The organism is Mycobacterium sp. DL99 (assembly GCF_004762045.1).
Lineage (GTDB): Bacteria > Actinomycetota > Actinomycetes > Mycobacteriales > Mycobacteriaceae > Mycobacterium.
In genome coordinates this window covers 4,548,295-4,604,982 of record NZ_SJOM01000007.1, presented here as the reverse complement: position 1 = coordinate 4,604,982, position 56,688 = coordinate 4,548,295, and the positions used below count along the sequence as shown (strand labels likewise).

55 protein-coding genes and 2 pseudogenes (1 of these 57 only partly in view) are annotated in these 56,688 nt (G+C 65.5%); 28 read left to right on the top strand and 29 right to left on the bottom strand.

Features of this window, described 5'->3' with window-relative positions; all coding sequences use genetic code 11:
• From EYZ64_RS22430 to EYZ64_RS22405, 6 genes and pseudogenes are all read left to right on the top strand, one after another.
• On the top strand, window positions 1–1,012 hold the 3' portion of the coding sequence (locus EYZ64_RS22430) for an amidohydrolase family protein (RefSeq protein WP_135456824.1). 158 nt of this gene lie to the left of the window's left edge; the window shows 1,012 of its 1,170 coding nt (coding positions 159–1,170); its start codon lies beyond the left edge, outside the window; the stop codon is at window positions 1,010–1,012.
• Entirely contained in the window at window positions 1,009–2,277 is a 1,269-nt protein-coding gene (locus tag EYZ64_RS22425; RefSeq protein WP_135456822.1) for a M24 family metallopeptidase, read from the top strand. The genes EYZ64_RS22430 and EYZ64_RS22425 overlap by 4 nt, the downstream gene beginning before the upstream one ends.
• Window positions 2,267–3,400, top strand: a complete 1,134-nt coding sequence (locus EYZ64_RS22420) for a M24 family metallopeptidase (protein WP_135456820.1) — start codon at window positions 2,267–2,269, stop codon at window positions 3,398–3,400. Before EYZ64_RS22425 ends, EYZ64_RS22420 begins: the two co-directional genes overlap by 11 nt.
• Window positions 3,393–4,352: an enoyl-CoA hydratase/isomerase family protein gene (locus tag EYZ64_RS22415; RefSeq protein WP_135456818.1), complete on the top strand. Its 960-nt coding sequence runs from the start codon at window positions 3,393–3,395 to the stop codon at window positions 4,350–4,352. Before EYZ64_RS22420 ends, EYZ64_RS22415 begins: the two co-directional genes overlap by 8 nt.
• Window positions 4,353–4,433: 81 nt before the next feature.
• On the top strand, window positions 4,434–6,851 hold the full coding sequence (locus EYZ64_RS22410; RefSeq protein WP_135456815.1) for a CaiB/BaiF CoA transferase family protein: 2,418 nt from the start codon (window positions 4,434–4,436) through the stop codon (window positions 6,849–6,851).
• 29 nt (window positions 6,852–6,880) lie between these two features.
• Window positions 6,881–7,682 (top strand): annotated as a pseudogene (locus tag EYZ64_RS22405) (SDR family NAD(P)-dependent oxidoreductase).
• 10 nt (window positions 7,683–7,692) lie between these two features.
• Here the strand turns inward: EYZ64_RS22405 and EYZ64_RS22400 are convergent.
• Both EYZ64_RS22400 and EYZ64_RS22390 read right to left on the bottom strand, forming a co-directional pair.
• The gene (locus EYZ64_RS22400) at window positions 7,693–8,538 is read right to left on the bottom strand and encodes a mycofactocin-coupled SDR family oxidoreductase (protein WP_135456813.1); all 846 of its coding nucleotides are present in this window, start codon (window positions 8,536–8,538) and stop codon (window positions 7,693–7,695) included.
• A 516-nt stretch (window positions 8,539–9,054) separates the two neighbouring features.
• Window positions 9,055–9,774 (bottom strand): TetR/AcrR family transcriptional regulator, encoded by a 720-nt coding sequence (locus EYZ64_RS22390; RefSeq protein WP_167857925.1) that lies wholly within the window; start codon window positions 9,772–9,774, stop codon window positions 9,055–9,057.
• 206 nt (window positions 9,775–9,980) lie between these two features.
• Between EYZ64_RS22390 and EYZ64_RS22385 the strand changes: the two genes are divergently transcribed.
• Both EYZ64_RS22385 and EYZ64_RS22380 read left to right on the top strand, forming a co-directional pair.
• On the top strand, window positions 9,981–10,763 hold the full coding sequence (locus EYZ64_RS22385) for an enoyl-CoA hydratase (protein WP_044522267.1): 783 nt from the start codon (window positions 9,981–9,983) through the stop codon (window positions 10,761–10,763).
• A gap of 16 nt (window positions 10,764–10,779) precedes the next feature.
• Window positions 10,780–12,261 (top strand): adenylate/guanylate cyclase domain-containing protein, encoded by a 1,482-nt coding sequence (locus EYZ64_RS22380; protein ID WP_135456809.1) that lies wholly within the window; start codon window positions 10,780–10,782, stop codon window positions 12,259–12,261.
• A gap of 95 nt (window positions 12,262–12,356) precedes the next feature.
• Here the strand turns inward: EYZ64_RS22380 and EYZ64_RS22375 are convergent, their stop codons facing one another.
• Genes EYZ64_RS22375 through EYZ64_RS22345 form a run of 7 tightly spaced genes read right to left on the bottom strand, consistent with a single transcriptional unit; the run spans window position 12,357 to window position 18,196 of the window.
• Window positions 12,357–13,148, bottom strand: coding sequence for an acyl-CoA dehydrogenase family protein (locus tag EYZ64_RS22375; RefSeq protein ID WP_135460185.1), 792 nt, complete (start codon window positions 13,146–13,148; stop codon window positions 12,357–12,359).
• Between the two features lie 27 nt (window positions 13,149–13,175).
• The gene (locus tag EYZ64_RS22370; protein ID WP_135456807.1) at window positions 13,176–14,297 is read right to left on the bottom strand and encodes an acyl-CoA dehydrogenase family protein; all 1,122 of its coding nucleotides are present in this window, start codon (window positions 14,295–14,297) and stop codon (window positions 13,176–13,178) included.
• Window positions 14,294–14,740 (bottom strand): nuclear transport factor 2 family protein, encoded by a 447-nt coding sequence (locus EYZ64_RS22365; RefSeq protein ID WP_019344217.1) that lies wholly within the window; start codon window positions 14,738–14,740, stop codon window positions 14,294–14,296. The genes EYZ64_RS22370 and EYZ64_RS22365 overlap by 4 nt, the downstream gene beginning before the upstream one ends.
• Complete coding sequence (locus EYZ64_RS22360) at window positions 14,724–15,965, bottom strand: metal-dependent hydrolase family protein (protein WP_135456805.1); 1,242 nt, start codon at window positions 15,963–15,965, stop codon at window positions 14,724–14,726. The genes EYZ64_RS22365 and EYZ64_RS22360 overlap by 17 nt, the downstream gene beginning before the upstream one ends.
• A 2-nt stretch (window positions 15,966–15,967) precedes the next feature.
• On the bottom strand, window positions 15,968–16,297 hold the full coding sequence (locus EYZ64_RS22355) for a hypothetical protein (RefSeq protein ID WP_090435114.1): 330 nt from the start codon (window positions 16,295–16,297) through the stop codon (window positions 15,968–15,970).
• Window positions 16,290–17,639: an aromatic ring-hydroxylating oxygenase subunit alpha gene (locus tag EYZ64_RS22350; RefSeq protein ID WP_135456803.1), complete on the bottom strand. Its 1,350-nt coding sequence runs from the start codon at window positions 17,637–17,639 to the stop codon at window positions 16,290–16,292. The genes EYZ64_RS22355 and EYZ64_RS22350 overlap by 8 nt, the downstream gene beginning before the upstream one ends.
• A gap of 26 nt (window positions 17,640–17,665) precedes the next feature.
• Window positions 17,666–18,196, bottom strand: a complete 531-nt coding sequence (locus EYZ64_RS22345) for a carboxymuconolactone decarboxylase family protein (RefSeq protein WP_135456801.1) — start codon at window positions 18,194–18,196, stop codon at window positions 17,666–17,668.
• Between the two features lie 237 nt (window positions 18,197–18,433).
• Here EYZ64_RS22345 and EYZ64_RS22340 point away from each other — a divergent pair, with 237 nt between their 5' ends.
• From EYZ64_RS22340 to EYZ64_RS22305, 8 genes are all read left to right on the top strand, one after another.
• Entirely contained in the window at window positions 18,434–19,729 is a 1,296-nt protein-coding gene (locus tag EYZ64_RS22340; RefSeq protein WP_135456798.1) for an amidohydrolase family protein, read from the top strand.
• A gap of 52 nt (window positions 19,730–19,781) precedes the next feature.
• Window positions 19,782–20,960, top strand: coding sequence for an acyl-CoA dehydrogenase family protein (locus EYZ64_RS22335; RefSeq protein WP_135456796.1), 1,179 nt, complete (start codon window positions 19,782–19,784; stop codon window positions 20,958–20,960).
• A 13-nt stretch (window positions 20,961–20,973) separates the two neighbouring features.
• Window positions 20,974–21,732 (top strand): SDR family oxidoreductase, encoded by a 759-nt coding sequence (locus tag EYZ64_RS22330; RefSeq protein WP_135456794.1) that lies wholly within the window; start codon window positions 20,974–20,976, stop codon window positions 21,730–21,732.
• Between the two features lie 31 nt (window positions 21,733–21,763).
• A complete protein-coding gene (locus EYZ64_RS22325; protein WP_135456792.1) occupies window positions 21,764–22,984 on the top strand; it encodes a CaiB/BaiF CoA transferase family protein in 1,221 nt (406 codons plus the stop codon).
• A 17-nt stretch (window positions 22,985–23,001) separates the two neighbouring features.
• A complete protein-coding gene (locus tag EYZ64_RS22320) occupies window positions 23,002–24,159 on the top strand; it encodes a thiolase family protein (RefSeq protein WP_135456790.1) in 1,158 nt (385 codons plus the stop codon).
• 15 nt (window positions 24,160–24,174) lie between these two features.
• Complete coding sequence (locus tag EYZ64_RS22315; protein ID WP_135456787.1) at window positions 24,175–25,323, top strand: acyl-CoA dehydrogenase family protein; 1,149 nt, start codon at window positions 24,175–24,177, stop codon at window positions 25,321–25,323.
• 116 nt (window positions 25,324–25,439) lie between these two features.
• On the top strand, window positions 25,440–26,093 hold the full coding sequence (locus EYZ64_RS22310; protein ID WP_135456784.1) for a TetR/AcrR family transcriptional regulator: 654 nt from the start codon (window positions 25,440–25,442) through the stop codon (window positions 26,091–26,093).
• Between the two features lie 14 nt (window positions 26,094–26,107).
• On the top strand, window positions 26,108–26,611 hold the full coding sequence (locus EYZ64_RS22305) for a hypothetical protein (RefSeq protein ID WP_044524118.1): 504 nt from the start codon (window positions 26,108–26,110) through the stop codon (window positions 26,609–26,611).
• 136 nt (window positions 26,612–26,747) lie between these two features.
• Here EYZ64_RS22305 and EYZ64_RS22300 read toward each other — a convergent pair whose 3' ends face one another.
• A complete protein-coding gene (locus tag EYZ64_RS22300) occupies window positions 26,748–27,869 on the bottom strand; it encodes a cytochrome P450 (protein WP_286175318.1) in 1,122 nt (373 codons plus the stop codon).
• 273 nt (window positions 27,870–28,142) lie between these two features.
• On the opposite strand from EYZ64_RS22300, the gene EYZ64_RS22295 reads away from it, so the two are divergent.
• Entirely contained in the window at window positions 28,143–28,499 is a 357-nt protein-coding gene (locus EYZ64_RS22295) for a limonene-1,2-epoxide hydrolase family protein (protein WP_135456780.1), read from the top strand.
• On the opposite strand, the gene EYZ64_RS22290 is transcribed toward EYZ64_RS22295, so the two are convergent.
• From EYZ64_RS22290 to EYZ64_RS22275, 4 genes are read right to left on the bottom strand one after another with little or no spacing between them, the layout of a single operon-like run.
• Window positions 28,456–29,457 (bottom strand): NADPH:quinone oxidoreductase family protein, encoded by a 1,002-nt coding sequence (locus tag EYZ64_RS22290; protein ID WP_135456778.1) that lies wholly within the window; start codon window positions 29,455–29,457, stop codon window positions 28,456–28,458. The genes EYZ64_RS22295 and EYZ64_RS22290 overlap by 44 nt on opposite strands.
• On the bottom strand, window positions 29,454–30,443 hold the full coding sequence (locus tag EYZ64_RS22285; RefSeq protein ID WP_135460184.1) for a phosphotransferase family protein: 990 nt from the start codon (window positions 30,441–30,443) through the stop codon (window positions 29,454–29,456). Before EYZ64_RS22285 ends, EYZ64_RS22290 begins: the two co-directional genes overlap by 4 nt.
• 32 nt (window positions 30,444–30,475) lie before the next feature.
• Complete coding sequence (locus tag EYZ64_RS22280; RefSeq protein ID WP_135456776.1) at window positions 30,476–31,777, bottom strand: acyl-CoA dehydrogenase family protein; 1,302 nt, start codon at window positions 31,775–31,777, stop codon at window positions 30,476–30,478.
• A 14-nt stretch (window positions 31,778–31,791) separates the two neighbouring features.
• Window positions 31,792–32,448, bottom strand: a complete 657-nt coding sequence (locus tag EYZ64_RS22275) for a TetR/AcrR family transcriptional regulator (protein WP_210115552.1) — start codon at window positions 32,446–32,448, stop codon at window positions 31,792–31,794.
• A gap of 98 nt (window positions 32,449–32,546) precedes the next feature.
• On the opposite strand from EYZ64_RS22275, the pseudogene EYZ64_RS32255 reads away from it, so the two are divergent.
• From EYZ64_RS32255 to EYZ64_RS22250, 5 genes and pseudogenes are all read left to right on the top strand, one after another.
• Window positions 32,547–32,762, top strand: a pseudogene (locus EYZ64_RS32255) (short-chain dehydrogenase); the annotation flags it as partial.
• Window positions 32,763–32,897: 135 nt separating this feature from the next.
• On the top strand, window positions 32,898–34,178 hold the full coding sequence (locus tag EYZ64_RS22265; RefSeq protein WP_135460182.1) for a cytochrome P450: 1,281 nt from the start codon (window positions 32,898–32,900) through the stop codon (window positions 34,176–34,178).
• Window positions 34,178–34,372 carry a ferredoxin gene (locus EYZ64_RS22260; RefSeq protein ID WP_135456774.1) on the top strand — a complete coding sequence of 65 codons (195 nt, stop codon included), beginning with the start codon at window positions 34,178–34,180 and terminating at the stop codon, window positions 34,370–34,372. The genes EYZ64_RS22265 and EYZ64_RS22260 overlap by 1 nt, the downstream gene beginning before the upstream one ends.
• Window positions 34,373–34,387: 15 nt before the next feature.
• Window positions 34,388–34,684 (top strand): DUF1330 domain-containing protein, encoded by a 297-nt coding sequence (locus EYZ64_RS22255; RefSeq protein WP_135456772.1) that lies wholly within the window; start codon window positions 34,388–34,390, stop codon window positions 34,682–34,684.
• Window positions 34,685–34,696: 12 nt separating this feature from the next.
• Window positions 34,697–35,614 (top strand): LLM class F420-dependent oxidoreductase, encoded by a 918-nt coding sequence (locus tag EYZ64_RS22250; protein WP_135456770.1) that lies wholly within the window; start codon window positions 34,697–34,699, stop codon window positions 35,612–35,614.
• A gap of 98 nt (window positions 35,615–35,712) precedes the next feature.
• Here the strand turns inward: EYZ64_RS22250 and EYZ64_RS22245 are convergent, their stop codons facing one another.
• The 9 genes from EYZ64_RS22245 to EYZ64_RS22205 form a co-directional block, all read right to left on the bottom strand.
• A complete protein-coding gene (locus tag EYZ64_RS22245) occupies window positions 35,713–36,480 on the bottom strand; it encodes an alpha/beta fold hydrolase (protein ID WP_135456768.1) in 768 nt (255 codons plus the stop codon).
• Between the two features lie 2 nt (window positions 36,481–36,482).
• Window positions 36,483–36,683, bottom strand: a complete 201-nt coding sequence (locus tag EYZ64_RS22240) for a ferredoxin (RefSeq protein ID WP_135456767.1) — start codon at window positions 36,681–36,683, stop codon at window positions 36,483–36,485.
• The gene (locus tag EYZ64_RS22235; RefSeq protein WP_135456765.1) at window positions 36,680–37,882 is read right to left on the bottom strand and encodes a cytochrome P450; all 1,203 of its coding nucleotides are present in this window, start codon (window positions 37,880–37,882) and stop codon (window positions 36,680–36,682) included. Before EYZ64_RS22235 ends, EYZ64_RS22240 begins: the two co-directional genes overlap by 4 nt.
• A 149-nt stretch (window positions 37,883–38,031) precedes the next feature.
• Window positions 38,032–38,820: an NAD(P)-dependent oxidoreductase gene (locus EYZ64_RS22230; protein WP_135456763.1), complete on the bottom strand. Its 789-nt coding sequence runs from the start codon at window positions 38,818–38,820 to the stop codon at window positions 38,032–38,034.
• On the bottom strand, window positions 38,820–39,638 hold the full coding sequence (locus tag EYZ64_RS22225; RefSeq protein WP_135456761.1) for an NAD(P)-dependent oxidoreductase: 819 nt from the start codon (window positions 39,636–39,638) through the stop codon (window positions 38,820–38,822). The genes EYZ64_RS22230 and EYZ64_RS22225 overlap by 1 nt, the downstream gene beginning before the upstream one ends.
• Window positions 39,638–40,474 carry an alpha/beta fold hydrolase gene (locus EYZ64_RS22220; protein ID WP_167858166.1) on the bottom strand — a complete coding sequence of 279 codons (837 nt, stop codon included), beginning with the start codon at window positions 40,472–40,474 and terminating at the stop codon, window positions 39,638–39,640. Before EYZ64_RS22220 ends, EYZ64_RS22225 begins: the two co-directional genes overlap by 1 nt.
• 48 nt (window positions 40,475–40,522) lie before the next feature.
• Window positions 40,523–42,178, bottom strand: coding sequence for a thiolase C-terminal domain-containing protein (locus EYZ64_RS22215; protein WP_135456758.1), 1,656 nt, complete (start codon window positions 42,176–42,178; stop codon window positions 40,523–40,525).
• Window positions 42,179–42,260: 82 nt separating this feature from the next.
• Window positions 42,261–42,482 carry a ferredoxin gene (locus tag EYZ64_RS22210; RefSeq protein WP_135456756.1) on the bottom strand — a complete coding sequence of 74 codons (222 nt, stop codon included), beginning with the start codon at window positions 42,480–42,482 and terminating at the stop codon, window positions 42,261–42,263.
• Window positions 42,479–43,780, bottom strand: a complete 1,302-nt coding sequence (locus EYZ64_RS22205; RefSeq protein ID WP_210115550.1) for an NADH-ubiquinone oxidoreductase-F iron-sulfur binding region domain-containing protein — start codon at window positions 43,778–43,780, stop codon at window positions 42,479–42,481. The genes EYZ64_RS22210 and EYZ64_RS22205 overlap by 4 nt, the downstream gene beginning before the upstream one ends.
• A 33-nt stretch (window positions 43,781–43,813) precedes the next feature.
• On the opposite strand from EYZ64_RS22205, the gene EYZ64_RS22200 reads away from it, so the two are divergent.
• Window positions 43,814–44,287 (top strand): hypothetical protein, encoded by a 474-nt coding sequence (locus EYZ64_RS22200; RefSeq protein WP_135456753.1) that lies wholly within the window; start codon window positions 43,814–43,816, stop codon window positions 44,285–44,287.
• Between the two features lie 17 nt (window positions 44,288–44,304).
• Here the strand turns inward: EYZ64_RS22200 and EYZ64_RS22195 are convergent, their stop codons facing one another.
• The 4 genes from EYZ64_RS22195 to EYZ64_RS22180 are packed head-to-tail and all read right to left on the bottom strand — an operon-like array spanning window position 44,305 to window position 47,935.
• A complete protein-coding gene (locus EYZ64_RS22195; protein ID WP_135460180.1) occupies window positions 44,305–45,240 on the bottom strand; it encodes an alpha/beta fold hydrolase in 936 nt (311 codons plus the stop codon).
• A 23-nt stretch (window positions 45,241–45,263) separates the two neighbouring features.
• Window positions 45,264–45,656, bottom strand: coding sequence for a Rieske (2Fe-2S) protein (locus EYZ64_RS22190; protein WP_090435185.1), 393 nt, complete (start codon window positions 45,654–45,656; stop codon window positions 45,264–45,266).
• Between the two features lies 1 nt (window position 45,657).
• Window positions 45,658–46,800: an amidohydrolase family protein gene (locus EYZ64_RS22185; protein WP_135456751.1), complete on the bottom strand. Its 1,143-nt coding sequence runs from the start codon at window positions 46,798–46,800 to the stop codon at window positions 45,658–45,660.
• 19 nt (window positions 46,801–46,819) lie between these two features.
• On the bottom strand, window positions 46,820–47,935 hold the full coding sequence (locus EYZ64_RS22180; protein ID WP_167857924.1) for an amidohydrolase family protein: 1,116 nt from the start codon (window positions 47,933–47,935) through the stop codon (window positions 46,820–46,822).
• 278 nt (window positions 47,936–48,213) lie between these two features.
• On the opposite strand from EYZ64_RS22180, the gene EYZ64_RS22175 reads away from it, so the two are divergent.
• The 4 genes from EYZ64_RS22175 (at window position 48,214) to EYZ64_RS22160 (ending at window position 51,995) form a co-directional block, all read left to right on the top strand.
• Window positions 48,214–49,218: an acyl-CoA dehydrogenase family protein gene (locus EYZ64_RS22175; protein ID WP_135456749.1), complete on the top strand. Its 1,005-nt coding sequence runs from the start codon at window positions 48,214–48,216 to the stop codon at window positions 49,216–49,218.
• Window positions 49,219–50,394: an acyl-CoA dehydrogenase family protein gene (locus tag EYZ64_RS22170; protein WP_135456747.1), complete on the top strand. Its 1,176-nt coding sequence runs from the start codon at window positions 49,219–49,221 to the stop codon at window positions 50,392–50,394. It abuts the gene before it with no gap.
• A gap of 357 nt (window positions 50,395–50,751) precedes the next feature.
• Complete coding sequence (locus EYZ64_RS22165) at window positions 50,752–50,898, top strand: hypothetical protein (protein ID WP_286175089.1); 147 nt, start codon at window positions 50,752–50,754, stop codon at window positions 50,896–50,898.
• Window positions 50,899–50,912: 14 nt separating this feature from the next.
• A complete protein-coding gene (locus tag EYZ64_RS22160; protein ID WP_286175088.1) occupies window positions 50,913–51,995 on the top strand; it encodes an NAD(P)H-dependent amine dehydrogenase family protein in 1,083 nt (360 codons plus the stop codon).
• Between the two features lie 90 nt (window positions 51,996–52,085).
• Here EYZ64_RS22160 and EYZ64_RS22155 read toward each other — a convergent pair whose 3' ends face one another.
• On the bottom strand, window positions 52,086–53,459 hold the full coding sequence (locus tag EYZ64_RS22155) for a hypothetical protein (RefSeq protein ID WP_135456742.1): 1,374 nt from the start codon (window positions 53,457–53,459) through the stop codon (window positions 52,086–52,088).
• Window positions 53,460–54,343: 884 nt separating this feature from the next.
• On the opposite strand from EYZ64_RS22155, the gene EYZ64_RS22150 reads away from it, so the two are divergent.
• Window positions 54,344–55,165 carry a class I SAM-dependent methyltransferase gene (locus EYZ64_RS22150; protein WP_135456741.1) on the top strand — a complete coding sequence of 274 codons (822 nt, stop codon included), beginning with the start codon at window positions 54,344–54,346 and terminating at the stop codon, window positions 55,163–55,165.
• An 88-nt stretch (window positions 55,166–55,253) separates the two neighbouring features.
• Here EYZ64_RS22150 and EYZ64_RS22145 read toward each other — a convergent pair whose 3' ends face one another.
• Window positions 55,254–56,573, bottom strand: coding sequence for a TetR/AcrR family transcriptional regulator (locus tag EYZ64_RS22145; RefSeq protein ID WP_135456739.1), 1,320 nt, complete (start codon window positions 56,571–56,573; stop codon window positions 55,254–55,256).
• Window positions 56,574–56,688: the final 115 nt, after the last annotated feature.

Genomic DNA, 56,688 nt, shown 5'->3' with positions numbered 1-56,688 from the left:
GCGCTTCCCCGAGGAGCTCAAGGGCGCCGCGCCGCGGATCTGGTACGAGGATGGCGCCTACATGGTCGGGATGAAGGGCAAGGCCTGGACCGGGGGCGATTTCGGCCGCGTCCTGATGCAGTACGACGACCTGGCCGGAGCCGCGTCGAACAACATCCCGGCGCGCATCCGCGAGCTCAAAGAGGACGGCATCGACAAGGAGCTGGCCTTCCCCAATGCGGTGCTGGCTCTGTTCCACTACCCGGACAAGTCGCTGCGCGAGCGGGTGTTCCGGATCTACAACGAGCACATCGCCGCGTTGCAGGAGCAGTCGAACGGACACTTCTACGGTGTCGGCCTGATCAACTGGTGGGACCCCAAGGGCACCCGGAGCACCCTCGAGGAGCTGAAGTCGCTCGGGCTCAAGACGTTCCTGCTGCCACTGAATCCGGGCAAGGACGACGAGGGCAACATCTACGACTACGGCAGCACCTCGATGGACGCGGTCTGGGACGAGATCGAGGCCTCGGGTATCCCGGTCAGCCACCACATCGGCGAGACGCCGCCCAAGACGCCGTGCGAGAACAACAGCGTCGTGGTCGGCATGATGGTCAACGTCGACTCGTTCCGTGAGCAGTTCGCCAAGTACGTCTTCTCCGGAATCCTCGATCGGCATCCGAATCTCAAGATCGGCTGGTTCGAGGGCGGGATTGCCTGGGTACCAACGGCTTTGCAGGACGCTGAGCACATGCTGGCCTCTTACCGGCACATGTTCAACCACGAGTTGCAGCACGACGTCCGGCACTACTGGGGCAAGCACATGACCGCGTCGTTCATGGTGGACCCCTTGGGGCTGCGGCTGATCGACGAGATCGGTGTCGACAACGTGATGTGGTCCAGCGACTATCCGCACAACGAGAGCACCTTCGGCTACTCGGAGAAGTCACTGGCGACCGTTGTGGAGGCGGTCGGACCGGAGAACGCGGTCAAGATCGTGTCCACCAACATTCAGAAGTTCCTGGGGCTTCTATGAGCGCTCTCACTCAAACGGGCGTCACCCAGATCGCCCGTACCGGGTTCACCCCGCTCGACATACCCGACGAGCCTGACCTCGCCCGGATGCGTCGAGACGTCGGTGCGCGCCTGCACGCCGCGATGGCGGACCAGGGTGTGGACGCGCTCGTGCTGCTCGGCAACGGCAATGTCATGTACGCCACCGGCATTGCCTGGCCGCTGGCCGACGCGGGACTGTCGCATGTCGAGCGGCCGATCGCGGTCGTGCTGGCCGACGACGAACACCCGCACCTGTTCCTGCCGTTCCGCGAGGGCGCGGCGATGGAAACCGGGTTGCCCGATGATCACCTGCACGGACCGGTCTATCTCGAATTCGACGAGGGTGTCGCTCAATTCGCGAAGGTCCTGGCCGGGCTGGTGCCCGCCGGCGCGACGATCGCCACCGATGAGCTGACCGGGGCGATGCGGCTGGCCGGCAGTGCACTGTTCCCCAGCGCACCGGTGGATGCCGCCCTGGTGGTCGGTGCGGCGAAACTCGTCAAGACGATCGACCAGATCGCCTGTGTCCGCCGGGCCTGTCAGATCACCGAACAGGCCGTTGCCGAGATCCACAAGTCGCTGGCGCCCGGCGTGCGCCAGATCGATCTGTCTGCCGAATTCGTGCGCCGCACTTTCGAACTGGGCGCCACGACCAACATGTTCGACTCGATCTGGCAGGCCATGCCCGCGTCTAAGGCGGAAGGTACCTGGACCACCACCGGTGATCTTGCGCTGCCGCTGTTGACCACCGAGCGAGAGTTGCAGCGGGGCGATGTGCTGTGGACCGACGTGTCCATCGCCTACCACGGCTACTGCTCCGACCACGGGCGGACATGGATCGTCGGGCAGGACCCGACGGCCGCTCAGCAGAAGCAGTTCGACAAGTGGAGTCGCATCGTAGATGCGGTGCTCGCGGTCACCAAGGCCGGTGCCACCTGTGGCGACCTCGGCCGGGCGGCGACGGAAGCCGGCGGCGGACAGAAGCCGTGGCTGCCGCACTTTTACCTGGGCCACGGCATCGGTACCAGCGCAGCTGAAATGCCGATGATTGGAACGGATCTCGGCCAGGAGTGGGACGACAACTTCGTCTTCCCCGAAGGCATGCTGCTCGTATTCGAGCCGGTGGTCTGGGAGGACGGCACCGGCGGTTATCGCGGCGAGGAGATCGTGGTGGTAACCGAGGGCGGCTGGACGCCGCTGACCGCATATCCGTACGACCCCTATGAGGTGTCCCGTGGGAACTGAAATCGAGGCCGACGGCCGGGCACTGCGCGTCAGCCGACGGGAGCGCGCCATTGCCCAGATGGAGGCCCATGACCTCGACGCGCTGGTACTCGGCAGGCAGGCCAACGTGCGGTACATCTCCGGCGCCCCGCAACTGTGGGTGGTGGGTACCAGGCCCTTCGGGCCGATCTGCACGTTCGTCCGCGCCACGGGTGAGATCCACCTGAACAGCACGTGGGACGAGGGCATCCCCGAGGAGATCCCACACGAGAATCTTTACGGATTCGCGTGGAACCCGATGACTCTGGTCGATGTGCTGCGCGGCATCAAGGGTTCCGATTCGGCGTGGCGCATCGGAACCGATGCCCTGACACCGACGTTCGCCAAGCTGTTGCCGATGGCCTTCCCGAACGCGGAGCTGGTCGACGGCGAGCAGGCGATGAGGGCTGCGCGCCGAGTGAAGACCCCCGAGGAGATCCTGGCGCTGCGGCGGGCACTGGCCGTCGCCGAGGAAGGACTGGCCAAAGGCGTTGCCGAACTGGTTCCGGGAACCACCGAGAAGCGCCTTGCCGGTGCGATATTGGAGGCCGAGGCGGCCGGCGGGGTGAGCACCCCGGCGACGCAGGACGCTGCGTGGGTCACCTCGAAAGACCATCCGTGGCGCCGTGCCGAACGCGATGGCCGCGTGAGCGAGGGCGACCTGGTGGCCCTGTCAGCGGGTGTGCTCGCCGACGGTTACGTCGCGGAGGTCGCGCGCACGGTATCGGTGGGTGAACCGACGGATGCGGTTCGATCGCTGTACCGACGTCGGGATGACCTGTGGGACAGGCTGATCGATGCCTGCCGTGCCGGTAAGCCGACCAGCGCGTTGCTGGATGCGTACGAGCAGGCCGGCGAACCGCTACCGGCGATGCCGGTGGCGCACGGGCTCGGGTTGGGATTCGACCCGCCGGTGGTGTCCCCGAACCTGCGGGCGACCGCCGAGGCCGACATCCTCGAGGAAGGCATGGTCCTCGCCGTTACGGGCTACGTCTGGGAGCGGGGCATCGGCGCGGTGTTCACCCGGGATGCCGTCGTCATCGGCGCCGACGGTCCCGAGGTACTAACCCAGGCCCCATCAGACAGTGAGGCGGCACATGCCTGAGCGACCCACCCCGGAGGAGATCATCCTCTATGAGAAGGACCCCAAGACCAAGATCGCCACCATCACGTTCAACCGGCCGGAGTTCCTCAACGCGCCGACCTCGATGGCCCGGCTGCGTTATGCCGACGTGCTGCGAGCGGCCAATGCCGACAACGACGTCAAGGTGGTGATCATTCGCGGCGTCGGGGACAACCTGGGCAGCGGGGCAGACCTTCCGGAGTTCATGGAGGGTAACGATAATCCGTCGGTCCGCCTGGCCGAGCTGCGCCTGGAGGACGACGGAGTCGGGGAGGTGACGTACCCGCCAAAGGGCACCTTCCGCAACGGCGCCACGATCAGTTCGTGGTACGCGAACTCCCAGGCCGGCAACCGCGCGTTGCAGGACTTCAAGAAGATCAGCATCGTCGAGGCCAAGGGCTACTGCTACGGCTGGCACTTCTACCAGTGCGCGGACGCCGACTTGGTGATCTCGTCCGATGACGCCCTGTTCGGGCATCCGTCGTTCCGGTATCACGGTTGGGGGCCACGTATGTGGACGTGGGTCCAGATGATGGGCCTGCGGAAGTTCCAGGAGATGGTCTTCACCGGAAGGCCGTTCACCGCCGCGGAGATGTACGACTGCAACTTCCTGAACAAGGTGGTAGCCCGCGATCAGCTGGAAGCCGAAGTGCAGAAGTACGCGCTGGCCTGTACCCGGAACAGGCCGGTGGACACCGTCTTTCAGCAGAAGATGTTCTTCGAGATCTTCAAACAGCAGCAGGGCGAATACATGGGCAGTCTGCTGAGCGCGTTCTTCGAGTCGATGGGCAACGGGGTGGCCAACGACAGCGATGACGACCTGGACATGTTCGAGTCGATCGATTCGGGGCTGTCGGCCGCGGTCAATGACAACGACAGCAAGTTCCCGCCCGATTTCCGGCTGTCCAAGAAGAACAGGGCGAAACCCGAATGACTCAGTGCGCCGAAACGGTATTCCAGCAGTGAAAGTGCGAGTGGCCGCCTGCTGGAATGCGGTTTCGGCGGGAGAGCGGACATGACAGCACCACTTGACGGGTACATCGTCATCGACCTGTCCAGCGGGATCGCCGGCGCGTACGCCACGAAGATCCTCGCCGACGGCGGCGCAGATGTGATCAAAGTCGAGGCCCCCGAAGGTGACCCGTTGCGCCGCTGGTCGGCCTCGGGTGCACACATCGGCCCGGATGAGGACGGCGCCCTGTTCGCCTTCCTGGCCGGCGGGAAACGCAGTGTGGTCGTCCCTCCCGACGACCCGCAACTGCTGGACCGGCTGGTGGCAGCCGCCGACGCCGTGATCTGGTCTCCGGAATCGTCCGTCGCCCAGTCGATGGCACCCGAGGATCTCTTTCGGCGGCATCCCCATCTGATCGTCACGACGATCACACCGTTCGGGTTGGACGGGCCGTGGAGTGGCCGGGCCGCCACCGAGTTCACTCTGCAGGCTTGGTCAGGTGGCGCGATCGGGATCGGGCGGGGCGTGCAGGACCGGGCGCCGGTATCGATCGGCGGGCAGGTGGGCGAGTGGCTGGCCGGTGCGTACGCGGCGGCGATGACGCTGGCATTCCGAGCGCGGGCGATTCGTGACGGCCACGGCGAGCTGGTGGATCTGTCGGCGCTGGAGGCCCAGATCCTGGGGCTGACGTATTACCCGGTCACCTACTTCGAAATGCTGGGCCGCCCGTGGCGCAGCGAGCGAAAGCCCACGGTTCCGGGGATCGCCGAGGCGGCCGACGGTCTGGTCGCACTCGGGTGCGGCACCGCCCAGCAGTGGTGGGACCTGTGTGCGATGTCGGGTCACGACGAATGGATCGACGAGACCTCGGAGCTCACGATCACCGAGCAGGCCAACCTGCATGGCGAGGAGCTGTACGCGTGGGTGCGTGAGCAGCGAGCGGACGACCTCCGTGAACTTGCCGCGGCGTTCCGGATCCCCAACTCACCGGTCGGCAACGGTGAGAACGTCACCGCCATGGACCATTTCGTGCAGCGGCAGGCGTTCATCCGGAATCCGCAGCGCGGGTTCACCCAGCCCGCCGCACCGTACCGGCTGTCAGGTGCCGCGTTGCGTGAGGCGGCGCCGGCTCCCCGTCTGGGGGAGCACACCGAAGAGATCCGGGCTACGGAGCTGACCCCGCGCGATGTGCCGGTCGGTGTACCCGGCGGGGATCGGCTGCCGTTCAGCGGGTTACGTGTGCTCGATATGACCACGTTCTGGGCCGGGCCGTCGTGCACCCATCCGCTGGGCATGCTCGGTGCCGAGGTCATCCATCTGGAGTCGACCCCGCGCCCGGACGGCACCCGGTTGATCGCGGGTATCCCGGCCACCGTCGAGCAGTGGTGGGAACGCTCGCCGATCTTCAGTGCGCTCAACACGAACAAGAAGAGCCTGACGCTGGATTTCCAGACCGAGCAGGGCCGGGATCTGTTGCGCCGGCTGATCGCCACCTGCGACGTGGTGGTGGAGAACTTCACCCCGAGGGTGATCGAGCAGATCGGGCTCGACTTCGACTCGCTGCGGGCGTTGCGCGAGGACATCATCATGGTGCGCATGCCCGGCTTCGGGCTGGACGGGCCGTGGCGGGACAACCCGGCGTTCGCGTACATCATCGAGGACGCTTCTGGGTTGAGCTGGCTCACGGGGTACCCGGATCGCACTCCGTTCGAACCGTATTCGATCGGGGACCCCAATGCCGGGGTGCACGCATTGTCGGGGTTGATGCTCGCACTCGAGCACCGGCGCCATACCGGACGGGGAGCGCTCGTCGAAGCCGCGATGGTCGATGCGGCACTCAACGTCGCCGCCGAACAGGTCATCGAGTACTCGGCCTACGGTGCGCTGCTGCAGCGCGACGGCAACCGTGGGCCGGCCGCGGCGCCGCAGAACATCTACCGGAGCGCCGAGATCGACGAGTTCGGTCGCGAAGACAGTTGGGTGGCGATCGCAGTCAGCACCGATGCCCAGTGGGTCGCACTGCGCACGGCGATCGGGCAGCCGGATTGGGCCATGGATCCGGCATTGGACTCGGCCGACGGGCGGCGGGCGCACCACGATCTGATCGACGAGAAGCTGGCCGCCTGGTGTCTACCGCGCAGCGGCGACGAGATCGTCGAAACCCTGTGGCCGGTGGGCATTCCGGTGGCCAAGGTGATGCAGCCGCACCGGCAGCTGGAGCTCGACCAAGTGCGGTTCCGGCGGTTCTTCGAACACGTCGGGCATCCGGTGAACAACGCCGCACCGCACAGCACCCTGCCCGTCTCACTGGCCAATGGGCCACGGGCGCTGCATCGACAGGCCGCACCGCTGCTCGGCGAGCACAATCACGAACTGCTGGCCGAACTGGGGCTGTCCGATGACGAGATCGCCACACTGGCCTCCGATGGCGTGATCGGCACCGAACCCGGGGTCGGCGGACGCCGCAAGGCGGCGCGCTGAGAGAGGTGTAGCCGCTAGCCTGAATAACCATGGCTATCAATCCTTCTGACATCCTGCTCACCGGTCAGGTGGCGGTTGTCACCGGCGGCGGCACCGGTATCGGCCGGGGTATCGCTGCCGGCCTCGCGGCCTTCGGTGCCTCGGTCGCGAGCCGCGCAATAGGACAACTGTGCGGAAGCCACGGAATCGATCGGTGCCCTCGGGATCGTCACCGATGTGCGCGACGCCGAGCAGGTGGATGCCGCGTTGTCGCAGACCGCTTCTGAGTTGGGGCCGGTGCGAGTCCTGGTCAACAATGCCGGCGGCGTATTCGCCTCGCCGCTGCTGGAAACCAGCGAGAAGGGCTGGGACGCGCTGTACAGGAGCAATCTGCGCCACGTGCTGTTGTGTACCCAGCGGGTGGCGCGCCGATTGGTCGCCGATGAATTGCCGGGCAGCATCATCAATCTCACGTCGATCGAGGGAGTGCGTGCGGCACCCGGCTATGCCGCGTACGCGGCCGCGAAGGCCGGCGTCATCAACTACACCCAGACCGCGTCGTTCGAACTTGCGCCGCACAACATCCGGATCAACGCGATCGCGCCCGACCTGACCATCACCGAGGGACTGCTGGCGCTGTCACCGGGCGGTCCGCCGTCGGGGATCACTGACGCCATTCCCCTGGGCCGGGCCGGGCATGTCGACGAAATCGCCGGGGCAGCAGTCTTTCTGGCGTCCGGCATGTCGGGCTGTATCACCGGGCAGACGATTCACGTCGACGGTGGCACCCGGGCTGCGGGTGGTTGGTACCGCCACCCGCAGACCGGTGCCGCAACACTCGGTCCGGGCTAGGGGTCCCGACCTACTTGAGGCAGCTTCCAGCGTCGACCGGCAGCGTCACGCCGGTGACGTAGCGGGCCTCGTCGGAGGCCAGGAACAGCACGGCGTTACTGATGTCCACCGCCTCGACCCACGGGATGGGCAGGGTGTGGAACAGCTGGCAGATCGGCGCCATGTCGTCGGGGCCCGGGTTCTCCAGGTCGGGCCGGAACATCTTGAATGTGCCGTCGTTGTGCAGCATCGGGGTCGCCACATGCGTGGGATGCACGCTGTTGCAGCGGATGTTGTGCTGGCCCAGCTCGACGGCGAAGCCGCGCATGAGACCGACGACACCGTGCTTGGCAGCGACGTAGTTGCCGCAGTGCGGGTACGCCTTGAGCCCGCCGACCGAGCTGGTGAGGATGATCGAGCCACCGCGGCCGCCTTCGATCAGGTGCGGCACACCGGCCTTGACCGACTTCCAGACACCCGACAGGTTGATGTCGATCATCTCGTCCCAGTCGAGCTGGCTCGTCTCGTGCAGGACATCGCCGCCGTTGCCGATACCGGCGTTGGCCACGATGATGTCGAGGCGGCCGAGCTGCTCGACACCGCTGTCCACCGCGGCCTTGATCGCATCGGCGTCGCGCACGTCGACCTCGGCGGTGACGACGCGGCGGTTGAGTCCCTTGATGAGGCTGGCGGTCTCGGCCAGGTCATCGGGGGTGGAGGCCGGGATGGCGGTCTCCACGCCGGGCCGGATCGGTCCACAGATGTCGATCGCGATGATGTCGGCGCCCTCTTGCGCCAGCCGCACCGCGTGGCTACGTCCCTGGCCGCGGGCCGCGCCGGTGACGAACGCGACCTTGCCTTCCACCCGTCCAGTCATTGATTACCCCAGTTCTGTTTTCGTGTCTGCCGCATACTCGGTGAAATTCTGTGCACCTGCTCAGCAACTCTGTCACCGGGCCGCCTGCTGTGTCAACGACAGATACGTTTCGGGCAATATGTACTCTCCGCTTAGAAGAACGAAGTTCTCAAGTCTCTATCGCCGCGGCGGTCCTGGGTGCGGCGGCGCATACGAAGGGCGCGGCGTTGACCGCGGGGTTCGCGGTACGGCCCGGGGATGGCGCAGTCATCCGATCGAGCGGAATCGGCATCCGCAGGTCGATGTCCAGGGGTGCGGTGTAGACCGCGCAGATCGCCGGCGTCGGTGCCGACCTTGTCGGCCTCGAAGACGTGAACACCGCTCAGTTCCACGTGTGGATGCTCGATAATCGAGCGCGGTGCGTGGGTTCCGGCGGTGCCGGTCGCCCGTAGCGCGACGCGACGGCGGTGAGTCCGGAGATCGGGCGCGCGCCTGAGTGTAAGGACAATTCTGTCCCTAGGAGAACGAAGTTCTCAGCTAGCTGGCGGCGAATCCGTTGGCGACGAAGTCCCAGACCTCGTCGGCGGTGATCGGATGGATCGAGGCGTCGTCGGTGCCGCCGCTGGATTGGGCGACGAACATCACCGTCTGCATCGTCATCGCAGCCATCCGTCGTGGGTTGATCCCGGAGCGCAGCTGGCCGGCCTCGGAGGCCTCCTCCATGAGCTCGGTGAGCAGGGCCAGCAGCGGTGCGTGCGCGACCTTGACCTCGGACGGATGCGAAACCAGCAAGCGGGGCGCGAAGTCGGTGAACAGCGGGCGCTTGGCGGCCGGATCGGGCCGGGACGATTCGAACAGCAGCTGAATGGCGACCTTGAGTCGCTCGATCGGCTCGCCCTGTGTCGAGGTGGCGGCCCGGATCTGGTCTGCCGAGCGGCTCAAAGCGTCCTCGAACAGCGCCAGTAGGAGCTCGTGCTTACCGTCGAATTGCAGGTAGAAGCTGCGTAGCGACTGGCGGGAGCGGTCGACGACCTCTTGCACCGTGAAGTCGGTGCTGCCTTTTTCGATGATGATCGCCTGGGCCGCGTCCAGGAACCGTTGCACGCGCTGGGCGGCGCGCAATTTGGCGGTTTTGATTGACCGCTCGACAGCTCGTTGCTTCCATGCGGGTTCTTCGCCAGCGGTGGTCACTGGCTGCTCGGACGCTTGTCGAGTGGGGAGAACATGAACTGACTGTACCGGAGAACGCCTTGCCATTGTGGTGCCAGACCCCCTCGCGGCCAACGTGTCGGAGATTGTAACTTTCGTACTGTGAGAATAGTATTCTCATGACGGGAATTATAGAAGTCCTTTGAGAAGAAGGGTTTCGCATCGATTTTGCCGCCGCCGGGGCGCTGTTTGCGGGTAGCTGCCGCGGTCGCGAGGGCGGCTGTCGCGTGGCAGCTGTGAACAGAAGGAAACACGTGTACATCGACTACGACGTCGCCGATTCGATCGCCACGATCACGCTCAACCGGCCCGAAGCGGCCAATGCCCAGAACCCCGAACTGCTCGACGAGCTCGACGCCGCGTGGACCAGGGCTGCCGATGACCGAGATGTGAAGGTGATCGTCCTGCGGGCCAACGGCAAGCACTTCTCCGCGGGGCATGACCTACGTGGCGGTGGGCCGGTGCCCGACAAGATCACGCTGGAATTTCTCATCGAGCACGAGTCGCGGCGCTATCTGGAGTACACGCTGCGGTGGCGCAACGTGCCCAAGCCGTCGATCGCGGCGGTGCAGGGGCGCTGCATCTCCGGCGGTCTTCTGCTCTGCTGGCCGTGTGACCTGATCCTGGCCGCCGACGATGCGCTGTTCTCCGATCCGGTGGCACTGATGGGCATCGGCGGTGTCGAGTACCACGGACACACCTGGGAACTCGGTGCCCGCAAGGCCAAGGAGATCCTGTTCACCGGCCGGGCATTGACCGCAGAGGAGGCCGAGCGCACGGGCATGGTCAACCGGGTGGTGCCGCGCGCCGAATTGGACGCCCAGACTGCCGAGCTGGCCGCGCAGATCGCCCAGATGCCGGCATTCGCCCTGCGCCAAGCGAAACGAGCCGTCAATCAGACCCTCGACGTACAGGGTTTCTACGCCGCGATCCAATCGGTGTTCGACATTCACCAGACCGGACACGGCAATGCGCTTAGCGTCAGCGGATGGCCGGTGCTGATGGATATCGACGGGATGAAGCAGAACATCAAGTAGGCCTGGGCCTCTGAATATGGGGGCCATCCGGCTCAGCGTGAGTTACGCGGCCAGGCAGATCTACGCACAGACCACCGCGGCGGCGGCAGTGACGTTCGTGGTGCTGGCGCTCAGCCGCAACACCGTCGGTGATGCGCGGGAGCTGTTGACCCAGGCGAATCTCGTTGCCCTGATCGCACTGATGGTCGCGGCGGCGATCGTCGATACCGTGGTCGGTTGGGTCAACGTCCACCCGACGTTCAAATGGTTTGCCGCGGGCGAGAATCCGACGCCGCAACAGCAACGCGCCGCAATGCGTATCGCGCCGCGTCAGACCATCATCCAGTTCACCACGTGGGCGGTGAGCGCGCTCGTGTACACGCTCCTGAATCTCGATGCCGGGGGAGGTGTCGCGTATGTGATGGGCGGTGCGATCCTTTTCGGCGGCGTCGCGGCCGCCTGCATGGGATTCCTGGTCACCCAACGGATGTTGCGGCCGATCGTCGCGGCGTCGCTGACCGCGTCCTCGTCCACGATAGTTCGCATGCCCGGCGTGCTGGCCAGGCTGATCACCATCTGGACGCTGTTCAGCGGGCTGCCCCTGGCAGGCATCGCATTGATCGTGTTGGCACGCTCCAACGGCTGGTTCGTCCAGAAGACGGCGCCCGTCGAGGCGGCGGTGTTGGTGGTGGCCATCATCTCGCTGGTCTTCGGACTTCGGTCGATGGTCCTGGTGGCGCGTTCGGTATCGGACCCCGTCGGGGAGGTCGTGCTCGCCATGAAAGCGGTCGAACGCGGTTGGTCCGGTGTCTCGGTGAGGGTCTACGAGTCGTCCGAGATCGGCCGGCTCCAATTCGGATTCAACCGGATGCTGGCCGGCCTGGCCGAGCGGAACCGGTTGCGCGACCTGTTCGGGCGCTACGTCGGGGTCGACGTGGCCCGACATGCGCTGCAGCAGGGCGGGGCGGTCACCGGCGACGTCCGTGATGCCGCGGTTCTCTATGTCGACCTGGTCGGCTCGACCGCGTTGGGTGCCTCCCGCCCGCCGCAGGAGGTGGCGCAGTTGCTCAACGGGTTCTTCAAGATCGTGGTGGATACGGTCGAGCGGCATCACGGCCTGATCAACAAGTTCGAGGGTGACGCCGTACTGGCTGTCTTCGGCGCGCCGCTACGGCTGGACAATCCGGCCTCCTCGGCGCTCGCCACCGCGCGGGCGTTGGTGCCACGGCTGCACAAGCTGCCGGATGTGGAGTTCGGCGTCGGCATTTCGTGCGGATCGGTGTTCGCAGGCAACATCGGTGCCGAGAACCGCTACGAGTACACGGTGATCGGAGACGCGGTCAACGAGGCGGCGCGGCTGGCTGACCACGCCAAGGATCGCGAGTCGACGGTGTTGTGCTCAGGAAGCGCGCTGGCCCATGCCGATGCCGACGAGGGTGAGCACTGGGTGGTGCGTGGTTCGACGGTGCTGCGTGGCCGTTCGACGGCCACGGTCTTCGCCGAACCCCTCACCCCCTAGCGCGAGCAGTCCCCCGCAAGCGGGAGGGGCCCCCACCAAAACTGCCCCTTTTCGATCGAAAAGGGGCAGTTTTATGTCTGCTCGGCAGAGAAACGCTACAGCTGGGCCAGGCGCGGCACCGTGCCACGGGCCCGCAGACCGGCTCCGGCTTTTCGGGTGAGTTCCCTTGAACTGCCCAGCAATCCGTCGAGCACCAGGACCCGCTTGATGTGCTGGTGCAACTCGTGCTCTTCGGTGAAGCCGATGCCGCCGAGCACCTGCTGGCAATGCTTGGCCGCGGTCAGCGCGGCCTTGCCCGCGGCGGCCTTGGCCAGCAGTGAGTTTAGGTCGACGTTGTCCGCGCCGGGCAGGCTCAGCGTCGCCTCGGCGCCTTCGATGGCCACCAGTGTCTCGGCCAACCGGTGCCGCACCGCCTGGAACGACGAGATCGGCTTTCCGAACTGGACCCGGTCCAGTGCATGCTGGCGTGCCAGGGTCAGCATCGCCCGGGCCGAACCGATCAGCCACCAGCCCAGTGCCCGTCGGGCTTCGGACACCCGCAGCAGCTGCCCATCAGGCACCTGACGCAGCGGCAGCCCGCCGAGGGTGATGTTGCCTTCGTTGTTCTGGCGTTCCCACACCACCCAGGTGCCGCCGGCGTAGGGCATCGGCGGAGTACCGCCGGGCAGACCGCCGATGGTCTCCAGCAACACATCGTTGAGAACCGAAGCATGCGAACCGGTTTCGCCCAGCAGCCGGAAAACCAGCGGCATGGCGACTTCGGGCATGTCGGACAGCATCTCCGCCCAGCCCAGTTCGGCGAGCGCGGCGTCCAGCTCCGGGCCCGAGGCCGACAGCATGGTCCTGCGCAGGGTGTCTTCGAGCAAGCCGAGTGATTGGGCATCCATGCCCGGTTCAGTCGTGGAATCCATGCCTCACTCCTTCCCGAGGTCCAGCAGTCGCCGCGCGATGATGTTGCGCTGCACTTCAGCGGTGCCGCCGTAGATGGTCGCGGCGCGCGAGTACAGGTACTCGGTGCGCCATTCGGAGTCTTCGAGCTCGATGACGCCGGGCATCAGATTGCGGGCGGTGTCGTAGAGCAGCTGTTCGGCGCTCGCCAGCAGCACCTTGTCGATCGAGGTGTCCGGTCCGAGTTTGTGACCCTCGGCCAGCCGGTGCTGCGTGGCCGCTGACCGGCAGCGCAGCGTGTGCAGGGCCAGGTAGACCTCTCCGAGGTCCGGATCCACCACCTGCCCTTGCCGTTTCACCGCTTCGACGAGCGCGTCGAACCGTGAGTACAGGTAGGCGATGCGCTGCCAGAAGCAGGTCGAGCGCTCATAGGGCAGCAGGTCCATCGCCAGTTGCCAGCCGTCGCCGGGCTTACCGAGCATCCGGTTGGCGTCGACCTCGACATTGTCGAAGTACACCTCACAGAACTCGTCGACATCGTGCATGGTGCGTAACGGGCGCACCGTGATGCCCGGTGCGTCGGTGTCGACGAAGAACGCCGTGATGGCCTGGTGATTGGGAGTGTCCGCGTCGCCGGTCCGGGTCAGCAGGATGCACCGGTGCGAGTACTGCGCGAAGCTGGTCCAGACCTTCTGGCCGTTGATGACCCACTTGTCGCCGCGCTGGACCGCACGGGTGGTCAGGGATGCCAGGTCACTTCCTGACCCGGGTTCGGAGAACCCCTGGCACCACTGTTCTTCGCCGGACAGTAGTTTCGGCACCATCTCGGCGGCCAGTTCCTTGGGCGCGTAGTCGATCATCGTCGGCGCCAGCACTTCGAGCATCGAATAAGGACCGGGTTCGGCCAGCCTGCGGCCCACCACTACCTCGCCGACGATGGCGCGCAGCATCTCCGGGCCGCCCAGCCCACCGGCGTGCTCGGGCCAGCCGTAACGGCTCCAGCCACCGTCGTACAGCGCCTTCTGCACCCGGGCGAACTGGCGCATGTGACCTTCCAACGAATGGTCATCAGGCGGTGTCAGATCGTTGTCGGCGAGCCAACTCTGCAGCGCCGTACGGAATGTCGCGGGTTCGAACAAGTCGCTCATCCGGCTTCCGGCCTGCCGATCGCGTGCGGCCGACCGTGGTCGTGATCGCCACTGCGCCGGATGAAGGTCATCGCGCGGGTCTTCAGCCGCCAGCCCTCGGCGGTCCGCTCGTAGGTGTCGCGGTAGTAGCCGATGCGCATGTCGTGCTTGGAGTGCTCGATGAAACACAGCGGCTGGGTGCCTGACGCCGTATCGGCCCCTTCGACCAGGTCGATCAGGGCGGTGCCGGTCATGAACAGGCCCTTGGGGGCGGCGTCCACCAGTACCGGGAAGCGATTGAGCGTGTAGGTCTCGCCGAATGCGCTGTACGTGCCGTCGGGGGTGAAAACGCTGATCAGACCGTCGATGTCGCCCTGGGTGATGGTCACCGCGTATTTGGCGAGCACCTGCTGGATCTCGATCAGATCCTCGGTCCGCGTCGGGGAATCAGTTGATGTGCTCATTGCGGAAGACCTTACCGCCTTTCATTACAAAATTCACACGTTGTGTAACGCTGATGTCCTCGAGTGGGTTACCCGGCACCGCGATGATGTCGGCGAGAAGGCCCTCGGCCAGCCGGCCCCGGTCGGTGACATTGATCAGATCCGCGGCGATCGTGGTGGCCGAGCGCAGCACCGCTGCCGGGGGCATACCCCATTCCACCAGCGTGACGAGCTCGTCGGCGTTCTTGCCGTGCGGGATCGCCGGTGCGTCGGTGCCGACGGCGATCTTCACTCCGGCCTCATACGCCGCCTTGATCGATGTCTCGGCCTTCGGGAACATCTCGGCAGCCTTGTCCTGCAACACCTTCGGCGCCTTCGAGACGTCCATGGCCTGGGCCAGCCGGCGGGTGGTGACCAGGAACCGATCGTTGTCGACCAGCTTCTGGATGGCCTCGTCGTCCATCAGGAATCCGTGCTCGATGCAGTCGATGCCGCAGTCCACGGCATGTTTGACGGCCTCGGCGCCGTGGGTGTGGGCCGCGACGCGCAGCCCGCGCCGGTGCGCCTCGTCGACGATGGCGCGGAGTTCCTCGTCCGAATAGTGTTGTGCCCCAGCTTCGCCGGTGAGAGACATGACGCCGCCCGAGCAGCACACCTTGATCAGCTGAGCTCCGTGCTTGATCTGGTAGCGCACCGCCTTGCGGATCTCATCGACCCCGTTGGCGATGCCCTCCTCGATGGTCAGCTCCAGCACGCCCGGCATGAACGCCGCGAACATCGTCGGATCGAGGTGCCCGCCGGTGGGGGTGATGGCGTGGCCGGCGGGGATGATCCGCGGCCCGTCGATCCACCCCGCGTCGATGGCCTTGCCCAGCGCGACGTCGAGCAGGTATCCGCCGGTCTTGACGAACAGTCCGAGATTGCGCACGGTGGTGAACCCGGCGCGCAGGGTGCGGCGGGCATTTCCCACGGCCCGCAGCACGCGGGTCGGCGGATCGTCCTGTACCTGGGACAGGCCCGGGTTCTCACCGCGGCCGCCCATCAACAGGTTGACTTCCATGTCCATCAGGCCGGGCAGCAGGATGGAGTCGCCGAGATCGATGATCTCGTCATCAGGACCTATAACTGGGTCTGTTTTGCCGTCTCCGACGGCGACGATTCGGTCCCCGTCGACACGGACAATGCCGGGACGAATGATCGTCCCGGCATCGACGTCGACAAGACCCGCAGCTTTGAGGGTCAACACGACTAAACCACCGGCTCCTTGATGAGATTGATGTAGGCCGCACCGCTGTCGAGCACCCGCGGTTGCTTCCACACCTCGATCGGGAAGCTCACCATGACGACGGATTGACCGAGATGCACCAGCGCCTTGGCGTCGTCCGGCATGCTCGCCAGCGGGAAGCGGGCATCGACGTAGACCATGATGTCCTCGAGGCGCGCCATACCGGCGTCGTAGAGTTCCTGCATCTCGTCCATCGAGGAGTTGAGACGCTTCTGATAGCGCTCCTCCTCGGTGGGCAGGCACCAGTCGCTGAACCGCTCCAGGTCGGCGAATTCTTCAGGCAACTTAGACATTTGCGGCATCCTTTTCTGCGGCCTTCTCACTCGGGGCGGCGTGATTGCCGTTCGTTGAACCATTCCCATTGGCCTTGGCCTCGTTGTACCGGTCGACGTAATTGTGAGCGGTGTGGTGCAGGTGGCGCAGCAGGATTTCCTGGTCGCACAGCGGGAAGTCGAGTACGGCGCGGGTGCCGATCTGCGTCTGGGTGGCTTCCAGCGTGTTGGCGTCCTGGAACGCGTACTCCTTGAACGTCACCGCGGCCAGTTCCTGGGACAGTCGTTCGCGCAGGTTCTTCGGCGGCACGAAGTACAGGTCGGCCTCGAAGATGTGGCTGTCCACACCGGTTGGCCAGTAGTTGTAGGTCAGATACCAGCCCGGCGCCCAGAAGAGCAGGGTGAAGTTCGGGAAGAACTCGAACGAGTCCTGGCCCCACGTCGAATGCCGGCCGGGGTTGATCGCCGGCGGCAGCTCGTCGGGCAGGATGCCCTTGATGTCGGGGCGATCCCACGGCCCGAACAGGCCACTGTGCAGGATGCGCTCGATGGGCTTGACCATCTTCAGGTCCTTCGGTGGGCTCATGCCACCCCAGGACGAGATCATCGAGTGATCGCCCTTGATGTCGTAGTGCAGCGCCTCGAAGCCGAACTTGGCGAGCTTCTCGGCTTCCTCCTTCTCCGCCTGCTTCATGTGCAGGATCGGCGCGTGGTAGAACTCGACGAACGCGTCGATGAACAGCTTCCAGTTGGCCTTGACCTCGGAGCGGTAGCTGTAGTGCTCGGTCATCTCGTGGAATGGATAACCCTTGAGGCCCTCGGCGAACTCGCCCAGGTACTCCTCAAGCGACACCGCGTCGTCGTCGAAGTTGACGAAGATGAAGCCTTCCCACACCTCGCAGCGCACGGGCTTGAGCGGGTAGTCGGCCTTGTCGACGTCGAAGAACTCCTGCTCCTGCTGGATGAACGTCAGGTCGCCCTTGAGGTCGTAACGCCAGGCGTGGTACTTGCAGACGAACTGCCGGCAGCTGCCGGAGACCTCTTCGCCCGGGTAGTCGTTCCAGACCAGCTTGTTGCCGCGGTGGCGGCACAGGTTGTAGAAGGCGCGGATCTGCTCGCCGTCGTTGACGATGATGATCGAGGTGCCGGGGCCGACGGACGGCAGCTCGCGGGTGATGTACCGGCCCTTCTTGGGGATCAGCTCCACACGGCCCATCTGCAGCCAGGTCTTGCGGAAGATGGCCTGCTGCTCCAGTTTCCAGTGCTCGGGATCGATCGAATCCTCGTAGTTGACCGGGCCGGTGCCCAGTTCAGGCCAATTCTCGGTCCAGCTGCCGACAGCTGGCTTGGGGAAGTGCGCCATTGTCTACCTACTTTCTCGTTCTGGAGTTAGTGGCCGGATTCCGGCGCAATTCCAAAGGTGTTGTAAGCCATGGCCATCAGGCCATAGCCGCCGATTGTGAAGACCAGGTCCATGCGCTGGCGCTCCGTGAGGTGCTCGCTCAGGGCGGCCCAGGTGCCGTCCGAGATCTCCGATTGCCCGTCGAGTTCGTCGACCGAATCGAGCACCAACTGGTCGAGGGGGGTGGAGCCTTCGCCGCTGGTGCTGCTCGCGATCTGCTCATCGGTGAGTCCCTCGGACTTGCCGATGAATGCGTGGTGGGCCCACTCGTACTCGCATTTCTTGCGATGGGCGATCCGCAGGATGGCAAGCTCTCGCATCTGCGGGTCCAGCGTCGAGCGGAACAGCAGATGATTGCTGAACCGCAGGAACGCCTTGGTCAGCGCGGGGTGGCGGGCCAGCGTCGACAGCGCGGTTCCCGCTCCCTCGGGATTGAGCCGCTCCTCGGGAAGCATTACCGACAGTGCTCGTCGCACGTCGTCGTCCCACTCCTCGGCGGGCAAGGGGGCCAAGCGCACGGGGCGGTTCTCCTCTCGATGACCCATCACTGACTCTCGGTGATGAGAATCAGGTTCTCATTTCCGACTAAGAGATTTCCATCTTTTGTGGCGATGGTCAACAAGAACCCGTCGGGTTGCGAGGTGACCTGGCTAAATCTCCTCGTCAGCAGGCTCAGACATTGATTCTCTCTAGATGAGAAGCTAGTTTTCTCTCATAGAGAACCAATGTGACGGCCAATGGGACGGAGCGAGGCAGTGAACAAAGACGACATGATCCTGATCAGCGTCGACGACCACATCATCGAACCGCCGAACATGTTCAAGAACCACCTTCCGGAGAAGTACCGCGACGAGGCGCCACGGCTGGTGCACAACCCCGACGGCAGCGACACCTGGCAGTTCCGCGACACGGTGATCCCGAACGTGGCGCTGAACGCGGTGGCGGGCCGGCCGAAGGAGGAGTACGGACTGGAGCCCCAGGGGCTCGATGAGATCCGCAAGGGCTGCTACGACCCCAATGAGCGGGTCAAGGACATGAACGCCGGCGGCGTGCTGGCCACCATGAACTTCCCCTCGTTCCCCGGTTTCGCCGCGCGATTGTTCGCCACCGACGATGACGACTTCTCGCTGGCGCTGGTCCGGGCCTACAACGACTGGCACATCGACGAGTGGTGCGGATCCAACCCCGGACGGTTCATCCCGATGGCCATTCCGGCGATCTGGGATCCGCAGCTGTGCGCCGACGAGGTGCGCCGGGTATCGAAGAAGGGCGTGCACTCGCTGACCTTCACCGAGAACCCGTCGACACTGGGCTACCCGTCCTTCCACGACCTGGAGTACTGGAAGCCGTTGTGGGAGGCCCTGGTTGACACCGACACCGTGATGAACGTGCACATCGGATCGTCGGGCAAATTGGCGATCACGGCGCCGGACGCCCCGATGGACGTGATGATCACGTTGCAACCGATGAACATCGTGCAGGCCGCAGCCGATCTGTTGTGGTCAGCGCCGATCAAGGCCTATCCGGGTCTGAAGATCGCGTTGTCCGAAGGCGGCACCGGGTGGATTCCGTACTTCCTGGACCGGGTGGACCGCACCTATGACATGCACTCGACGTGGACGCATCAGGACTTCGGCGGCAAGTTGCCGTCGGAGGTGTTCCGGGAGCACTTCATGACGTGCTTCATCTCCGACCCTGTCGGGGTGAAGAACCGCCACGAGATCGGCGTGGACAACATCTGCTGGGAGATGGACTACCCGCACAGCGACTCGATGTGGCCCGGGGCCCCCGAGGAATTGAGCGCGGTGTTCGACACCTACGAGGTTCCCGACGACGAGATCAACAAGATCACCCATGAGAACGCCATGCGGCTCTACCACTTCGACCCCTTCGCCCACGTTCCCAAGGAGCAGGCGACTGTCGGTGCACTGCGCAAGCAGGCCGAAGGCCACGATGTGTCCATCCGCGCGTTGAGTCACAAGGAGAAGACCGGCACCACCTTCGCCGACTTCCAGGCGAACGCCAAAGCCGTTGCCGGCGCACGAGACTGAATGCCGAGACTTCTCGGCCGAGAAAATAGGAGAGCACACAGTGTCGGGCGGTATGAACTTCGAGCTGACCGAGGACCAGCAGCTGATCCGCAAATCCGTTGCGGAGCTGGCGGGCAAGTTCGACGATCACTATTGGATGACCAAGGACCAGGCCCACGAGTTCCCGCAGGAGTTCTACGACGCCATCGCCGGCGGGGGATGGCTCGGGATGACCATCCCCGAGGAGTACGGCGGGCACGGCCTCGGCATCACCGAGGCCACCATCTTGGCTGAGGAGGTGGCCCGGTCCGGCGGAGCCATGAACGCCGCCAGCGCGATTCACATGTCGATCTTCGGGATGCAGCCGGTGGTCGTATTCGGCTCCGAGGAGATGAAGGCGGCCACCCTGCCGCGCATCGTCAACGGCGATCTGCATGTATGCTTCGGCGTCACCGAACCCGGTGCCGGCCTGGATACCTCGCGCATCACCACGCTCGCCAAGCGCGATGGCGACAGTTATGTGGTCAACGGCCGCAAGGTGTGGATCTCCAAAGCGCTTGAGTCCGAGAAGATCCTGCTGCTCACCCGCACCGAGTCCCGTGAGGACGTCCAGAAGCGCGGGGGGAAGCCGACCGAGGGTCTGACCCTGTTCTTGACCGACCTCGACCGCGATCATGTCGAGATCCGTCCGATCAACAAGATGGGCCGGAATGCGGTGAGCTCCAACGAGCTGTTCATCGACGATCTGCGGGTGCCTGCCGAGCACCGCATCGGCGAGGAAGGCAAGGGGTTCAAGTACATCCTGCACGGGCTCAACCCGGAGCGGATGCTGATCGCGGCCGAGGCCCTCGGCATCGGCCGGGTAGCACTGGACCGTGCGGTCAAGTACGCCAACGAGCGGGTGGTGTTCGACCGGCCGATCGGCATGAACCAGGGCATCCAGTTCCCGCTGGCCGATTCGCTGGCCCGGCTCGACGCCGCCGAGTTGATCCTGCGCAAGGCCACCTGGCTCTACGACAACGGCAAGCCATGTGGACGTGAGGCCAACATGGCCAAATATTTGTGTGCGGATGCTGGGTTTTCCGCGGCCGACCGTGCGCTGCAGACCCACGGCGGGATGGGTTACTCCGAGGAATACAACATCTCCCGGTTCTTCCGCGAGTCCCGGCTGATGAAGATCGCACCGGTGAGTCAGGAGATGATCCTGAACTTCCTCGCCGCCAACGTTCTCGGCCTGCCCAAGAGCTACTGAGGAGACCCGTTCGATGAGAACCTATTTCGACCTGACCGGACGTTCGGCGCTGGTGACCGGGGCCGGCGCCGGGATCGGCGCCGCGGTTTCCGAGGCGCTGGCCGGAGCCGGCGCCGCGGTGCTCGTCACCGACATCAGCGGGGATGCCGCGGCCGCGGTCGCGGACCGGATCAACACCGCGGGAGGCAAAGCCGACAGCGCGGCGCTGGACGTCAGTGACCGTGATGCCGCGGTGGCCGCCGCCGCGCGGGCCGCAGCCCTCGGCGAGGGAAATCTGCACATCGTCGTCAACAACGCCGGCGTCACCTCCCCGGCGATGTTTCCGAAGCTGACTGACGAGACATTCCGGGTCACCTTCGACATCCACGTGATGGGCACCTTCCACGTCACGCAGGCCGCACTGCCGCACATGCCGACGGACGGGACCGGTCGCGTCATCAACGTCACCTCGTCGGCCGGGATCACCGGCACCCTGGGGCAGGTCAACTACTCGGCGGCCAAGGCCGGCCTGATCGGGTTCACCAAGTCGTTGGCACGTGAATTGGCGACCAAGAACATCATGGTCAACGCGCTGGCGCCGCTGGCGGCCACGCCGATGACGGAAACCATCCGGACCAACGAGAAGTTCTCGGCCAACATGATGAACCGCATCCCGCTCAAGCGGTGGGCCGAGGCCGACGAGGTCGCGGGCGCGTTCGTCTTCCTGGCCTCCGATGCCGCGTCGTACATCACCGGGCAGGTTCTGCCGGTCGATGGCGGCATGGTTATGTGACGTTGTGAGCGAGTTTACGAGCGAACCACCGATGACGGACTGCTCCTCCCTACCGTTGGCCGGTATCACCGTCATCGCGATGGAGCAGGCGGTCTCCGCGCCGATGTGCACCCGGGTGCTGGCCGACTTCGGCGCCAGGGTGATCAAGATCGAGAACCCCAAGGGCGGCGACTTCGCCCGCGACTACGACGATGTGGTGCTCGGCCAGGCGGCCCATTTCGTCTGGGCCAACCGGGGTAAGGAATCGATCGCCCTCAATCTGAAGTCGCCGGAGGGCTTGGAGGTGCTGCACCGGCTGCTCGACGGTGCCGACGCCTTCGTGTCCAACCTCGCCCCCGGCGCCACCGCGCGCCTGGGGCTCGGGCCCGAGGACCTCAAGGTGCGTCATCCTCAGGTGATCCCGGTGGAGATCGACGGCTACGGACCCGGTGGGCCCTTGTCTCACAAGCGCGCCTACGACCTGCTGGTGCAGGCCGAGTCCGGTTCGTGCGCGTCGACCGGCTATGCCGGCATGCCGGCCAAACCCGGTGCGGCGGTGGCAGATATCACCACGGGGCTGTATTCGGCGCTGTCCATCATGGCGCTGTTGCTCGGCCGGGCGCGCACGGGCGACACCGGTGCCGCACCCGCCGTGGCGGTCAGCCTGTTCGACACCATGACCGACATCATGGGATACCAACTGGCCTACACCCAGCACTCCGGGATCGACCAGATTCCGCTGGGGATGAGTTCGCCGGCCGTGGCGCCCTACGGCGCGTTCGATACCCGCGACGGGCAGACGGTGGTGCTGGGAACCACCAACGACCGGGAATGGCAGCGGCTGGCCCGAGAGATCATCGAGCGGCCCGATCTGGCCGACGACCCGCGCTTCGCTACCAACTCCGACCGCTGTGCGCATCGGGATGAGCTGAACAAGGCCATTGAATCCTGGTGTGCCCAGCATGATCTCGATGACATTCAGCAGACCGCCGATGACGCCGGGATCGGCAATTCGCGATACAACCTGCCCAGTGAGGTCATCACGCATCCGCACCTGAAGGCGCGCGATCGGTGGCGTCAGGTCGGCACCCCCAACGGGGAGATTTCGGCCCTGCTCCCGCCGCCGGTGATCAGCGGCATGGAGTTGGGTATGGGTGCGGTGCCGGGGCTCGGCGAGCACACCGATGCCATCCTGGGCGGGATCGGCCTGAGTGCCGAGCAGATCGCCTCCCTGCGGGAGCAGGGCGCAATCGGCCCGGCCTACCAGTCTTAGTTGTAGAGGAGAACCCCATGCGCGAAACCGTCATCGTCGAGGCCGTCCGCACCCCGGTCGGCAAGCGCAACGGCGGACTGTCCGGATTCCACGCCGCCGACCTGTCGGCGCTGGTGCTCAATGCGTTGGTGGAGCGGGCGGGCATCAGTCCCGACATCATCGACGACGTGGTCTGGGGCTGCGTCTCGCAGGTCGGCGATCAATCCAGCAATATCGGCCGTTACTCGGTGCTGGCCGCAGGTTGGCCCGAGCACATCCCGGGCACCACGGTGAACCGGGCGTGCGGATCGAGCCAGCAGGCACTGGATTTCGCGGTCCAGGCCGTGATGTCGGGCCAGCAGGACGTGGTGGTCGCCGGCGGGGTGGAGGTGATGAGCCGCGTCCCGCTGGGGGCGGCCCGGGCCACCGGCACTCCGTACGGGCCGAAAGTGTTCGAGCGGTACCGGGATTTCGCGTTCAACCAGGGCATCTCGGCCGAGATGATCGCGCAGAAGTGGGGCTTCAGCCGGACCCAGCTGGACGAATACTCCGTTGCCTCGCACGAGCGGGCCGCGGCGGCCCAGGACCGAGGTGCCTTCGAGGACCAGATGATCACCGTGTTTCCCGACCCGGCCGATCAGCTGGACCCGGTGGTCGCCGACGAAGGCGTGCGTCGGGGCACCACGGTGGAGAAACTGGCCGGGCTCAAGCCCGCATTCGCCGAGGACGGGGTGATCCACGCGGGCAACTCCTCGCAGATCTCCGACGGTGCCGCGGCGCTGCTGGTGATGACCGAGGAACGTGCTGTGACGATGGGTCTTTCGCCGATCGCGCGGTACCGCGCGGGTGCGGTGACAGGCGCTGATCCGGTGCTGATGCTGACCGGGCCGATCCCGGCCACCGAGAAGGTGCTGCACAAGGCCGGCGTACGCCTCGACGAGATCGGTGTGTTCGAGGTGAACGAGGCCTTCGCCCCGGTGCCGCTGGCCTGGCTGGCCGAGACAGGCGCCGACGAGGACAAACTGAACCCGCTGGGTGGTGCCATCGCGCTGGGGCACCCGCTCGGAGCATCGGGTGCCGTATTGATAACCCGGATGATCAATCACATGCGCGACAACGGAATTCATTATGGCTTGCAGACCATGTGTGAGGGCGGCGGCACCGCCAACGCCACGCTGGTCGAGCTCATCGACTGACGCGAGGGAGAAGTAGTGCAACGCAATCTGTTCACCGAGGACCACGAGGCATTCCGCGAGCTCGCACGCGATTTCATCGAAAAGGAAGTCGTCCCTGCCTATCCCGAGTGGGAGAAGGGCGGCCGGATGCCCCGCGACGTCTTCAAGCACATGGGTGAACTCGGCATGCTCGGCATGGCGATCCCCGAGGAATACGGCGGCGCGGGCATCGACGACTACCGGTACAACGTGGTGCTACAGGAGGAGGCCGCCCGCGCCATGGTGACGTTGTCGACCGTGCGCACGCAGCTCGAGGTGATCCTGCCGTACTTCCTGCACTACGCGAATGAAGAACAGCGGCAGCGCTGGTTCCCCGGACTGGCGGCGGGCACGCTGCTGACCGCGGTCGCGATGACCGAGCCGGGGACGGGGTCGGATCTGGCCGGCATGCGCACCACCGCGGTTCGCGACGGTGAAGAGTACGTGCTCAACGGCGCCAAGACGTTCATCACCGGCGGTATCCAGGCCGATCTGGTGGTCGTGGTGGCCCGGACGTCCACCGACCCGGAGAACCGGCGCAAGGGGTTGACGCTGCTGGTCGTCGAGGACGGCATGGCGGGCTTCGAGCGGGGCCGCGAGCTGGAGAAGATGGGCTGCAAGGTGCAGGACACCGCGGAGCTGTCGTTCACGGATGTGCGGGTGCCGGTGGCCAACGTGTTGGGGGAGGAGGGCGAGGCGTTCAGCTACCTCGGCCACAACCTGGCCCAGGAGCGCCTGACCGTGGCCGTGGGTTCAGTGGCCCAGGCCCGCTCGGCCATCGCCGCGGCGATCGGCTACACCAAAGACCGCAAAGCGTTCGGCCAGCCGGTCGCGTCCTTTCAAAACACCAAGTTCGAACTAGCGGCGTGCTCGACAGAGGTCGAAGCGGCCCAGGCGATGCTCGACCGGGCGGTGGCCCTGCACGTCGATGGCGAGCTGTCCGGTGCCGATGCGGCCCGGGTGAAACTGTTCTGCACCGAGATGCAGGCGCGGGTGATCGATCGTTGCCTGCAGCTCTTCGGCGGGTACGGCTACATGATGGAGTACCCCATCGCGCGGCTGTACACGGATGCCCGGGTGGCCCGCATCTACGCCGGGACCAGCGAGGTCATGAAGGTGATCATCGCGAAGTCGCTGGGGCTCTGAACGCGCCTATCCGTCGGTTGTGACGGCCGCCGGGAAATTCTCTCCCTGAGATGCTTGTCACAGCGGCCAAACCAACTTACTGTGTGTTCACTAGGTTGGTTCGACGAAGGAGTCCGGTGGCTTCGGTTTCGGGTTTACAGGGGCAGTCCGAGGGCGCGAGGCCCTACGAGACGCTCCTGGCCAAGGGGGAAGACCGCAGGCAGCGGATACTTTCCGCAGCCGAGAAGCTGCTGGCGCGCAACGGTTGGCGCAACACCTCGCTGGCCCAGATCGCCAGGGAGGTCGGCGTCACCCCGGCCGGCCTGTTGCACCATTTCGAGTCCAAGGAGCAACTGCTCAACGCGGTACTCGATGCGCGCGACCACGACGACGACATCCACGCCGACCGCTCCGGTGATCTCGCTCAGGAGATCAAGCGGGTGGCCGAGCGTTTCGTCCGGGCGCCCGAGTTGGTCGGCACGTTCACGGTCCTGCTGGTGGAGAACATTCAACCCGACGCCCCACTGCACGATCGTTTGCTGGAACGACAGCAGGCGGCCCGCGACATCGTCGCCGACATCATCATCCGCGGCCAGCTCAGCGGCCGCTATCGCTCCGACTTCGACGCGGCCACCAAGGCCGTGGAAATCCTGGCATTCATCAATGGAATGGAGACCTCATGGCTACTCGATCCCTCGCTCCCGTTGACGGACGTGTTCAAGAGCTACGCGGAGATGCTGGGGCGGGATATCGAGCAGCCGGCCGGCCGCAACGGGGCGGCCGTCCAGTGAGATTGGAGGACGACATGCGGTATCGGCTTGATGTGGTTGCCCCCTGCGTGGTCGACGCGGTCCGGTTCGCCGGTGGCTGGCTGGTCGACCGGGTGATGGCAGGGTGGGATGTCACCGTGCTGATCGGCGCCGACGAGGATGTCCGTCCGCTGGCGATTCTCGGGGTGGAGACGATGCCCCTGGAGTCTGTGCTGGAGTCCTGGGAAGACCGCCCGCATCCGCAGACCGTCGCGGTGGCCGCCGATCTGTTCAATACCGATGAGCGCGTGCGGCGCGGTGTCCTGGGCGCGCTGGAGCAGGGTCACACCGAAGTGACATTGTGGGGCGACGAGTGTCCGGCGGACCTGAGCGTCGACCCCGTACGTCACGAACTATCCGCTGCCGCACGTGCTTTCAAGGCGCAGGCACTCGCGGCTGTCAACGATCCCGAGGCCAAGGTCGTCGGGACCACCGAGGCATTCCGGTGCGGCACGATGATCAGCCGCTCGGTGCCCGCTGACCTGATTCCGGCCAGCTGACGGAGCTTTTCTGCCGACCGCAGATCATTTTCTGCGCAGCGGAGTTCGACTCTGCGCACAGATCGTCGACACTGCGCACAGATCGCGAAAACCGCCAAATTCGCGATCTGTGCGCAGACTCGATGTCAAACGAGCACTAGACGAACGTGGGCATCGCGGCCCAGCCCCGCACCGCCGCAGTCTCCGACGGTTTGGCGTTGGCCCAGTCGACTTCCCATTCCGGGAAGCGCTTGAGGATCTCCTCCAAGGCGATGCGGCCTTCCAGCCGGGCAAGCGCGTTACCCATGCAGAAATGCGTACCCGCACCGAACGTCATGTGCGAGTGATGTTCCCGGTGGATGTCGAACACGTCACCGTCGGGCGCGAACCGGCGATGATCGCGATTGGCCGCGCCGACGAGCATCAGTATCGCCGAACCCTCCGGCACGGTCTGGCCGTAGTACTCGACGTCGCGGGAGACGTAGCGCGCGATCTGTAGGGCCGGCGGCTCCCATCGCAGGATCTCCTCGATCGCCTGCGGAATCAGGTCCGGGTTGTTCACCAGATCGCGACGCTGATCGGGATACTCGGCCAGTGTCTTGCCGGCCCAGCCGATCAGCCGGGTGGTGGTCTCGGAGCCGGCGGTGGCGATCACGGTCAGGTAGAGCAGCAACTCGTCGCGGCGTAGCGTGCGCACGGTGCCGGTCTCATCGGTGAACTCGGCGTTGAGCAGGTCGGTCATGATGTCGTCGGACGGGTGTTCGGTCCGCCAGTCGATGAACTCCGCGAACACTTCGCCGGTGGCCAGCGCGTCAACCGTCGTGCCCTGCAGGCTTGCTTCACCGTGGTCGGTGATGGCCCGCTGCCGGTCTTCGGGGATGCCCAGCAGCATGCCGATGACCCGCATCGGCATCTGCTCGCCGAGATCGTTGACGAAGTCGAACTTGTCCGTCCCGACCAGCGGATCGAGGCAGCGTGCGGTGAATTCGCGGATCTGCGGTTCCAGTGCCAGCACCTTGCGCGGGGTGAACACCCGCGACAGCAGGTTGCGGTGGATGTTGTGGATCGGTGGATCCTCGAAGATCAATGTTCCTGGCGGGATCTCCATGCCGGACTTGATGATCTCGAGCAGCGCACCGCGACCGGAGATGAACGTCTCGTGGTCGATGACGCCCTTGTTGACATCATCGAAGCGGCTCAATGCATAGAAGTCGTGCTGCTCGTTGTAGTAGAGCGGGGCTTCCTCCCTGATCCGGGCGAACACCGGGTAGGGGTTCATGTTGAGTTCGATGTTGTACGGGTCGTAGTACAGATCGGCTTCGGTCGACGTGGGCACGGCTGATCTCCTGACCAGATTGAATGGGCTGTGCACCTGCTTAGCAGGCTGAGGGTAGCCCGGTCAAGGATTCGGCCGTTCGCGGGTGGCCATGGATCGAATTCGCTACTGGCTGTTGCGGATTGAAGTGCCGATATGGCTACGAAACGATGTCTATCGGAATTACACTCCGCCGGGCTAGTGTAAATATCTGTCACAACGGCCGACGGGGGACTGATGACCGCTGAGGAGATCGTGCGCGCCGAGATCGCCGCATGGGGGCGCAACGACGTCGACGAAGTCATGAGTCACTTCGCCGACGGCGCCACATTCGACATCGGGCCCGACTGGCCCAAGCTCGCGGGGCGCGATGCGATCCACGAAATGATGAAGGGGTTCTTCGCCGGCGGGAAGTGTGTAGACCTCGAGATCCTGCACCTCGCCGTAGCCGGGGACGTCGTGTTGATGGAACGGCGCGATCACTGGATCGTGGACGGCAAGCAGATGAGCTGGCCGGTGATGGGCGCCTATGAGGTACAGGGCGAGAAGATCACGGCCTGGCGGGAGTACTTCTATCCGCCGAAGGACTCCTGAGCTCGATCACGACCTTGCCGACCGCTTTCCCGGAGGCTACTTCACGAAGCGCCGCGGCGGTCTCGGCCAGCGGATACACCGCACCGATGTGCGGGCGTACGGTCCCGGTGGCCAACAGTTCCCCTAGCTCCGCTTCGTTGCGGGTGAACTCGTCCGGGGCGATGTCCTGGAACTGGAAGCCGAGGACCTGAATCCCCTTGACCAGAACCAGATTGAGTGGAATCCGGGGGATGACACCCGAGGCGTAGCCGATCGTCACGAACCGGCCGCCGCGGTGCAACGCCCGCAGCGCCGGCTCGGACAGGTCGCCGCCGACCGGGTCGAGCACCGCGTGGGCGCCGTCGGGGAGTGCCTCTCGTAGTGCGGTGCGCAGGTCGCCCCGGGTGTGGTTGACGAGCGAGACCGCGCCGTATTGTTCTGCAATGGAGAGTTTTTCGTCCGATGATGCCACCGCGGTGACCCGAGCGCCGAGCGCCGTCGCGAGCTGCACGGCAGCCAGGCCCACACCACCGCCGGCTCCCAGCACGATCACGTCGTCGCCCGGTCGGGTCCGGGCCACGGATCGGAGCGTGTGATAGGCGGTGCGGTGGGCGACTCCGAAGGCTGCCGCGGTGCGGTCGTCCACGCCGTCGGGGATCCGGGCCAGTCCGGCAGTCGGGACACACACCTGTTCGGCGAACGCACCGAACAACCCGGTGCCGGTCACGTGGTCGCCGACGGTGAAACCGTCAGTGTCACCGGCTACTTCGGTCACCACCCCGGCGAACTCGCTACCCGGGATGAACGGTACGGGCACCGTGATCTGGTACTGATCGGCGACAAGCAGCACGTCGGGAAAGTTCACCGCGGCTGCACCGACCTGGACGCGTACCTGGCCGGACGCGATCGGGGGAGAGGGGAGTTCCTCGATGCGGACCACATCCGGTGGCCCGTACTCGGGGCAGACCGCGGCCTTCACCGGTAGTCGCTGGACTCGGCGAGTTCGGCGGCCGATGCCATCAAGTCGGTTACCACCGGCCCGAAGGCCAGCAGCTTCTCGTCGTTGCCGGCCCGCTGAAAACCCTGCTCCAACACGATCGCCAGCTTCCACTTGGCCAGCACCAGGTAGTAGTCGAGGTCGTCGACCTGACGTCCGGACACCTTCGCGTAGTGCGCGACGACGTCGTCACGAGAGGGCATCCCGCGCATGTCCACGTAGCCCATCTCGGACGGCTCGGGATTGTCGGGATCGGAAGGCCACGACTGCACCATCCAAGCCAGGTCCAGCTTCGGATCACCCACGGTGCCCATCTCCCAGTCCACGATGGCGGCCATGGTGGCCGGGGCGCCGTGGCGGTACATCACGTTGGCGAATTGATAGTCCCCGTGCATCAGGCCCGGGACGAAATCGAGGGGCTTGTGGGCCCGTAGCCAGTCCGTGGCCACCTCAAGCCCGGGCAACTCGCGGTTCTTGATCCGGTCGAGGAACCCGATCCAGCGGGAGACCTGGCGTTCATGGAAGCCGTCGGGCCGACCGAGATCACCCAGATCTCTGGCCTGCCAGTCGACCTTGGACAGCAGCGCGATGCCTTCGGCCAGCTGATAACTCAGTCCGGGCCGGGTACTCGGATCCGAGTTGAACGGTTCGGGCCAGCTCCCGTGGGTGTCCATCGGGGACCACCCGTCGACGAATCCCATCAGATAGAACGGCCGGCCCAGTACCTCTGGATCGGCACACACCCCGACCGCGGTCGTGTGTGGGACGTCTGTGCCGTCGAGCGCCTCGATGATGCGCCACTCCCGAAGGATGCCCTTGTCCCGGTCCGGCGGGGCCCCGGCCGGCGGCATGCGCAGGACGCAGGTGTGCTCGCCGCGGCGGATCTCGTAGATGACATTCTGGGTTCCGCCGGACAGGAAGCGGGCCTCCAGCGGCTCGCCCTTGCCCGCCAGCCCGGCGTTGTCCATCCAGTCGGCAAGGCGCGCGGTGTCAATCTCGCTCACAGATTGCCCACCTCAGCCTCCAGGAATTCGGCGTACTTCGCCTTCGCGGCTTCGCGCTTGCGGGGTATCCACTCGGTAGGCCAGGTATCGGTGGTCGGCTGATAGTCGCGCAAAACCTGCCGGGCAACCGTGGTCTTGTGCACCTCGGTCGGGCCGTCGGCCAACCCCATCACCGCGGCGCCGGTGACCATGCCCAGGAACGGCATTTCGTTGGTGACGCCGAGCGCGCCGTGGATCTGCATTGCCCGCCAGGCGATGTCGTGCAGAACGGTGGGCATCGCCACCTTGACCGCGGCGATGTCCTTGCGGACCTTCTTGTAGTCGTTGTACTTGTCGATCTCCCACGCGGTGTAGAGCACCATCAGCCGGAACTGCAGCAACTGGGCATAGGAGTCGGCGATGTAGCCCTGGACGAACTGCTTGTCGGACAGACGGCTGCCCTGCGTCTCACGGCTGAGGGCGCGTTCGCACATCATGTCGAGCGCCTTCTGAGCCAGGCCGATCGTGCGCATCGCGTGGTGAATCCGGCCTCCGCCCAACCGGGTCTGGGCGATCACGAACGCTTGCCCTTCGCCGCCCAGGAGTGCCTCGGCAGGTACCCGGACATTGTCATAGTGGATCAACGCATGGCTGCCGGCGTTGTCGGGTTCGCCGTACAGCCCGACGTTGCGGACGATCTCGACGCCGGGGGTGTCGGTGGGCACGAGGAACATCGACATGCCCTGGTAGGCGCTGACCTCAGGATTGGTGACCACCATGACGATCAGGAACGAGGCCGTTGCGGCGTTGGAGGAGAAGAACTTCCACCCGTTGATCACCCAGTCGTCCCCGTCGCGTACCGCGCTGGTGGTGAACAGTGTCGGGTCGGCACCGGCGTGCGGTTCGGTCATCGAATAGCAGGAGAACAACTCACCCTCGAGCAGCGGATGCAGGTACTGCTTCTTCTGCTCCTCGGTCCCGTAGTGCGCGATGATCTCGGCGTTTCCGGTATCGGGGGCCTGACAACCGAACACGATCGGAGCCCACTGCGAACGGCCGAGGATCTCGTTCAGCAGTGCCAGCTTGAGCTGTCCGTAGCCCTGCCCGCCGAGGTCCGGACCGAGATGCGTTGCCCAAAGCCCCTTTTCGCGCACCTGGGCCTTGAGAGGATCGATCGCCTCGCGACGCTTGCCCTCCAGCTGCGTGAACTGCAGGTGCGGCCAGGCCAGATCGAGCGGCTCGACCTGCTCGGTGACGAATTCGTCGGCCCAGTCCAGTAGTTCCTGATACTGCGGGTCGGTCTCGAAATCCCACGCCATCGGGGTCCTCCGATCTAGTTGTTGGTGGTGTTGAAGCCGGTGATCATCGCGTTGATGTCACGCGCGACGACGTCGGTGAACGAGCGGTGGCCGAAACCCCCGCCGGCCCAGTGCCGGACGCCCTCGCTGACCAGGATCTGGGCCAGCCGGGACAGGTGGGACACGTCGACGTGGGCGCCGAGCTTGCCGTCGGCCTGGGCCCGGCTGAACAACTCGCCGAACATGTCGGCGTCCTGGGTATCCGGATCGACGTCGCCGGCCAGGATCCGGTGCTCGTGCCGGTACCCCTCCAGGATCGTCTCGACGATCAGCTCGGGTGGATTACGCGCCATCGACCGCTCGAGGCTGCGCAGTGCCTCGGTGATGACAGCTGTCATGTCGTAGTCGCCGACAAGCAGCGATTTCACCCGCTTCTGCGCCAGCCGGGTGGAGGTCAGGCCCACCTCGAACAGCACATCCTCTTTGGCCGGGAAATAGAAGTAGAACAGGGCCCGGGACACCCCTGCGGCCCGGCAGATGTCGGCGACCGTGGTCTTCGCGTAGCCGTTGGTGCGCCAGAGTGCCATCGCGGCCTGCACCAGATCGCGCTTGGTCCGGTGCGAGCGGGCCCGTTGGAAAGACGCGCGACGTTGACTGCTGTCAGCAACATCGGTTGTGGTTGCCTTGGGCATATACGGCACTTTAGCAACGGATTCAGCTCTTGAAAATAGTTGACGTTTGTCTAACTATCTCCCTATGAACCAACCCCTGGACGGCCGTCGGATTCTGGTCACCGGCGGCTCCTCGGGTATCGGAATTCCTCGGGCCGAGATGGCGAAAGTCGTAGATCAGCAGATGAAGATGACGATCCCGCTGGGTGGCGCGCTGGGGGATCCGGCCCGCGACCTCGGGCCGGTTCTGGTGTTCCTGGCCAGCGACGGAGCGGGCTTCATCACCGGGCCAGTTGATCGCCGCCGACGGCAGACTGAGGATGCGCGGTGGCTAGTAGAGAATACTATTCTTGCTGCTTGTCGCTGATAGGTCGGGGTGCGGCGTTGACGCTTCACCGGTGCTGTGGAAATCTATCTATTCATAGATGAGAGCCACATTCTCATACGTGTGGCTGGAACGGGAGCAGCTGATGGCGATCGACCCAACCGGTATCGATTTTTTTCGCGATGAACGATTGGTCGACAACCCGTACCCGTTCTTCGAGGCGCTGCGGAACAAGTGCCCGGTAACCCGTGAAGACCACTACAACGTGACGATGGTGACCGGCTGGGACGAAGCCGTACAGGTCTACAACGACGAGGAGACCTTCTCGTCCTGCCTTTCGGTCACCGGGCCGTTCCCGGGGTTCCCGGTCCCGCTGGAGGGGCGCAGCGCCGAAGAGGTGACCGCGCTCATCGACAAGCACCGCAACGATCTGCCGTTCAGCGATCAGCTGCCGACGCTCGATCCGCCCACCCATACCGATCACCGCTCGCTGTTGATGCGGTTGATCACGCCCAAGCGCCTCAAGGAGAACGAGGACGCCATGTGGCAGTTGGCCGATGAAGTGCTCGACAGCTACCTGGCGCCGGGTGGGGGCGAGTTCATCAAGGGCTTCGCCGGTCCGTTCACGCTCCTGGTGATCGCCGACCTGCTCGGTATCCCGCCGGAGGACCGCGAAGGTTTCGTCAACGGCATCAAGCAGAACTCCGGCGGCGGAATCGGCAGCACCAGCAAGGAATCGCTGTCCCACAGCCCGCTGGAGTTCCTCTACGGACAGTTCTCCGACTACGTGTCGGATCGCCGGGCCAACCCCCGCGACGACGTCCTCACCGGCCTCGCCGAGGCCACGTTCCCGGACGGCAGCATCCCCGACGTCGGTGATGTCGCTCGGGTGGCGACCAATGTCTTCTCGGCCGGGCAGGAGACCACGGTGCGCCTGCTCAGCACCGCGCTGAAGGTCTTGGGTGAACAACCGGAGATCCAGCAGCGGCTTCGGGCCGACCGCAGTCTGATCCCGAACTTCATCGAGGAGGCGCTGCGGATCGAGAGCCCGGTCAAGGGTGACTTCCGGCTGTCGCGCTGCCCGGTGACGATCGGTGACACCGACTTGAATGCCGGCACCACGCTGATGGTGCTCAACGGTGCGGCCAACCGCGATCCGCGGCGCTTCGAGGATCCCGACACCTTCGACCCGGCGCGCAAGAATGCCCGCCAGCACCTGGCTTTCGGCCGCGGTATCCACAGCTGCCCCGGTGCCCCGCTGGCGCGCGCGGAGACCCGTGTCGGTATCGAGCGGTTGCTCGACCGGACCACCGACATCCGGATCTCCGAGGCCGAACACGGTTCGGACGGCGACCGGCGCTACAACTACATCCCCACCTTCATCCTGCGCGGGCTGACCGAGCTGCACCTGGAGTTCGACACCTGATGCGGGTCCAGGTTGACGAGGACCGTTGTGCCGGCCACGGCATGTGCCTGACGCTGTGTCCCGAGGTCTTCGAGATGTCGGACGATGGTTGGGCGGTGGCCGACCCGGAAGAAGTTCCCGCCGGCGTTGAGGGTGCGGCGCGTGAGGCGATAGAGAACTGCCCGGAGCGGGCGATCAGCGAAATAAAAGACTAGAGAGGGAGTTTCGACATGGCAGCTGCCAAGGGATACGTCATCATCACCGAGGACATCAAGGACCTGGCCGGGATGGGGGAGTACGCGAAGCTGGCGTCGAAGGCGATGGGCGGTGCCACGATCGTGGCCGTCGACCAGAAACCGGAAGTCATCGAGGGTGCCTGGCACGGCACCCAGACCGTCGTGCTGGAGTTCGAGTCGGTCGACGCCGCACGCGAGTGGTACTACTCCGACGCCTACCAGGCGGCAGCCAAGGTTCGCGCACGTGCGGCGGAGTGCAACGGCGTCATCCTCTCCGGCTTCCCTGCCTGATCGGCGGCCGCAGTGCGATACAGCATCACCTACCCGATGCACACTCACCCCTACCACCCGGACCTGGTGAGCGGCAGCGGAGTTGCGGCGATGGCGGCTGCGGCCGAAGCGGCGGGTTTCGATGGCTTCGGGTTCACCGACCATCCCGCTCCGTCACAACGCTGGCTCGACGCCGGCGGTCACGATGCGGTGGACCCGTTCGTGGCCATGGCCTTCGCCGCGGCACACACCACCACGCTGCGCCTGGTGCCGAACATCGTGGTGCTGCCGTATCGAAACCCGTTCGTGGTGGCCAAATCCGGCGCCACCCTGGACCTGCTGTCCGGCGGCCGGTTCACCCTGGCCGTCGGAGTCGGTTACCTCAAGCGGGAATTCGCCGCGCTCGGGGTTTCCTATGACGAGCGCGCTGCACTGTTCGACGAGGCGCTCGAAGTGATCCGCGGCATCTGGACCACTGACGATTACATCTTCGAGGGCAAGAACTTCAGTGCCCGCGGTATCACCGCGCACCCGCGGCCGGCGGCGCGCCCGCATCCGCCGATCTGGATCGGCGGCAATACGTCTGCCGCACGCGCACGCGTGGCCAGGCACGGCGACGGCTGGTGCCCGTTTGCCGCGCCGGCGGGTCTCGCCAAGACCGCGGGGACGGCGGCGATCGATTCACTGGAAGCCCTGGCCGCAGGCATCGAGGATCTGCGGGCGCGGTTGGCCGCGGCAGGTCGCGATCCGGACGGAATCGACATCGTGTTCAACAACTTTGAGGGCGGAAGCCCCGGCGATGACGACTTCGACGCCGAGGTCTACCTGGCCGGCGTGGACAAGCTCGCCGCACTGGGGGTGACCTGGCTGCACGTCACCCTGCCCGGTGACAGTCTGGCGCATGCGCTGGAGGCCGCCGAGAAATTCGGGAAGACGGTTATCGCCGCTTAGCCTGCGCCACCGATTTCCACACCCGGGTCGTGCTTCATCGTTCGAAACGACCCGGGCGTCGAAAACGGCGCGGTGAGGCAGGGAATCAGGCCGGCGAATCAGGCCGGTGTCAGCGCGGCGATCGGCGTGGTCGTCGTGGCGTGCACCAGCAGCTCGGCCAGCTCGCGCGGACGGCTCAAGAACGGCGAGTGCGATGCGTCGATGGTCAGCTGTTCGACACCGAGACGTTGGGTGACGGTGTCGGCCAGCCATTGCGGCATCGAGCGGTCCTGCAGGCAACGGATGAAGCTGCGAGGCAGATCGGCCGCCCAGAACTGCGGCACCGACACCGGCGTGACCGTGGTGTCACCGAATCGCTCGGGCCCGAGGCGATCGAAAGCCCAACGGGCCGTTGCCTCGTCGCAGTCGTGGTAGAAGTAACGCCACGCCCCGTCGAAGTCGGCGAAGTGCATCGCGCCTTCCTCGTCGAAATGCAGGTAACCCAGCATCTCGCCGACATCACCGTCGAACTCGCCACCCAATTCGTCCTCAGCCGAACGCATGGCCATGGCCTCGGGATACGTCCGGCCCTCTCTGGGCAGTGCCGCGGCCAGATACACGATGTGGCCCACCAGTTCCGGGGCCGCATCGGCGGCCAGGGTGGCGTCGAACCCGCCGCCGGAATGTCCGACCAGCACATCCCCGGGCTGCATCACCTCGACGATCGCGGCGCGGCGGTTGGCCAGGGTTGATTCCTCGGCTACCCGGGCGCCGTGGCCGGGCAGGTCCACCGCGACGCCGTCGTGTCCCAGGCTCTGCAACTCGGCGACGGTCCGCTCCCAGCACCAGGCCGCATGAAAACCGCCGTGTACGAAGACGAACCGCACGCCTACTCGTCCTTGATCGAGATGGCCTGTCGGGGACACTGCCGTACCGCTTCGCGGATCAGCGCCTCGTTCTCGGGCGTTACATCCTCCTGAAGAATGTGGAGGTAGTCCTGATCGTCGAGCTCGAACACTTCGGGGATGATCCCCATGCAGACTGCGTTGCTCTCGCAGATCTCGAAGTCGACGTGAACTTTCTTGGTCATCGCAGAACCTTGACCGGCACATGCGAGTAGCCCGCCACATTCTGCATGTGAACCCGCTGCAGCTGATCCCATTTCACCTCGTAGCGGGGCATGAAGTCGAGCAGCTTCTCCAGCGCGACGGCGCTCTCCATGCGGGCCAGCGCGGCCCCCAGACAGCTGTGGATGCCGTAGCCCAGCCCCAGGTTCTGGGCCTCGGTGCGGTCACGCTCGATGTCGAAGGTGTCGGCATCGGTGAACGCGTCGGGATCGCGGTTGGCCGCGGCACTGATCAGGAACACCGCCTTGCCCGCCGGGATGGTGCCGCTGGGCACGTGGGCTTCCTTGAGGGTGTAGCGGACGTTGTACTGCACAGGGCCCTCGTAGCGGAGCAACTCCTCGACCGCCGCCGGGACCTTCTCGCGGTCGTCGAGCAGTTTCTGCCACTGCTCGGGGTTGCGGGCGAACAGCACCATCGCGGTACCGACGAGCTTGGTGACGGTCTCAGCGCCGGCACCACCGAGAAGGGTGGCGAACCCGGTGATCTCGATGTCGTCGAGGCGGCGCATCTGACCGTCCTCGCCGGGGATCTCCGCGGCGATCAGCCGGCTGATCATGTCGTCCTGCGGGTCCTCGCGGCGCTTCTGCACCAGCCCGTAGTAGTAGATGCCGGTGTCGATGTTGGCCTGCATGCCGGCCTCCGAGTAACCGATCTGGCCGGGTTCGCGGGACAGACTGGTGTCGATCCAGTGCCGGACCTGCTGGCGGTACTCCGGGTCGACGCCGGCCATCCGGGTGATGACCTCGACCGGGAACGGACCCGAGAAATCCTGGACCACATCGAATTCGTCGGAATCGATCAATCCGAGGTGGTAGTCGATCTGTTCCACCACCGTGTCGCGCTGGGACTGGATCATGCGCGGGGTGAATGCCTTGTTCAGCAGGCTGCGCATGTGCCGGTGATCGGGCGGATCCATGAAGATGATCGATTTCTGCGGCGGCTCGTCACTTTGCACCATGGCCAGATCGCAGCCACGCGAGGAGGAGAACGCCTCGTGATCCTTCAATGCCGCCGACACGTCCTCATGCCGGGTCAGGGCATAGAAGTCGGAGTCCCCGTTGTAGTACAGCGGCGCGTCCTGGCGCATCCGCCGGTACATGTCGAACGGGTTGTTGAAGAACTCCTCGGAGAACGGATCGAAGATCACCTGGGCCTTGGTCATTGGCTGGCTCCTCCTTCGCGGCGGGCTGGGCCGGAAGTGTCGTGAAACGTTACGGGAAACTGTTGAACTGTAACGCTAACAGTAATCCTTTTGGTGGTGTTTGAAAAGCACAAAATGGCTGCTGATCAGGTCGTGACGGCAGGCTGGGGTCACTTGAGTGCGGCGTCGAGCAGGCCCTCGAGCCGGCCCAGGTCGCTGTCCAGTTCAGACGCGGTTTTGCGCACCACGGCCACGTCCTTGCCGATGAACTCGCCGACCCGCGCGATGAAGGCGTCCGCCGAGCCGGTGGCGGCGATACCGCCCAGCGCGCGGCTTGCCGCGCTGCCGTGGGTGAGCGCGGTCAGCAGTGTCGCCTCGTCGATGCCCAGGCGATCGCCCAGGCGCACGCCCTCGGCCACGGCGCCGATCTGCGCGGCGAACAACGCGTTGTTCACCAGCTTCACCCGCTGTCCGGCGCCGACCGGGCCGACGTGCAGTACCGGATCGGCGTAGGAGATCAGCACCTCGCGGGCCCGCGCCACTGCCTCCTCGTCACCGCCGGCGAACACCGTGACAGTCCCGGCCGCGATGTCGTGCGGTCCGCCGCTGACCGGGGCGTCGACGACAGCGATGCCGCGGGCGGCCCCGCGCTCCGCGAGGATCTCGGCAGTGCGGGGGCTGCCGGTGGTGTGCAGCACGAGCACCGAACCTGGCGGCATCTCGTCGATCAGATCCGGGCAGAGTTGCCGGACCTGTTCATCGGTGAACACACAGACGATCGTGACGTCGGCGTCGGTGACCGCCTCGTTCGGCGTGGCCGCCGGCTCGGCGCCGAGTTCGGCTACCGCAGCGCGCTTTTCGTCGTCGCGGCCCAAGGCCCGCACCCGGTGTCCGGCGTCGGTCAGGCGGCGCACCATCGGAGCGCCCATCCGGCCGGCGCCGATGAAACCGACGCGCATCAGCGGGGATGGTTCATGATGGCGAGGGCATTGTCCGCCGCGTCGAAGACTGCCCCCTGCGGGGCCGAGGCATCGTCGGCCAGGCTGGCGGCGTGCCTGCAGTCCTTCTGCAGCAGCGCCCCGGCGATCGGCGCCAGGTTGTCCAGCGTCCCGCCGAACATGGCGATGCTGTTGAGCGCCTTACTGGTGGCCGAGCCGCGCGAGATCACCTCGCACAACGCCTGGCGCGGAACCCCCAGCGCCTCACCGAGTTCCAGCGCACTCATGGCGGAACCCAGGTTGGCGCTGAACAGCAGGTTGTTCAGGATCTTGGCGACCTGGCCGGCACCGATCCCGCCGAGGTGCACGATCGGGTCGGCATAGGTGGCGAACACCGGCCGCACTCGCTCGACAACCTCCTCGTCGCCGCCGACCATCACCAGCAGGGTGCCGGCCGAGGCGGCGGGCTCGCCGCCGCTCACCGGCGCGTCGACGACGGAAATGCCCTGGGCAGCAGCCTTTTCTGCGATCTCGCGGCAGGTGTCGGGGTGCACCGTGGAGTGGATGGCGATGACGCCGCCCGAAGCCAGTCCGGCCAGCACACCGTTCTCGCCGTCGAGTACCTGGCGGACGTCGTCGTCGCCGACCACACACAGGCAGACCAGATCGCTGGCGGCGGCCAGTTCGGCGGGGGAGCCCGCGGTCTTGGCCCCGGTGTCGGCGAACAGTTCGAGGGACGCCGGGCGCCGGGCCCACAGGGTGGTCTCGAAGCCGCCTTCGACGATCCGCCGGGCCATCGGCGCGCCCTGGCTGCCCAGCCCGATAAATCCGACTCGCATCAACCTGCCTCCACTTCCACTTCGGTGCGCGCGCTGTCGGCGACGCACTCATCGGCGAACGACAACACCTTGCGGTGATAACTCGCGGCGGTCAGCCCCACACTGAGGTTGTGCCCGCTGTCGGCGAGCTCACCGGTCTGGACCCGGGGCGAGGCGGTGAACATCGCACCGATCCCGGCCAGTGCCTCGGCATCGGACTCCCACACGTTCTCGTACTCGCCGGCAAGGAACTGCACCGGCACTGTCGTCTGTCCGGCCAGCGCCGGAAAGTCCTGCCGCGCCCAGCTTTTGATGACATCGCCCTCGTACGCGGTGCCGCCCGCGGACAACCCGGCGCCAATCACGTTCGACGGGTAGAGCCGGGCCGGCTCCCACAGCAGCTCACGCAGACCGCGCGGCCGGTTCACCGGTGAGGCGTCCTTCAGGAGCTCTTGTGCACCCGGGTGATACCGGCGGCCGGTGCCGGCCAGTGACACTCCGAGCACCTCGGGCCGTTGCACCGCGAGGTGCAGGGCCAGCTCGCAGCCCATCGAATGGCCCAGCACGAACAGGTCCGCCGCACCGGCGATGCGCTGGATTGCGCCGAACGCCAGCGCGACCCGCTGTTCAGGCCGCGCCATGGCGTCGGGATAGGCCGCCGATGCGCCATAGCCCGGGCGATCCAGGGCGATGACCGTGTAGCCCCGGTCGACAGCGATGCGCACCAGCGACAGCTCCGGATGCCCGGGACAGTCGAAGTAGGCCGACGTGGTGGCCCCGCCGTGCAATGCGACGACGACGGCGCGCGGGTCGGGGGGCTCGGCGACCAGAGCTGACATCGGGACGCCGTCGACCATCACCACCCGGGGGTGCGGATCGGCCTTGCTCGCCGTCGGTGTCACGGCCTAGTCGTCCCTGCGCATCAGCAGCACACCACTCGGGGTCAGACCGCCGCTGCTGGCCACCGCGACACGGGCATCGGCGACCTGACGCTCGCCCGCCTCGCCGCGCAGTTGGGTGACGGCCTCGTGGATCAGGCCCATCCCGTGGGTGCGGCCGTGCGAGAGCTGCCCGCCGTGGGTGTTGAGTGGGATGAGGCCGTCGCGGGCGATGTTGTGGCCGCCGTCGAGGAAGTCCTTGGCCTCTCCGATACCGCAGAAGCCCAGCCCTTCCAGCCAGGAAAGACAGTTGAAGCTGAACCCGTCATAGAGCTCGGCGACATCGACATCGCTGGGGCGCAACGAGGTTCGCGACCACATGTGCGCGCTCTGGCCGAGTACCTGCGGTTCGTGGGTCAGCGTGGTCTGGTCCCAGTCCAACCGCTCGATGATCTGGGTGCCCACCGCCTCGAACAGGATCGGCGGCTTGGCCAGATCGCGCGCGGCATCGACGGCCGAGACGATGACCGCCACTGCGCCGTCGCACGGTACGTCGCAGTCGTAGAGGCCGAACGGCGTGGTGATCATGCGGGCCGACAGGTAGTCGTCCATGGTCAGGGGATCGCGGTAGATCGCGGTCGGGTTCAGTGCGGCGTTGGCGCGCTGGTTGAGTGCGATCCAGCCGAGCGTTTCCCGAGTGGTGCCGTACCGGTCGAAGTGACGACCGGCGTTCTGCGCCAAGGTGTGTGCGGCCGAGGTCGACCCGAACGGATGCTGCCAATTGTCGCTGCGGCCACCCATCGGAGGGGACATCTTGCCCTCCTTGACCAGCTGACCGAAGGTGGCCTCCCACAGCGTGCGGAAGCACAACACGTGCTTGGCCATTCCGGTGGCGACCGCCATCATGGCCGCGATCACCGAGCCGCCGGGGCCGAAGGTATCCATGCCGCCGTTGATCCAGGTCGGCCGGAGCCCGAGTGCGCCCTCCAGCGCGGTCACACCGCCTTCGCCCATGCCCGCGATTGCCAACCCCGGGTAAGTGGACAGGCCGTCGATGTCATCGAACGTCAATCCGGCATCGGCGACCGCTTTTTCGGCGGCATCGATGGTCAGTGACAGCGGCGGCACCATCTGGCGACGACCGATCTTGGACATCCCGATCCCGGTGATGGCCGAGTGGTCCTCGAACTTCTCTTTGGTCAGCATCGGCCGGACGTATTTGGCGACGTCCTGGGGCGCGACGGGTTCGGCGACCGGCGGGGTAGCGGTGGTGTCGGCCGACGGCTTGAACACCGGCAGCCAGACATCCTCGATGTGCTGGAAGCCGACCTCCACCGGCATCCCTAGCTTCAGGGTGTCCGGCTCGCAGTCGACGATGTTGGTCGTCAGCCGGACTCGGGGGTCCTCGGCGATGGCCACCTCGGCCACCACGTACGGCGGGGGCAGATCGGGGAAACCGAACCGGTGATTGACCGTGAACCCCGCCAGCGAGGCGCGGCCGGACACGTCGCGCACGCCCATGTTGTGGCTGCGGCAGTAGCGACAGACCGGCTGTGGCGGATGGATGAGGGCGCTGCAGTCCTGGCACTCCTGGATTCGCAGCACCCCGTCGGCGCCCGCGGTCCAGAAGTACTCGTTGAGCGCGGTGACCGTCGGGAGCGGACGCCCCGGTATCTGTGACAACTCGACTCCGGTGGTAAGCGGGTTATTCTGTGTGGAGAATCACGTTACCAGTTTTCGGGATCGGTGATCCAGCCGTCTTCAATCAGCCGGCATCCCGCTGCGCGCGGGTGTCCGTCAACTCGATGATCGCGTGCACGGGACAGTCCAACAGTGCACGTCGGACCGCGTCCTCGTCGGCCTCGGGGATATTGCCGTCACCCTGAAGCGAGGCGTACCCCCAGTCGTCGAGCGGGAAGTACTCCGGCGCGTGCTTGGCGCACAACCCGAAGCCATCGCACAACGTGCGATCGAGCTTGACCTTCATACCGCCACCACCGCTTCCACGGACTCCACCTCATACGGCCGATCGGCAGTGAATGCACCGGAACGGCATGTCTGACAGCCTGTTTCGAGGTGGCGCTGCACCAGGTCGGGGAACTGCGACAGCAGGCTCGCCGCGACATTGGCCGCGCCGTCGAGCGTGGCGCAGGCACCGCGGCCGCGTAACACCACCGACCACCGCTTGAGGCGGTCCAGGTCTTCCTGCGTGGCCAGTCCGTCGCGCAGGCCCGTGGCCACAGCCGCCATCGCGGCCGTTCCGTTGAAGCACGAACCGCACTGGCCGGCGTTCTCGCGGTCGAAGTACGCCAGCACCGACGCCGCGACTGCCACCGGGCAGTCATCGGTGAGGATGCCGATCGCACCGCAGCCCAAACCGCTACCCAGAGCTCGTACGGACTCGTGATCCAGTGTCGCCCCGACGATGTCGTGGTTGACCAGTCCGGCGAAGTAGCCACCCATCAGCACCCCTCGGACGTTGTCGGCGGACACCCCGTGCAGGGTCAGCAGGTCGGCGAAGGCGATGCCGTGCGGAAGTTCGTACAGCGCGGGGGCGCGCCCGGCCCCGGTGATCGTGGCCAGGAAGGTGCCGGGGGAGGACTCGGTACCCAGCTCGCGGAACGCGTGCGCACCGCGCTGGTGTAGGTAGGCCAGGTGGGCCAGCGTCTCGACATTGCTGATCAGCGTCGGTTTGCCGGCCACCCCCTCCTCGAACGGGCGCGGAGGCTTGTCGGTCGGCTTGGCCGGCCCGCCATTGACGACGTGCACGGCGGCGGTCTCCTCGCCCGCGACGTAACCCGGAGCGACGGTGAGTAATTCGATCGCCACACCAGCAAGCTCGCCAGGGAGCTCGGCGAGTGCACGCTCGACGCTCTCGGCGGCCGATGGATCCGACACGTACACCACGGTGCGGTCGGCACCGGCGATCCCGGCGGCCAGTCGCAGGCCGTCCAGCACCGCATGCGGGCGGTTGCGCAGCAACCAGCGGTCCTTGATCGAGGCCGGCTCGCCCTCTTCGCCGTTGGCGATCACCACGGTGCCGATCCCGGCGCGGGCGCCCTGCTGCCCGTTGTCGCGCACCGTGCGCAGCTTCACCGCCATCGGGAAGGCCGCGCCGCCCCGGCCGAGCAATCCACTGGCCTGCACCTCGTCCAGTAACTGGTCCGGATCGGTAAGGGCGCCATAGCCCCCGGCCTGTTGATAGTCGGTCAGGCTTTCTGGCCCGTCGCGCAGCAGGCGCGGGGTGATGCCCGGCCATGCCGCGACTGTCAGTTCGACTGTCATGGTCACATCCCGTCCCCGGTTAGGCTTACCGGCATGAGAACTGCGGTGGTGCGCGTCGGCGTCGACCCGGCCGGTGAGCTCGGGGCGCGGGAGCTATCCGACGGCATGGCAACGCTTCGTGGGTTGCTGGGCGAACGTGGGGCCGAGGTGCTGGACAACCAGCTCGCCGGACTGCCCGCGCATCGCCGCGAGGTCGAGGTGCTGATCGCCGGCGACGACGCACCAGAGCTGCAGACCATCGCGATGGAACTGTGTGCCAAGGCGTTTGGTACGGAGCCCACGGCTGGGGTGGTCACCTTCGTCAGCCGCGGTACTGACGAGGACGCCCGCGGTGTGCTGGCCGGGTTCGGTCTGTCGGGTGACATCGTTCGATCCGTCGATAACGAAGGCTGGGATGTGGTGACGGTGACCCTGGACAAGGTCGACCTGACCCGTGTCCCGGAAAGCCGCGTCCACACCGCCCTGGAGGCTTCGCTGAACTGCGAGGTGCACATCCGGGCGGTGTGAGGGCGACGGCACTGCGCTCACCTGGGCTCCGAGGAGGTAGACCCCAGGAACTCGATGATCGCCGGGGCGGCCTGCACCCAGGTGTCGAACATGTTGAACCGCTTGACCTTCCCTGAGGCCCGGTCCTCCCCGGCGCGTTCCCAGGCGTCCTCGGGCCAGGGTGGGTCGATCAGCTTGGAACCCTTGATCAGGCAGCTGACCTCAAGGGACGTGCGCTTGGGGTGGTCCAGATCGTTCTCGCCGCCACGGATGATGAGCGTCGGCACGGTGATGTTGTCGAACATCTCGTCCTCGACACCGGGAATGGTCTGACCGGGCTTCGGCACGAACGCGTTGAGCCAGCGCAGCATCAGCTTGAGGAACTCATCGGGGTCCTGGGCCAGGATGCGATCGCGATTCGCCGGATTTTCGTCGGCGCGTTCCTTCCACTCATCAATGGCGGCAACGGCTTTCATTCCCGCTCCGCGCACGGCCAGGATGCTCGGCACGATGTAGTAGGAGCCGAGGACGAACGACCCGTACACGCCGCCGACGATGTTCCAGACCACGAGTTTGGTGACGACCTCGGGGTAGAGCATCGCGGTCAGCATCGAATCGCGGGCCCCGCCGGAACCGCCGGCCAGGATGCACGGACCGATACCCAGCTTGGTGATCAGCGCCGCGAGTGTCTCGGCGCGCATGTGCGATTCGCTCTGACCGTAGAACTGGATGTCCGAGCGGCCGCAATTGGGCCGGTCCCACAGCAGCACCCGGTAACCGCCCTTGACCAGGGCCTGGGCCAGCGGGCGCAGTCCCGGAATGTCCTTGCTGAACCGACCGCCGGGCGTCAATGCGATGAAATCGCCTTCTTTCCCGAGGATCTCGTAGACGACGTTGCCGCCGTTGATCTCGATGGTCTTCTCGCCCCGCTTGAGTTCCGGGCTGCCGAGGGGTAACTGAATCTCGCTCGACATCGATGATTCGCTCGCAAGCTCGCTCATGCCATCACCAACACATCATCTCCAACCACACGGACCGGGTAGGTACGGATACTCCATTCCGGCTTCACCGCGGTGGTGCCGGTCGCCAGCTCGAAACCCCATTGGTGCCAGGGGCAGTAGATGAACTCCTTGTCGCGCACCATCACCGCGTCGCCCGGCACATCGTCGTCGACCACCGTGCGCCCCCGGGCACGGCCCGAGCACAGCGGACCGCCCTCGTGCGGGCAGTAGTTGGCGATGGCGTAGAACGTGCCGTTGACGTTGTACACACCGACACCGTGGCGGCCGATCGGCACCAGTTTGTGTGTGCCGGGCGGGATCTCCTCCACGGTGGCGACGACGTGCTCGCGACCCTGCGCGAGCCGGGGGCGCTTGTCCGGTTCGCTCATCTCAGAACACCCGGACCTGTCCCTCGAGGACGGGGACGGTCTCGGGCAGCTTGTAGGTCTCGATGCCGTTGCGGAACATGATGGCCTCACGCGCGTGCTCGGGCAGGTGCTTGACCAGCCAACGGGGATCATCAAAGGTCCAGTGCGGATAGTCGCTGGAGTACAGCAGGATCTTGTCGCACTCCATCCACTCGAACGCCCGGGACAGCTCGGTCTTGTCCTCGGGGTAGTCCAGCGGCTGAGTCGAGAACTTGATGTGGTCCTTGACGTATTCGGACGGTTTGCGCTTGATGTCCGTCCAGGATTTGCGCGCTTCGTAGATCGCATCCATGCGCCACATCAGCGGCAGGATCCAGGTGAACGCGTGCTCGATGAACACGATGCGCAGCGTCGGGAAGCGGTCGAAGACCCCGTCGAAGATCAGGCTCATCACCTGGTTCGCGGCCAAAAGGGAGTAACTGACCATGAAGTCGTGGTTGTAGCTGGGCAGACCCACCGGGGGCAGGGGCAGGTTCTCGAACTCGCCGCGGGACAGGTGGCAGCTCACGGTGATGTCGTGCTTGGTGGCCGCGGCCCACACCGGGTCGTACTTCGGGTCGCCCCAGGACGGGCGCGGCTCGGCCTTGATCAGAACCTGCGCCATGTAGGGGTGCTCGGCCCACTTCTCGATCTCGGCCACCGCCAGTTGCGGTTCCTCGATCGCCACGCAGACCGAGCCGCGCCAGCGCTCATGCCAGTTGTTGTGCGGGTCCAGCCAGTTGTCGGCGAGCCAGGAGTTGGTGGCGGTGCAGTAGGCCGCGGTGGCCTCACCCAGCCGGCTCTCGCCGTGCGTCGGCTCCAGGATCGCGATGTCCGAGCCGGCTTCCATGATGAGCTGGCGCAGCGCCATATCGGGGTCACTGCAGGCGAACTCGCCATCTGGCGGGAAGGCATCGACCCGCATCGCGTAGGAGTGCGCGTAATCGGGTGCGTCGTAGTAGATCTGGTCGCCGACCGGATGGCTCATGAAGAACTTGCTGCGCCACGGCTCCGGGATGTATTCCAGTAACTGACCGCGCTTGGGCATGGGGTGGACGTCGGAGTCGACGCACCGAACCGCAATCCGCTCGGCGGCCGGAACCCGTGGGTTTGTCGTGATGGACATGAAGGTCTCCCTCAGATGCCTACTGTGCCGCAACCGCGGACGATGAACTCCGATTTGCGAACTCGTTTTCCAGCCCGTACAGCTTGGCGGCATTGCGCCACAACAGCTTGTCGCGTTGTTCAGTGCTGAACGCGCTGGGAATCTCCGGTTCGTTCAGCTGCCAGTGCGGGTAGCTTGAACCGAACATCACCATGTCTTCCTTGCCGGTGAAGCTCAACCACTCGCCGGCGAATTCGGTATCGCCGGGGCCGTCGAGCGCGCCCTGTACGAAGTACACGTGGCCGGGCAGGTAGTCGCTGGGCATCTTCGGTGCCCACGGAGTCTGTTCCAGGTGCGGGCGGCCGAAGCAGTCCATTCGCCAGATGAACGGGGTCAACAGATCCGCGGCGCCGTCGGCCCAGACGAACTTGAGTGTCGGGGTCCGCTCGAACACTCCCTCGGCGATCATGTTCATCAGGTGATAGATGTAGTTCAGCGCCATGAACCCGAGGTACTGCTCGTAGGTCCGGGCTTTACCGGACGGCGTCGGTGCGAACTGGATCCCGGCCCCACCCTCGATGTGTACGGCCACCGGCAGGCCCGCCTCGGCGGCCGCATCCCACAACGGCCAGAACTGCGGTTTGCCATAAAGTTCGCGCGATTGCATCGGGATGCCGATCTGCACCACGCGCGGGTGGTCCTTGTACTTGGCGATCTCGCGAAGAGCGCCGGCGATGTCGTCCGGGTTGACCCGGATGGTGCCGCGGAATCGCTCACCGTGCTCGTCATGTTCGAGCCAGCGGGTCACCATCATTTCGTTGTGCGCGGCGGCCAGGGCGGTTCCGAGGTGACGGTCCGGCATGATCCCGCGGGTCATCGGGTGCAGGATCGCGATGTCGACGCCGCGGTCGGTGAACAGATGCTGCGCGGCGATATCGGGATCGGAGCCGGGGTACTGCCGATCGGGGCCCTTGGTGCCCTTCGCGTACTCGCCACCGGGCGCGCCGTACCAGTTCATCTCGTAATCGGGGAAGCCGCGGCTGGCGAACGGTTCCTTCAGGAAGTTCTGCCGCAAATCTTTGTTCGAACCGAAGAAGACGTGCACGCTCGCGTCAATGACGGGCACTCGCGTCCCGTCAGCTTGCTCAATTGCCAAGACTGTCCTCCGATGTCCCTCCGGAAACGAGCTGCGCACGCGCTGTTGACGACGTGCCTCTCGCGCCGGATCTTACAGCCAGTCTAGATCCATATTCTTCTATGGCAAGAACATAGTTCTCAGAGCGTCGCGACGCTTTGTCGCAGGTAATCACCGGTGCTGGTCACCCGCACAGCGGACTACAGCGGAGAACCGGCACTTGCTAGAGGAGAATGTCACACCATAGATGGAGAATGCTATTCTCCATTCGAACGTGACAGTGCGGCAGGAGGCGGCGGTTGCTACTCGAATTCGATGCCGATCAGCGGCTATGGCAGGAAACCGTGCGCGACGCGGTGACCAAGCAGTGCCCGGCCACGCTGGTCCGTGAAGTGGCCGAGCAGGGTGTCGATCCGACACCGCTGTGGCAGAGCTATATCGACCAAGGCTGGACCGAGCTCACCGACTCGGAGAACGCGGTGGAACTCGCCATCGTGCTGGAGGAGCTCGGCCGGGCCACCGACCTGACGCCCTACCTGCCGACCATGACGCAATATGCGCCGCTGGCGGGGGACCGGTTCGATGCGGCCAAGGCCGGCACCGCGGTGTACAGCGGTGTGACGGCCAACCGGGATGCCACGGGCTGGGTGCTGACCGGAACCGCCCGCCACGTCCTGGACGGTGACCGCGCGCAGAACCTTGCCGTGGTGACCGACGGTGGTGTGTTCCTGGTCGACGCGGCCGAGGTTTCCGTCAAGCGCAGCGCGGTCTTCGATCCGGTGCTGCACGTTGCCGAGGTGTCGTTCGACAACGTGCACGTCGATGACACCGACCGCATTCACGTGGACACCGAGAAGGCGCGTCACCTGGCCCTGACCGGCATGGCCATCACGATGGTCGGTGCCTGTCAGCGGGTTCTCGATCTGGCCCTCGAACACGTCAAGCAACGGCAGCAGTTCGGTGTGCCGATCGGTTCGTTTCAGGCCGTGCAGCACAAGGCCGTCGACATGCACGTCGCCATCGAAAGAGCACGGGCACTCTCGTACTTCGCCGCGCTGACCATCGCCGCCGATGACCCGCGCCGGCGGCTGGCGTCGGCGATGGCCAAGGCTGCCGCCGGAGAGTGTCAGGCGGTGGTGTTCCGTCATGGCCTGCAGCTGTTCGGGGCGATGGGCTTCACCTGGGAGAACGACGTGCAGTTCGCGCTCAAGCGAGCCAAGGCGGGGGAGCTGCTGTTGGGCGGCGCCGCCGAGCACCGCGCGTTGATCGCCGCCGAGTACCGCACGACCTACAGGGGCCTGTAAATGCAGCTGACATTCGATTCCGATGTCGAGGAGTTCCGCGCCGAGTTCTCCGCATTCCTCGATGCCAACCTGCCCTCGGAGACGCAGACGCTGGAGCGGCCCCGGTCGGTGTCGCACATGCCGCAGTGGGCCCGCGACTGGCAGCGACTGCTGTTCGACAACGGCTGGCTGCTTCCGGCTCAACCGCCCGAGTTCGGCGGACGCAACGCGTCGGTGGTGCAGACCTTTGTCCACCTCGACGAACTGTGCCGCCGCCGGATCTATCACAGCTTCAACCCGCAGGGCGTCAATATCATTGCGGCGTCGCTGCTTACGTTCGGATCCGAGGAACAGAAGCATCGCTGGGCGGTACCGGTGCTGCGCGGTGAAAAGACCGCCTCACTGGGTATGAGCGAGCCGAGCGCGGGCTCGGACCTCGCGTCCCTGCGCACCCGCGCAGTACTGGACGGAGACCATTTCGTCGTCAACGGCCAGAAGGTGTGGACCTCGGGCGCCCATGACGCCGACTTTCTGCTGACCTTCGTCCGCACCGACCCGGATGCGCCGAAGCACAAGGGAATCAGCGTGCTGATCATCCCGACCGACACCCCGGGCGTGGTGTGCCGGCCGTTCGCCGACATGACCGGCGAGGAGAACCTCGACTTCAACGAGGTGTTCTTCACCGATGCCCGGGTGCCCGCCGAGAACCTGGTCGGTCCGCTCAACGGGGGCTGGGGTGTGGCCAACGGATCACTCGGTCACGAGCGCACGATGATGTGGCTCGGCTTCGCCGACCGGATCGACAACATGCTGGCCGACTTCCAACCCAAGACCGAGCTGGAGCGCGATCAGTACGCCACCACGATCATGGATTACCAGGCCTTGCGCGCCATGGGATCCGCGGCGCTGGCCAAGGCCTCACGCGGCGAAGCGGACACCGCGTCGGTGTCGGTGCTCAAGCTGTTCGGATCCGAAGCCGAGCGCAACGCATTCGAGAACGCGCTGACCGCGGCCGGTCCCGACGGGTTGATCCACCCGACCACCTCGGGGCCGTACGAGCACATGAACCTCGACCACTACTTCGCGAGCTGGTTCGAGCGCTATGCGCGAAGCTTCGGTGGCACCATCGCCGGTGGCACCTCCGAGATCCAGCGCAACATCATCGCCACCCAGGTGCTGGGGTTGCCCCGCCGCTGACCTTCTCCCGGCGAGCTTCTCTCGGCGAGCAGACGCAAATGCACCCAGGAACGCGGGATTTCGGGTACATACGCGTCTGCTCGCGCTAGGTGGTGACTCGGAACAAAACTTAGGTTACTGTCGGCGTGATGTTCACGCTGCGATTCGACATGCGTGCGCCGCATACCCCGACGGCCGAGCTCTACGGCGCCGCCATCGACATGTGCGCATGGGCCGAGACGCGCGGAGCCGTGATGGCGGTGTTGTCAGAGCACCACGGCCTACCGCCGTGTTCGTGGCCGGCGACGTGGACCGGCCAGCATCTCGCGCGCCCACACCGTGGCGGAACTGCGACAGGCCGGCGGCCCCTATCGGATCGTGACCGTCGACGAGGCCGTCGGCTACATCCGTGCGGGCAGGCCGTTGCCCTTGCTACCGCTGTGCGGAGGGTTGCCGCCCGACATCGCGTGGTTCTACCTCGAACAGGCCGTCATGGCGTCCGAACGCGCATGGCCGGAGTATTGAATGAGGAGTCAAGCGTGACAAGACCTTTGCGACCCCTGCGGACTGTCGTCTGGTCGACGGGTGGTGTCGGATCGATCGCGATCGACGCGATCGCCCGGCGCCCGGACCTCGAACTGGCCGGCGTGTGGGTCCATTCGCCGGCGAAGGTCGGGCACGATGCGGGTGTGCTGGCCGGGCGTGCGCCGCTCGGTGTGTCGGCCACCGACGACGCCGATGCGCTGATCGCGTTGGCCCCCGACTGCGTGGTGTACGCGGCGAGTGGACCGGACCGCGACGCCGGCGCGGTGCCGGACTACCTGCGACTGCTGAACGCCGGAATCAACGTGGTGTCGACGACATCGACCGGCCTGGTGTACCCGCCGGCCTACTATTCGGCGGAATGGCGCGACCAGCTGGAGGCGGCAGCCAAGGTCGGCAATTGTTCGTTCTACGCGTCGGGGGTCTTTCCCGGATTCGGCTCGGATCAACTGGCGCTGATGCTGGCAACACAGTCCAAGAAGATCGACCGCCTCACGGTCACCGAGGTTTCCCTCAACGACCACTATCCGGTGGCCGACGTGATGATGGACGGGATGGGTTTCGGGCGCCCGCTGGATTTCGAGCCGATGATCGAGACCCCGGGGTTCATCGAGATGGCTTGGAAAGCACCGATTCACATGATCGCCGATGCGCTCGGGGTCGAAGTGTCCGAGATCCGGGGTTCTCTCGATCGCAGGATCACCGACCGCGACATCACAGTGGCGTTCGGGACCATCGCTGCCGGTACCTGTGGTGCGGTGTGCACACGCGCGGCCGGTGTGGTGAACGGACGTGAGGCCATCGTCGTCGAGCACATCATCCGGATGTCAGGCGACGTCGCACCAGAGTGGCCCGCATCGGAATTCGACGCCACCTACCGGGTGGACATCGAGGGTGATCCCGACATCCACTGCGCGATGAACCTGGGGCAGTCTGAGGGGTACGGTGCCGGACAGGCGGCGATGGCTGCCACCGCGATGCGGGTGGTCAACGCGATTCCCTACGTCGTCGTCGCGCCCGCTGGCTTGTTGAGCTCGCTGGACATCCCGAATACGTTGCCGCGGTACGCCTTCGACTGATCAGGGCAGTGCGATCCCAGCTCACGTCACCTGTCCGGACAGTAGTTGGCCCCCTCCTGGATGAAGGGGGCCAACGGGTTTGAATGGCGGTTATTCGGATGCGCGGTGCGCGCCGCCGTTTCCGCGGGGGGTGCTGGAGCTGTCACTGGTGTTCGAGCTGGTGGACGTGCTGGTCTTGTCGCTGCGGCCAGCGAGGTTCTTGGCTGCTTTCTTCAATCCGTCGGTCACATCCTTGGCCGTCTTGGTGATCCCGTCGCGAACGTTCTTCGACGAGTTCCCGGAGCCGCTGCCCGCCGGGCTCGAGTCGTGCTGGATCTGGCCGGGTACCACTTTGTCGCCCCCGCTCGGTTTGGTGGCGCGGGTTGTGCTGACAGCCACTGCGGCTCCGTTATCGGAGGCCGCAGAATCGTCGGTTCCCTTGGTCGCGTCGGTTGTCCCGGTTTCGGTTCCCGTGGAAGTCCCGGTCGCCTGGGCACTTTCGGATGTCCCGGTTCCCGGGACCTGCGCAGCGACGTCCTTGACTGGCGTCATGACCGCGGGAATGGCTGCCTTGACCGCCGGGGGAATTGCCAGGGTCACTGTCGTCTCCGCAGTGCGGGGTGCCACTTTCAGGGCGAAAGGGTCGACCGGTGGTGGCCGGAGCCAATACGCGAGCCCCGAACCTGCGTCCAGGAACCCGTCGATGAGACCGTACTGGCCGAGGAGCCCATGTGTGTTGTGGGCTGGATTTCCGTTGAGCAGTTCCTGGGTGAAGCTCGCCACGCCGGTGGTGATGGCATTCGCGATCTTCTCCGGGTTCGCGGTGCCCACCGCGTTGACCACGCCGGTGATGCCATTGACGATCTCGGTTTGTAGGGCAAAGACCGTGTTCAAAACCGGAAAGCCGACACCCCCCAAGTACGTCATTGGGGCGTTTTCAATCAGCACCTGTAGATCTACGAGCGGCTTCTTCAGCACGTTGAGGAGCTGAGGCAGATCCTTCAAGACCAGGGGAATGAACGGGCTGATGAAGCCGTTTTCGATGGTCCGAAGCGCTTGGTCGATGTTGCCTGCCTGAAGCTGACCGATCGCGGTCTGGATGTTTCCCGGCACGGCGAGCCATACTGCGGCGAGTGCTCCGGCAACGTCGGTACCCAGCCCGGCGAGGGTGCCCGCGCTATCGAGCTGGTTGAGCGCGAGCGCCCGCAGGATCGGGAAGGGGTCCGCTACCGCCTTCTGGCCGATGGTTTGTGCGCTCGCAATCGCCTGCTCAACGATGGGTGCGAAGACCTCGAGCGGATTCAACAGAGAGGCCAGTTGCACCTCGGCGGTGCTCACCGCCGGCACCTGGATGTCGCGCAGGGCCGGCGCGGCGGGCGTGACAGGGGCCACGGCGATGATGCCGGCACCGGCCAGGGCGACCCCGGCGGCGAGATGCGAGCGAACATTTACATGCATGCGTTTCCTATCATTGTTGTGATTCATGCCGCGCGGAAAGCTACCTGAGGAATTGCTGGTAATTACATCAATTGAACAGATGGAAGAACTTGTTCATTGGCGGGCGAAAGCCGCGCTGGTGAAGCCAATATCCTTGTCTGGGGCATGCTTTCATCGCCATTGGCGTGGGATGGCCAATCGCGTAATTTGAGCGCCAAGTGTGTCGAGATAGGAGGCTTCCTCCCAGTCGGCACATCCAACTACCCGTACTGTCGGGCTCTACTGGCGAGTGAGATACGGGATATTCAGCAAACTGCCTTCTGCAATTTGTCGGATCAAGGGCTGATGCCGGAGTTTTCCGCGTCGCCGTCACGACGCACTGCTGTCATCGAAATGGAAGGGGTAGCTACAAGCGAAGGTCCGTCCGTCACAACCCGTGGGGTCTTCGTGGCCGCCGGCGGGAGTCCCCGGTGGACCGGGAGAACCTATCGGCAATCTTCGTGAATGACATTCACATTCTGTGAGGCGTTCGAATTATTGACGAGATCGGCGCCGCGCCGTGCCGCCGTCGACCGGAACTGCCTACGGTATCGATGTGGCCCGTGCTTGCTCCTGCCCGGATGATCCAGAAGCTGCGCGGCATATCATATTCCCCCACAAACGCATTCGAGAACCAGCCGCTGCACCCCGACTTTGCTATTCGGCCGCCTTCGGGGCTGCGCGGTTCGGCGTGCTGCGGGCTTGGATACGACCGGGCGTGCCACGAAGGCGACTAGTTGGCGGCAAACTCTTGACCCGCACTGAACGAGCGTTTAATGTACTGAACATGCGTTCAGTCGGTGCGGCGGCCGGCCGCTCAGCCCGCGACGCGGTGTTCAGCGAACTTCCGCACGGCAGATGAGTTCCAGGGCGTTATGAGAAGGGGATGACCGATGGCTATGACCGTTCCGACCTTCAACGCGGTGCAGGCGAGCCTGTGGCTGACGCTCTGTGGCAGAGCGCTCGACAACCGATTGTCGCGGCCGATTCTGGGAGACAACATGGCCGACGAGGTCGTGCGGAAGGTCGACTTCGATTACAAAAAGCTCCACATCCCCACGAGCAGTGCGGTTTACATCGCGCATCGGGCCAAGAAGCTTGACGAGATCGCCCAGCAGTTCATCGCCCGTCACCCCAACGCGGTTGGCCTGGACCTCGGCGCCGGCCTTGACAGCCGGGCGCTGCGGATCGCCCCGCCGTCCACCGTCGACTGGTACGACGTCGACTTCCCGGAGGTCGTTGGCGCCCGGCCGCAATTATTGCCTCACGACGCCAACCCGCACCCCATAGGCGTTGACCTCACCGACTCCACGTGGCTCGACACCGTGCCCACCGACCGGCCTGCCGTGATTGTCGCCGACGGGCTGATCGCGTTTCTCTCCGAAGACGAAATGCGGACGATGGTATGCCGCATCATCGACCATTTCCCCAGGGGGGAAATCGCATTCAACGGCTACAGCAAGTTCGCCGTCTGGGCCCAGAAGCGTTTTGCCGGTGCCGAATCCATCAAGGCTGTCACCAGATTCCCCGGCTTCGACGATCCCCGATACCCCGAACGCTGGCACCCCAAATTGAAGTTGGTCAAAGAGATTCTCTGCACGCGAGAGCCCGAGGTCGCCAGGTTCCCGGTAGGCCTTCGCCTGATGAACCGACTAACCGCGCCGAGCACTGCGGTGTCCCGGAGGGGAAACGTAGTGCTCCACTATGCCTTCTAGCGCCAGAGATCGATGGGGCGAGGACCGCGGAACGCCGGGTATCGTCGGCTGAACACGTTGCCACGGAACGTTTTCGGCCAGTCCACGATCAGCGGACGATCACACCGCGCAGGCTGGTGTCCCGGACGTGGATCTGCGATGCGCGGGTGCCCAACTGCCGGAGGATGTTCTCCGGGATCCACCCCACGCCGATGACCGACCGGGCCAGAATCTCGTTCGAGGGGCTGTCGATACTGATCTCACCCGCCTTGATCCCTGCGGCGAGAAGCGCCTTGACCTGCTTGACGCGCTGCATGAACAACCAGCCGGGGTTGGGGGTGTCCGGCGGCGACTGGCGCATCCACGCCAGCTGGATCCGGAACTCATCTCCGAACTGATCCAGCGCGTTGGTGTGGATCCAGCTCAGCGCGTCGAGCTTTTCGATCGTCGTGCCCTCGGACCCGAGGACCTCCGTCCAGCCCACCGCGATCTTCTCGCCGAAGGACTGCATGATCGCAGCCAGCAGTTCGTCCTTCGACCCGATGAGCCGGTACACCGTGCCGGTGCCCATGCCTGCCGCCGAGGCGATATCGCGCACGGTCGTACCCTCGTAGCCGCGCCGACCGAACTCGGCCCGCGCCACCGCCCGGATATGGGTGGTCTTGTCATCGGCCTCGGACTCGGCCTCCTCGATCCAGCTCCGGACCACGTCGTCGGCCGCGATGAACGGGACGGACTTGTCGAGTTCGGCGTCGGTGGGCTGGCCGGTGGACAAGCCTTCCAGGAGAATGCGGCACAGCAGGGTGGCGACCTTCTCCGGTGCGGCATTGTGGCGCATGACGTCGAGCCCGACCTGCAGCATGGACTGGCAGATCCGGTCGGCCAGTACGGCCAGGTCGACGTCCGACCGCAGGTAGCCGGCCCATCGCGCGGCCCGCAGGGTCTGCTGCATGGCGTCCAGCGTGGCCGTCGGGCGGCGCTGGGCCAGGGCGACGAGGTCGGGGTTGGAGCTCGGGCTCTCGTAGAACGACATCTGGAGCGCGGCCCGGTGCGCGACGGCGCACCGCGCGATATCCGAGCCGAGTGCGGCGATACGGTCGAACGGCGACGCCGGATCGGGACCGTCCAACCGGCTCTGGGCGTGCTCGGCGATGCGGTCGAGGTCCTCGTGATACCGCTCGAGCAGCTCGACGAGGATCGCTTCCTTGGATTCGAAATGGTGGTACAGGCTGCCCGGCAGAATGCCGGCCGCATCCGCGATCTCCTGCAGCGACGTGCGAAGGCCCGACGTGGCGATCAACGTGGCAGCGGTCTCGAGGATCTCGGTCCGGCGCGTGCGATCCTCAGCTGCGGAGCCGGCGTCGGTTGCGCGACCTGGGGTGCGCTTGAGCGTCTTGCGCTCCCCAGGCGTTACCTGGGGACGGCCCACAACGGCTCCACGATGATTGCTGGCTCCCGTCATACGATTTGGGCGGCTGACCCAATATTTGGTTAGAGGCTACCAGAACAGTGCTGGTGCGCTGGGGATCCCGTGCAGCCGAAGG

Bases quoted from the DNA above. Each gene is read 5' to 3' on its own strand.
- EYZ64_RS22295 (WP_135456780.1), top strand. From the start codon at position 28,143: ATGACCGCTGAGGAGATCGTGCGCGCCGAGATCGCCGCATGGGGGCGC.
- EYZ64_RS22195 (WP_135460180.1), bottom strand. From the start codon at position 45,240: ATGTCGAGCGAGATTCAGTTACCCCTCGGCAGCCCGGAACTCAAGCGG.
- EYZ64_RS22170 (WP_135456747.1), top strand. From the start codon at position 49,219: ATGCAGCTGACATTCGATTCCGATGTCGAGGAGTTCCGCGCCGAGTTC.
- EYZ64_RS22210 (WP_135456756.1), bottom strand. From the start codon at position 42,482: ATGAAGGTCAAGCTCGATCGCACGTTGTGCGATGGCTTCGGGTTGTGC.
- EYZ64_RS22265 (WP_135460182.1), top strand. From the start codon at position 32,898: ATGGCGATCGACCCAACCGGTATCGATTTTTTTCGCGATGAACGATTG.
- EYZ64_RS22260 (WP_135456774.1), top strand. From the start codon at position 34,178: ATGCGGGTCCAGGTTGACGAGGACCGTTGTGCCGGCCACGGCATGTGC.
- EYZ64_RS22275 (WP_210115552.1), bottom strand. From the start codon at position 32,448: ATGCCCAAGGCAACCACAACCGATGTTGCTGACAGCAGTCAACGTCGC.
- EYZ64_RS22305 (WP_044524118.1), top strand. From the start codon at position 26,108: ATGCGGTATCGGCTTGATGTGGTTGCCCCCTGCGTGGTCGACGCGGTC.
- EYZ64_RS22380 (WP_135456809.1), top strand. From the start codon at position 10,780: ATGGGGGCCATCCGGCTCAGCGTGAGTTACGCGGCCAGGCAGATCTAC.
- EYZ64_RS22240 (WP_135456767.1), bottom strand. From the start codon at position 36,683: ATGACCAAGAAAGTTCACGTCGACTTCGAGATCTGCGAGAGCAACGCA.
- EYZ64_RS22190 (WP_090435185.1), bottom strand. From the start codon at position 45,656: ATGAGCGAACCGGACAAGCGCCCCCGGCTCGCGCAGGGTCGCGAGCAC.
- EYZ64_RS22370 (WP_135456807.1), bottom strand. From the start codon at position 14,297: ATGAGCGACTTGTTCGAACCCGCGACATTCCGTACGGCGCTGCAGAGT.
- EYZ64_RS22320 (WP_135456790.1), top strand. From the start codon at position 23,002: ATGCGCGAAACCGTCATCGTCGAGGCCGTCCGCACCCCGGTCGGCAAG.
- EYZ64_RS22365 (WP_019344217.1), bottom strand. From the start codon at position 14,740: ATGAGCACATCAACTGATTCCCCGACGCGGACCGAGGATCTGATCGAG.
- EYZ64_RS22150 (WP_135456741.1), top strand. From the start codon at position 54,344: ATGGCTATGACCGTTCCGACCTTCAACGCGGTGCAGGCGAGCCTGTGG.
- EYZ64_RS22220 (WP_167858166.1), bottom strand. From the start codon at position 40,474: ATGGTCGACGGCGTCCCGATGTCAGCTCTGGTCGCCGAGCCCCCCGAC.
- EYZ64_RS22425 (WP_135456822.1), top strand. From the start codon at position 1,009: ATGAGCGCTCTCACTCAAACGGGCGTCACCCAGATCGCCCGTACCGGG.
- EYZ64_RS22155 (WP_135456742.1), bottom strand. From the start codon at position 53,459: ATGAATCACAACAATGATAGGAAACGCATGCATGTAAATGTTCGCTCG.
- EYZ64_RS22235 (WP_135456765.1), bottom strand. From the start codon at position 37,882: ATGACCAAGGCCCAGGTGATCTTCGATCCGTTCTCCGAGGAGTTCTTC.
- EYZ64_RS22280 (WP_135456776.1), bottom strand. From the start codon at position 31,777: ATGGCGTGGGATTTCGAGACCGACCCGCAGTATCAGGAACTACTGGAC.
- EYZ64_RS22205 (WP_210115550.1), bottom strand. From the start codon at position 43,780: ATGACAGTCGAACTGACAGTCGCGGCATGGCCGGGCATCACCCCGCGC.
- EYZ64_RS22225 (WP_135456761.1), bottom strand. From the start codon at position 39,638: ATGCGAGTCGGATTTATCGGGCTGGGCAGCCAGGGCGCGCCGATGGCC.
- EYZ64_RS22255 (WP_135456772.1), top strand. From the start codon at position 34,388: ATGGCAGCTGCCAAGGGATACGTCATCATCACCGAGGACATCAAGGAC.
- EYZ64_RS22400 (WP_135456813.1), bottom strand. From the start codon at position 8,538: ATGACTGGACGGGTGGAAGGCAAGGTCGCGTTCGTCACCGGCGCGGCC.
- EYZ64_RS22355 (WP_090435114.1), bottom strand. From the start codon at position 16,297: ATGTCTAAGTTGCCTGAAGAATTCGCCGACCTGGAGCGGTTCAGCGAC.
- EYZ64_RS22230 (WP_135456763.1), bottom strand. From the start codon at position 38,820: ATGCGCGTCGGTTTCATCGGCGCCGGCCGGATGGGCGCTCCGATGGTG.
- EYZ64_RS22285 (WP_135460184.1), bottom strand. From the start codon at position 30,443: ATGGACAACGCCGGGCTGGCGGGCAAGGGCGAGCCGCTGGAGGCCCGC.
- EYZ64_RS22375 (WP_135460185.1), bottom strand. From the start codon at position 13,148: ATGGATGCCCAATCACTCGGCTTGCTCGAAGACACCCTGCGCAGGACC.
- EYZ64_RS22330 (WP_135456794.1), top strand. From the start codon at position 20,974: ATGAGAACCTATTTCGACCTGACCGGACGTTCGGCGCTGGTGACCGGG.
- EYZ64_RS22390 (WP_167857925.1), bottom strand. From the start codon at position 9,774: ATGGCAAGGCGTTCTCCGGTACAGTCAGTTCATGTTCTCCCCACTCGA.
- EYZ64_RS22185 (WP_135456751.1), bottom strand. From the start codon at position 46,800: ATGTCCATCACGACAAACCCACGGGTTCCGGCCGCCGAGCGGATTGCG.
- EYZ64_RS22415 (WP_135456818.1), top strand. From the start codon at position 3,393: ATGCCTGAGCGACCCACCCCGGAGGAGATCATCCTCTATGAGAAGGAC.
- EYZ64_RS22350 (WP_135456803.1), bottom strand. From the start codon at position 17,639: ATGGCGCACTTCCCCAAGCCAGCTGTCGGCAGCTGGACCGAGAATTGG.
- EYZ64_RS22200 (WP_135456753.1), top strand. From the start codon at position 43,814: ATGAGAACTGCGGTGGTGCGCGTCGGCGTCGACCCGGCCGGTGAGCTC.
- EYZ64_RS22410 (WP_135456815.1), top strand. From the start codon at position 4,434: ATGACAGCACCACTTGACGGGTACATCGTCATCGACCTGTCCAGCGGG.
- EYZ64_RS22325 (WP_135456792.1), top strand. From the start codon at position 21,764: ATGACGGACTGCTCCTCCCTACCGTTGGCCGGTATCACCGTCATCGCG.
- EYZ64_RS22300 (WP_286175318.1), bottom strand. From the start codon at position 27,869: ATGAACCCCTACCCGGTGTTCGCCCGGATCAGGGAGGAAGCCCCGCTC.
- EYZ64_RS22335 (WP_135456796.1), top strand. From the start codon at position 19,782: ATGAACTTCGAGCTGACCGAGGACCAGCAGCTGATCCGCAAATCCGTT.